Consider the following 41882-nt stretch of genomic DNA (forward strand, 5'->3'; position numbering starts at 1 on the left):
CCTCCGTGAATATGGGATTATAACTAATAACTTATATGCGGTCATGCTATAGCCCTATTCAAAAACCAGATGCACCCGATCGACTCTTGGCGAGATACGTTATCTTTTCTGGTAAGTGCTGGAATATTAGACGAGCAATTGCATAAATCTTGGATGCGCTTTTGAAAACCGCTCCTTAACGCAGATGCTGTTCAAGATTATTTGCGAATGCTGGCAATTCAAGTTTATTGCAAGCTGTCTCTACCATAAAAATTAGTATCATGGACTTGCTATTTTTTGTAATTATCTCATTTTTTTTACTTTTAGTTAGTGCCATTAAAGGTTATTTTGTCGTTGAGCCGCTGCTAGCTTCTATGGCAATTTTTATGGCCATTTTATTAAACAGGGGATTTCAACTAAAAAGCTTAATTAAAATGGCTGTGACTGGAAGTCAAAAATCTTTTTCAGTCATCGGCATTTTACTTTTAATCGGCGCAGTCATGGCTGTCTGGATGGCTGCGGGGACGGTTCCGGTTCTCGTATATTGGGGAATTAAATTAATTAGCCCTCAGTATTTTATATTTTGGGCATTTGTCTTAACTAGCATGGTTTCTCTGCTGCTGGGAACTTCCTTTGGCACTGTGAGTACGATCGGCATTGCTTTAACGATCGCAGCAAAGGGCAGCGGTGTCAATCCCAATACGATCGCCGGAGCAATTATTGCCGGAGCTTATTTTGGCGATCGGTGTTCTCCGATGTCTTCTAGTGCTAATTTGATTGCCACTATTACCCGCACAGAAATTTATACTAACATCAAAAATATGGCGGTAACAGCTTTTTATCCGCTGATAGTTTCCAGCATCTTGTATTTTATTTTATCCCTAACAAATCCCGTTGAAGTTGCTGGCAACAACCTGGCTGTGGAAATTGGCAAAGCCTTCAATCTTAACTGGATAACTTGGCTGCCTGCCTTGACAATTTTAATTTTTTGTGTGTTGCGAGTAGAAGTCAAAATTGCTATGGCTGTTAGTATAATTGCCGGAAGTGCGATCGCCCATTTCGTCCAAGGTTATTCGGCGATCGACATTTTGCAATTTGCGATCGCCGGATTTAAGTTAGAATCAACTTCTAGTTTAAAAAATATTGTGGCCGGAGGAGGCATTTTGTCGATGGTCAAAGTTTCAAGCGTTGTAATTGTATCGACAGCATTTGCAGGCATTTTTGCGGGAACGAGAACGCTAGAATTTATTGAAGTTTATCTCAACAAAGTTCGATCCAGAGGCGATTTATTTTTAGCAACGACAGCCATCAGCATTTTATCAGCCGCATTTGGCTGCACCCAAGCTATCGCCATCCTCCTGACTCATCAGCTAGTTGAAGACAAATACCGAAAAGACGGATTAGATGATTATCAAGTTGCTGTAGACTTGGAAAATACCGCTGTTGTAATTTCTCCATTAATTCCTTGGAATATTGCCGGATTAGTGCCTGCAACAATCTTAGGTGTTAATTCAGATTTTATCCCTTATGCTGTTTATTTGTATCTCATTCCTTTATTTAACTTGATTCAACTGAATCTGGCTAATCCACCTCATAAAAATTAACCAAAATTCAGATACATCTTGCATTCATTCTCTCGCTTTTCCTAAAATTATCGGCGTTCATCTGTATTGCATCTGCCTTAAATCTGCGATCGACCTATCATATTAATTCCGGTTGTATGGGAATGATTTAACCGCAGAGAACGCAGAGAACGCTCTTGACACAGAGAGAGAGAAGAGATATGAATGATTCCGATGCTGACGGAATTGATATCAATCAAATATTTATGCTACCGGAAAAATTGCTTTAAAGCCCAAAGCCCGATCGGGATCAATTAAAATCAGACGATTCATTACTCCAATCCTCTTGCTTCTAGGTAGATGTCGCCCTCATCCCTTCGGCTGCGCTCGGGGGACGAGCCCTCAAGCGGTCAACTGTCAAGCGGTCAACTGAATGGTCTACTTTGGTAGTGGTGCCAAGATTTTATCAGCATGACTCGCCGCCACCGCCGTAAATAACGCCTCATAATGATTCAAAGCTTCCTCAAACCCGTAATTCTCCACAGCATACTTTCTACCTTGCTCGCCCAGCGCATTCACGCGATCGCAATTTAAGAACAAATCCTCAACAGCATCCGCCAAAGCCTGCGGATCTTCCGGGGCTACCACCACCCCGCCGCCGCTTTGCTGCACTGCTTTGTGGGCTGTACCAGTTTCGGGAACCGACGCCAAAATTGCCCGGCCGCTAGCAAGAAGCACTTGAATTTTTGAAGGCATATTAAAGTTAGTCACCCGGCGCTTTTGTACGACTAAACTAACATCCGCAGCAGCTAACATTTCGGGCAATTTTTCTCGCGGTTCAAAGGGCAGTAACATTACATTGGTAGCTTTGTAGGTTTCGCAATCTTTTTGCAAGCGCGCGAGTGCTGTTGATTCCCCGACAATTACAAAAGCAATTTCGGGTATGTGTTTCAAACGGGCTGCTGCTTTGACCACTGTTTGCAAACCTTGGGTAAGGGCAATATTCCCAGCGTAAAGAACCACAAATTTGCCATTTAGTTTGTGGGTTTCACGAAATGGGTTATTTTGTTTTGGTAAGGGGCGAATGAAGTTAACATCAACCCAATTGGGAAGGCAAACTATTTTTTTTGGAGGTACTCCCTGAGAGTGCAATTTGCTGACAAAACCGCTGTCGATAACGCTGACTTGGCTGGCTGTGCTGTAGGCTAATTTTTCTAGGGCGTCAGCAATCTTAATTAGCATTCCGTTTTTTTTCACCAAGCCAACGCGCACGGCTGCTTCTGAGACTATATCCTGTACGTTGAGGACGATCGGGATATTGCGAAGAGCTCCGTAAAAGGCGACTGGGACGCAAATCGGTAAAGGGGGCATTGTCGAGAAAATCACGTCTGGACGCCAGCCTCTGAAGGCTTGGACGGCGCTGGATACGACAAAACTGCCGTCTAGCAAAAGCCTGTCTAACAGGCTGGGATGGGGGCCGTTGACGCGCAGGTAGCTGCGCTGAATGGTGACGCCTTTGTGTTCTTCGGTGAGGTAAAATTTGCCCCGATATTGGGGATAAATCCTGCGTTGGGGATAGTTGGGCATTCCGGTGACGACTCGGACTTGATGCCCGCGCTTGACTAGGCCTTGGGCTAGTTCTGTCATCAAGGGGGCTATGCCGATCGGCTCTGGATAGTAGTTATAGGAATAAATTAGAATACGCATAATATTTAGTTTGAAGCAAATTGTCCTGCCGCGACTAATTCGATCGTGCACCCGGTGAATTGCAGAGGATGTGATTGGTTTTCAGGGAGCATCTCAGGGGTGGCGATGGGGCCTGCCGACGATCGCCAGAAGCCGCCCAGGTTCGGGCGGGCATCGCGCCCTCAGGTAAGGTTTTTGCGCATTACCAGGCAGTTGGAGCGATCGTCGGTACGGGTATATTGCAACTCGTCGGTGAGCTTGTACATAAACACCAGTCCCCTTTCTCCTTCTCTGTCCAAGGGATCGCGCTGCTCTTGCAGGATCGAGCGCAGCTTTGATTCCAGGTTGAAGGGTTGACCCCTGTCCCAAATCCTAATTTCTAAGTAATCTGCAAACAGTTTTACATCAATGTCGATCGGCGTCTCGGGGGGCAAGTTCAGATGAGCATGGCGGACAGCATTTGTAAACCCTTCGTTAACAATCAGGCTGCACTGCCACCACAAATCCTGTGGTATCAGTGGCAGAACAATATTCTCCAACCATTCCGAAACTTGTGTCAGAGCCTTTAGGTCTGTTTTAACCTGAAGGTGGAACTCGGCAATTGGTTGCTCGTCTTTCATTTTTCTTCTCCCTGGTCGCCCCCCACCACCGCTTTACTCAGCGCAAGTTGGAGAGGAAAAGGAGGGCAAGGTCTTGGCAACATATTAGTTAAGTCAAGCTTGAATTGAAGAAGCCCGTTTTGCCTCAAGGTGAGCATTCCTTTCGCACCATTTACTCGCACAGAAAATGAGAGACTTCCGATACTCTAACCCGCCTCGGTAGGGCGTTTAAATAGGAAAAATTCCCGACTCAGTCGATTTTAGATTTTAGATTTTAGATTTTAGATTGACTTGCAGCTTTGAATCAAAGGATCCCGAACTTGAGTCTAAAATTTGGGGATCAGCACGACAGGAGTCGGAAAGCTAGTATCCGTTTTTGGGCCTTGTCAGCTTGCGAGGAGTGATTTGAGCTTCGACAGTCTTAGCAGTCGGTACTTTTATCAACACACCTGAGTTCTTGTCGTCCTCGAAAACCCTGCTGGCGTTATTCGAGTACGACCTCAAACTCGCAAATTGCTAATTAATGCTCCGATCGCACAGCAGGCACATAGATCCACATTTTCTTCGCTGCGAATTTTAACACTTAATACTAAGGTAAGTATCGCGATCGATCGCCTGCTTGACTTGCGTATCGAGTTCGAGTTGCCGCCGCCCGTCGGCAACAGCAACGCCAAAGTTCAGCGGTGGGTTGTTGACCGATCTTACATAGCGCCACTATTTTTGTTAAATAGCACAGTTACGGTTTTAACAATTAGTGTCAGGTCATACATCAGGCTCCACTCTTGTTGGTATTTTAAATCTAAACGGATGACATCTTCAAAATCGCGGACTTTAGAGCGACCGTTGACTTGCCATTCGCCAGTCATCCCGGGCTTGACATCCAAACGCTGCCACTGAGGGACTTCGTAGCGCTCTACTTCGTCTGGAGTAGGGGGTCTGGTGCCGACTAGACTCATTTCGCCTTTGAGCACGTTCCAAAACTGCGGCAATTCATCAAGACTGGTTTTGCGCAAAATGCGCCCGACTTTGGTAATCCGCGGGTCGTTGTCATTTTTGAAAAATGCGCCAGAAGCTTGGTTTTTAATTTGGGCTTTCATGGCTTCGGCATTGGTACACATCGATCGAAATTTCCAAATCCGAAATTTTCTCCCCATCCAGCCGCAGCGGGTTTGTGCAAAAAATATCGGGCCCGGATCGTTAATCGTGATGGCTGCCGCTATAGGTACCAACAAAATTCCCGTAATTATCAAACCCACAATTGCCCCAACGACATCTATCACCCGTTTCACCAACGACTGCACCGAGGGGTGCGTCATCGGTAGGTGATTGTCCGAGGGGTCTGTCTGTGTGGGAGTTGAGCTTGCAGAAGGCTGCTCGATTGTCAGCACTTGATCTAGGCTGGTGAGAGCAAATACTGCCATCACCTGCGGCTTGAGGCTCCGGAGCACCAAGTCACTGCCGCGCTGTTTGGCAAATTTCAGATTGCTGACTAAAGCACCGATCCCGCTACTGTCAATGAATGTCGTCTGACTGAAGTCTAGGACAATTTTGCTGGGAACGGTGTTTTCAGAGAAAAGTTGCTGGCAGGTTGTCTTGAAGTTTACGGCTTCAAGCACGCTCAAGCGCGCGGGTATGTGAACTGAGGGAATCTCGTCCAAGTACGTAACCCGAAAATCTGCCTCTGGGGTTTGGCTGACCATGAAGTCCTAGTTTCAAATTTCAAGCTGATGTCTTTAGCTTATTGTGTCCTAGCGGCTTCACCTTTACCAAGTATTATTGTTACCAAAAGGCTAGCTTTATACAAACTTTACAAAAACGCCCGAAAATTTGGTCGCCGATCGCCCCGATATCACAGGCAAGGGTAGACTTGAGTCTACCCGTCCAAGTTTTGGCCCAAAAATTTTGAACGCAGCCGCTGCGCAACTTTGACATCGGAATCAAGATTTTCGGTGAATAAGCTGGCGTGCATCTAATTTTCACAATCCTGTTTCTTAAAACCATGAGTGGGGTGGGCAGGATATCCCGCCCTAAAAATTAAATCTCAATGCCCCAACAGCTTATGCAGCGCCGTTAACGGTTGTTAACAGCTAACAGTTAACAGGAAAGTCAACAGTTAACAGTTAACAGGAAAACCCCCGCACCAAGCGTCGGGGGACGAAGTTAAGAATTGTAGACGTTTTCTGACTGCGAGGTTTCGCGGGTAATGGGTTGGACTTTGGCTTTGGCTTTGGCTGCGTTGCGTTTCAAGGCCTGGAGACGAGCTTCGTATTTAGCCCGTTGAGTTTTTTTGGAGGTTTGCTCGATTAAGGTTTTTAAGGCGCTACCGAGGCTTTTGTAGGCGTTTGGGAGAGTGTAGCCGAAGCGGGTGGCGAGGGCGAGGGCTTTTTCGTCGGCGTCTACTGCTTCTTTTAAACTTTTCTCTCCGTTGTTTTTTTGGTAAAGTCTCCAGCCGGAGACGCCGCACAGGGATAGGGCCAGTACCAGCAGCAAGCCGTCTTGCACCCAAAGTTCGCCGACGGCGCCGCCTAAACCAATGGCGAGGGCTGCCATTTCCCAACCGTCTCTGGGGATGGTGTCGTTTTGGATTCTGGCGACTTCGTGCCAAAATAGGAGGTTGCGCTGATCCATTGCTAGCTGTTCCCAGCGGATCAGGTCTATCTGTATTTCTACCTGGTCTTTGCCTATTTCTTCGCTGCGGATCAGGGTGGGATTAACTTCTATTGTTTTTTCTACTGTTACCCAACTTTGGAGTTCTGGGGGCAGTATATTTTTCAAGCGCCGGATCTCACTCATCTCGGCTCTTGCTGTAGAGGTTGCATAGGATGTCATAGCTCCGGCCTATTGATTTTCCAAAGGTTAATATGTGTCTATTTCTGGAGTATAGCAAACCTTGAATCCAAATATAGTCGAGCTACGGGAGTCGATCGACCCTGAGGGCAATTTTACTTGATTTTAGTCTCTTGAGGGGCGATCGCATTCTGGGCGATCGATCAATTCCTTCCGACTATTTCATCAACGGTTGGATTTCCTGCCGCAATTTCGACCAAGCCGCCAAAACTTCCGGCTTAGAAGTTATCCCTTTTTGAACCAAAACAACTCCGTCCAATACTTCAGCAATTCCGTAAGCACCTATCCGCAGAGCTTCGTCGGTAAAACGCACTCCCCCCCGAACTCTACCTCTGTCAATCGGAGCTTTTAAATTATTCTGCTGCAACTGCCACAAATCTAACAACGCATAATCGACATCGACCAATTTTCCCTGTTCATCTTTCATCTGCATCACCTCTAAACGGATCAGGTTTCGGCGACCAGAAAGGTGAGAAACTATATAACCGCTAGTCGAAACACTAGCATCTTGGGGAATCAAATTAAACACTTTTTTGACATGAGCTGCGTGTCCGAGTTGAGCGGGCAAAGATTGATAAACCCAAGGTTGAAACGAGTAAGGAGAAATAAAATACAAAGCTCGACCTGGATTGGAAGTATATGTAAGTAACATCGACAAACCAATACACCCAATCCAGAAGCGATGGAACCTGGGTTTAAATTTATCTTGATGCTGCGACCACCACAGTATTGTACCGTAAAACAAGCCCGGAATTACAGCAAAAGTGTAGCGAGTGTTGATCGAAGTAGCAGCCTGATTAAAAACTTGCAGCAGCAGAACCATTAAAGGAAAAACAGTCATTAACCAGGCGCTCGGAGTAATAACAGGTACAAATGCTAGCGGCAACCAATGACCTAAAAGATATAAAACTCTCCTACTTGCATCTTTAAAAAATACTTCAATAATTATCTGAGGTTGAGTAATAATCGCCCACAGCAATTCTAGTGTTGACGGATTTTCGGTTTTGACGAATTTCCTAAAGTAATTAGCTATATACAACCGGGAATTGTCAACCGAAAACATCGGCATTATGGTATTAGTTATGAACACCACATAGCTAAAACTGAGCGCGCACAAAGCCATGCCAGCGCGGGGGGAGCGGCGGCTGACAATTAAATACGATCCGATGCCAAACAAGCTAATTCCAGCATCTTCGCGAGTGCCTAAAGTTAAAACTGCGAACAGCCAAAATAGCGGCCAGCGCTGCTTTTCTAATGCTAGAAGCAAGCTAAATATAAATAGAGGAATTTGGCAGTGTTCGTAAAAATTTCCCAGCGTCGGGCCAATTACACCGTTTGCTCCGTAATAGCTGGCTACTATCATTACCGACATGGGAACAGATAGATAGTGTCTTGCTAAGAAATACAGCACTATTCCGGCGGCAGCAATTAAAGCTACTTGCAAAACTATTAGAGTGACTGGAGAGGGAAATAAGGCATAAATCGGCATCCAAATCAGAAAATCAATGACGAAGTGTTGCCCTAAATGGATGTAAGATGGGTATGACAGTTGTCTGTCCATCAGCGAGGCGCTAGAGGCGGCTGAGGACATTGAACTTTGAAAGAATCTGCCGTGTACGCTATTCCAAAATACTTGGTTAAATAGGCCGTGATCGTAGGTGGATAAGAAGCTTTCGTAGCGGATAATGCTAAAGGTTAAAACTATTATAAAAAATATGGTTGCTAGGATTGTAACTTGACGCAATCCTGTTTGATTTTTCCAGTAGTCTAGAGGTTTTATTTTCATGGTTTGTGCTGGTGCAGATATTTTTTAAGCTTGATTGGACTTATTGTCTGGATGTTTGATAGAGCCGGTTAACCGCAGATGTCAGGCAGATTAACACAGATGAACGCAGATAATTACAAGAGAGTTTTTGACTTTTATAATATGTCTAGTGGACTTACCGACAGGTGACCAAAAACCGGGTTTTTCGCTAAAATATTCGCTCAAACATGGAATAATAGTTAAAATACCCGGTTTCTTTGGTCGGAGTGCGCAAATCTGGGTTGACGGAAATTGTGCTTAAATTCGGAAATAGTAATAAATTTGCCTTGGGTTTTAAGCTTGGTAAGGTATTTTTCTAGTTTGTCAACCATTTTTTTGCCTGAGTCTTTTTTGACGTAACCGGGTAATTTAAACTGGGAAATATCTGTGAATTCCCAGGGGTGAAAGTAGATGTTCAAATACGAGTCTGTTTCTAGGGTGAGCTTGGCTGCTAATTGTATCACTGACAGGGGGAAGTTTTTAAAGCTCAACCAAAATAAGGGAAATCTGATCGTAGGAGTGACTGAAATAGGAAGGTTGAGCAGTTTATTCGTATAATATGCAGTTCTGGGTTTAGATAGGTTGTTGTATCTACCGGGGATATAGGTGGGATTAATTGACGAGTTGTATTCGTAGCCTGCTTTTTCTATTTCTATGTCGTCAACGGGCTGAAGTCTTGCCATCCTGAATCCGGTGACTTGAGTATTGGTTATTTGTTCTAAGGTTTGCTTGGATTTTTGTAAATCTTCTAGGCAAAATTGAGAGTGGTAAAAGCCGTGGGAGGCGATTTCGTGGTGTTTTGAGAGTTCTCTGATTGTATCTCGGTGGTGGAGTGCAAAGTTGGCTGTCACAAAAAATGTGGCTGTAATCTCTAATCTGTCGAGAAGTGCCATAATATTTGACAATCCTCGGCTAGAGATTTCAAATTTAATCTCGTCTGTCAGGGGTTGACCGTATTCTTCGGGGATGTCAAATTCTTCTATGTCAAAGCTCAACAAAATTGATTTATTCATAGTAGCCTGCGCGGTCGTTGGATCTAATTTTAAATAAGCAGCTCAGCATTTTTAGGGAATCTTTAAGTATATTGACTTGAGAAAGTTTGTAGAGGTGTTGCTGGGAAACTCGGGCGGGGATTTCACCAATTGTATATCCTTTCTTTTTGGCTAAAAATAGCAGTTCTGCATCAAAGGAAAAGCCTGTAAGTGTTTGTCTTTTAAAGATTTCTTGGGCTGGTAGTTTTTTAAAGCCTTTGAGTCCGGCTTGCATATCTCTATATTTGAGATTCAGCAGGGCTCGGGAAATTAAATTAAATATTTTGCCTGCTATTTTTCTGAGTAAGGTAAGATTTCGGAAGTTTTCTCTATCGAGATTTCTGCAACCAATTACAACATCAAATTTTTCTAATTTTTCTACTAAGGGTTCAAGGTGTTCGAGGGAGTAAGCTAAGTCGCCATCCATGAAGCAAATGCAGTCGGCGTTTGCATCTTCGCATCCTGTTTTAACGGCATACCCTTTACCTTGACGGTTGCTGTAAGAAATTAGTTTGATGTGATGTGTGGGGAAAGCTTTGAGTTTCTTGTCTATAATTTCTAGGGTATTGTCGGTAGAGCCGTCATTAACAATGATAAAATTGTAAGCGTGATTTTTTTGAGAAAATTCTAAAATTCTGTCAAAGGTTTGCTCTATGCAATTTGCTTCGTTGTAAACAGGCAGAATTACTGCGATTTTCATCATTGTTGTTCGATCGGGCTTTCGCTGAAATATGCTAGCACCTCGGGCGGGAAATCACAAGTAAAGAAAATCACCTGGAAAAAATTTCGGGCAAAAAATAAGCATTGTCAACTTTGGGCCCGGGTTGCACCAAAAGTGCGATCGCCACAAATTGTATCATGCTAGAGTTGACCTAGCTCATCTTTAAGACAGATGCGGGCGATCGACAATCTAGACACTCCCAGCACCTGATCCCAAAAAACCCTCATACTACCGCCTGAACTCCATACCTCATGAGGTTGTAATTGTCAATGGTAAATTATTTAGTTAAGAAATGGCCGGAGTATTTTCAACCCGGTATGACACCCAAAAAAAAACGTATTATTAGATTTTTACTAGCATTCCTCCTAACTTTCATCACATATCAAGTAATCTTAGAAATTATCACAGTAGAAATTCCGATTTTCGGCTTTCACGATATTGTTGACCTGCGGAATCCCCAGGAAATACCGCCACAGCGGCGAGACTTTCCCGGCGACTACAGCCAGCAAAACTTGGAACCTTTTTTAGAAGACTTAGTTACGCATAACTATTGGTTTTTGTCAACCCAAGAACTTTACGAGTATTTCATCGCTAATCCCAAAAAGCCGATACCGAGTGAATATCGCGATCGCAAAAAGGTCATGATTTCCTTTGACGATGGAAACAAAAGCATTTATACGCACTTACTGCCGATTTTAGAAAGACTCGAAAATAAATACCGCAAAAAAGCTAAAGTAGTTGTATTTGTCAACTCCGGCTTCTTAGGGCGTCAAGATTCACTCATAAAAAAAGTAACTTGTCAAGACTTAAGAGACGGAATGCAAAAAGGTTTTTATGATATTCAATCCCACGGACTGAATCACGAAAACCTCACCAAAATTTATCCGATAGCACTAGACAGAGAATTATCTCAAGACCAAATTAGACTGAGGAAATGCACCCAAGATTTAGACCAAAATCAAATAGTTGCTTCACACATAGCCTACCCCTTTGGCGCTGTCAACAAACAAGTTGAAAAATATGTTGCCAAATACTACAAATCCGGATACTTGTACGACAGTCTCAAATTAAAATTGCGGTTTTTTCCACCCAACAAATACCGAATTTCGAGGTTAACAGTCAATACAAAACACTCCGCAAAAAGACTCAGCAGCCTAGCTTCTGGAAGCTGGTTGCACAAATTGATCCGTAAATAAATTTGCTCGACTAATATATAGTTATTAAAACAGAATCGGTGAGTGCATTGGAATACACAACATCAGAGTCACAAGATAGCGTAAAAAACGAAAAGCTTTTTGCAATTCCTGCGGTTTCCCAACGCGCAGACGCGCTGGATGCGCTGCGCGGACTAGCAGTTTTAGCGATGGTTTTATCGGGTACAATAGCCCGCAAAACATTACCAGCGTGGATGTATCACGCGCAACTCCCACCACCAGACCACATTTTTAACAACAAACTGCCCGGATTAACCTGGGTTGACTTAGTTTTCCCCTTCTTTTTGTTTGCAATGGGCGCCGCGATACCCCTAGCTTTGTCCCGCCGCATCGCCAAGGGATGGGATACAAAAAAAATAATTTTCTCTATTTTACAAAGAGGCTTTTTCTTAGCGTCATTCGCGATATTTCTCCAACACATTCGCCCAACTACAATTAACCCCGACGAACCCAGCCCGCAAAAGTGGTGGCTGGCTTTGTGCGGATTTGTCATACTATTTTTGATGTACGTTCGCTGGCCCCAAAAGTGGTCGGCGTGGCTGCGCAGAGGATTAACCCTGGCTGCTTGGAGTGCCGGAATTGGCTTCATATCTCACATCAAATATCCCGACGGTAGGGGAATTTCTTTTAACCGCAGCGATATTATCTTGATGGTACTGGCAAATGTGGCGGTTTTAGGCTCGATAATTTGGCTATTGACTCGTTCAAATGTGTGGTTGCGAGTCGGATTTTTGGGCTTGCTGTTGGCGGCGCGGCTGTCTTCTCATGATGATGGTTGGATTAAGCTTGTTTGGCTGTACTCTCCTGCACCTTGGCTGTTTCAATTTGATTATTTAAAGTATTTGTTTGTGGTAATTCCCGGTACAATAGTGGGGGATTTGCTTGGTCGGTGGATAGAGTATTCTTCGCCGCAAGAGGCGAGTTATGCTAGCTGGAAGAGTTGGCGCTATTTCAGCATTATGGTTTTGATGTTTGCTGTAAATCTAGTCTTGTTAGTTGGACTGCAAGCTCGATTGGTGTGGCAGACTGCATTAGTGACGGTGGTGCTGTGTTTGTGCGGTTGGGTTTTGTTGAGAAAGCCTGGGAATGTCACGGAAAATGTATTGAACCGCCTTTACAAATGGGGGTTTTATTGGCTGGTTCTGGGTTTGCTGTTCGAGCCTTATGAGGGTGGAATTAAGAAAGATCCTGCGACGATGAGTTACTTTTTTATAACTACTGGAATGGCGATTTTTCTGTTGATTGGGTTGACAATAATTATCGATGTGTTTCAGAAGAGATGGTTTTTGCAGTTGTTTATTGATAACGGGGTGAATCCAATGATTGGCTATGCGGGATTTGCGAATATTATCTGGCCGATTCTGGTGTTGAATCAATGGGAACCGATGATTGTTGAGATGACTTCAACCGATCCGTTTATGGGATTTTTGAGGGGTTTTGGATATACGGCGATTTTGGCGTTCATTGTGGTGGTGTTTACGAGGTTGAAACTATTTTTGAGGACTTGAATTGTGAGGTTGAGTTCGACAGTTGGGCGGGGCGGGTTTACCGATATCTCTGATTTGTATTGCAGACTAGGCGTGAACCAAGGCGTGTCATATCATTTCCGGTCGATTACCATAACAAAAAAGGTTCGTAGTACGGACTTCAGTCCGCTCTTTTCTGAGGACTCGCATTCCGCACAGATCCTTACTTATTGCGGTCAATCGACCGGACATGATATCAACAACCAGGTCAAATGTAGTATCAGTCTACTGTTTGAATTCATAGTTTTCTCGATCGCCCTTCCCTAGGGCAACCACAGGGGGATTGCCCTAGGAAGGGGCACCGGAGACGCTAAAAGCGTTCCCCTTCTTCAGGGGATGCGAGACGGAAGCATCCGTTACATAAGACTTACCCAAAGCTACCCAGAGCTTTACAGTTCTGGACTTTGACGCTTACTTTCTGCTTCACCCTGGTAGTGTCGGCACTCTCCAGTCCACAGACTAACACCGCCTAACTGACGGCTTTTTGCAGATTAATTGCGGCATTCAAATCTCTGTCTTGACTGTGGCCGCAACTGTGACATTCAAACACTCTTTCTGAAAGCAAAAGAGTTTCTTTTTTAGCACCGCAATGAGAGCAAAGTTTAGAACTGGGGAACCATCGATCGACAATTACCAGCTTGGCACCGTACAATTGACATTTATAGGTCAATTGCCTGCGCAACTCAAAGAAGCTCATATCGGCAATTGCTGCTGCTAATTTGTGATTTGCCAGCATTCCAGATACATTTAAATCCTCAATGACTATTATGCCGTGGTTCTTGGCAAGTAGTGTGCTGAGTTTATGCAATGTATCTTTGCGGATGTTGGCAATCTTGCGGTGCAGTTTAGCTATCTTAATTTTAGCTTTTTTCCAGTGACGAGAACCTTTAACCTTGTGGCGGTTCAGATATTGGAGGCGTGCTAATTTTTGGCAGTATTTGCGATAGGATTTAGCTCCGACTATTACTTCACCTGTGCTGAGGGTTGCCTGGTTTTTGATACCGAGGTCAACACCGACAATGCTTGTGTTATTAAGGGTTTGTGCGTTGACCTCAAATCTGAAACTGATAAACCATCGATCGGCTTGGCGGCTAATTGTTACCGATTTGGGTTGAACTTGTGGCAACCTTTCGTAAGTTTTCAGCACACCAATTACAGGCACTTGAATTTGCCGATTGCCAAGGATTTTAACTGTGCCTTCTAAAGTAAACGAGTCGCGGGAGCCTTTCTTTTTAAATTGAGGCACGCCAGCAGTTTTGTGAAAACAGCGTTTCCAAGACTCGCGTAGCGCCATTAGCGCTTGTTGTGGGGTAGATTTGGAACATTCGTAATACCAAGGACATTCCGGCTTGACCAACTTCACCAACAACTTATGCAGATCGATTGCAGTAGGAAACTTGATTTTGTTGTCAGGATTGGCTTGGTTGTAGTCAAGAACGTTTTTGGTAATAAACAAACCCCAATTCCAAGCGTGACGCGCTACTCCACAATGGCGTGCAAATTTAGTACGTTGAGAGTTGTTGGCTTTGATTTCGGTTTTAAATCCCAGTAACATGGCAATTTTTTAATCCATTATCGCAACTCGTATTTTTACCGCTCCAACGGTCTAAATCTAATCAAACATAGACCGCGATCCAAGTAAAGAAAACCGTACAGACAGATAATTTGTTGCCCAAAATGTCGAGCAATGGGTAACAATGTCTAGGAATGAGGTAACAGTTACTACCCCCATTTTGCAAAAATATTAAACTGCAAGTTCACCATTCTATTCGGCACAACGCAGTTGTAACAGACGGTGGCAGTTGTCAAAAATGGCGATCGCATCGCATCGCACCCTCTACCCTCTACCCCACCACGCCACAAAACCTCAACTTATTTAAACCGCTTGCGGGAGCGACCAACACTATACAACATATTTGGGATTTTGTCCAGAGAATTCCGAAGAATCCGACTTTTCCGACTTCAGAACCCGACTTTTCCGACTTTAGATCCCGACTTTTCCGACTTTCCAACTCGACTTTTCCGATTAGAGTGTTAGTATGAGAGAGGATCTAGTTGTTGCCGCTGCCTGCAACAACTAACCCTGTCAAGGTCGATCCCAGCCCTGTGGACAGTTAAGAGGATGGGAATCTCAAGGCATAACATAAAAAATTTATCTGTCAAATTTGGGGGCAAATGTGACTAATTAAGTTTCTGTTTTGGGATTGAATAACCTCACGCTGTTGGCCTGATTGTGGGGCGGCAACTTTACACAAAAAACACAAAACTTTCCGAAAAAAACGTGGATTAGTTTTGACATTTAAAACACTTGCTGGTAATGCCGACAAAGGCTCGAACAAGTAACAGAATTAATCGGGTGCAGAAAAACTACTCTAAGTGAACCAACAATCCAAAGTAATTGGTAATTTTAAGTAATGAATCAATTAGTGACTCAAGCACTCGTACTGTCATCCCCGAACGAGGGTGCGGGGGATATAATTTCAACAAATTTCTGGCATCTATGGCAGGAATATCGAGGCTATCTTTATCGTTGTTGTGTTAGGTGGACAGGCAATCGTAACGATGCGGAAGATGCTCTCAGTCAGGCGATGATCGAAGCCGGCGAGAAAGTGCTAGAGGATGCCGGTGCTATTAATAATTTCAAATCATGGCTGACTAAACTCACCTATAATGTCTGCATCGATATTCATCGCCAGCGCAATAGAAGCGGGAGTCGGGTTGAAAGTTTGGATGCCATCTCTGCGGGATATCAAGAGGAATTGGTCAGCCAAGAAGAAACACCATATCTTGTCGCGTAGCGACAAGATATGGTGTTTTTTTTTCGGGGTGCAATTGATGAGTTGTCGCCCTTATTGCGAGCGAATTTTCTTTGGCATTTCAAGCAAGAATTGTCCCATCGAGAAATTGCGGAAAAACTGAATATTTCTGATGAGAATGTCCCCCAACGCATCTCCCAGGCGTGGGAGATTTTGCGGGAAAAATTGCCGGAGTATGAGGGAGAAGAAAAAAGCGCTGTTTCTCCAGGGACAAAACCGGGGCAATCGAAGAAAGCAAAGCTCCAAAAATACCTTAAAACCGAGAGTTTGACCTCCGAAGGAGAGCTTGCCAAGAAAAAGCAGATTGAGTGTGATGAGATAGTTTTGGTGGATGCTCAATCTCAGGCAGAAATCCTCCTGTCAAATTCTCCATCCGTTAATGCCTCATGCCTTCGTAGTTGCTCTGAAGATATAGAGAAAACGTTCTGGCAGCTATGGCAGCAAAATCGAGATTATTTTTACCGTTGCTGTCTCAAGTGGATGGGCGGTAATTCTATGGATGCGGAAGAAGCGCTCAGTCGCGCAATGGTCAAAGCTTGGGATAAATTACCAGACTATGCCGAAAAAATCACTAACCTCCGAGCTTGGCTCACCCGCTTAACCCATAATATCTGTGTAGATATACATCGAGAACGTCGCCGCCGTAAGGCAATACAAATAGAGAATCTTGAAGACATAGCCACTGGAGAAAACTCAGCGGTTATTTCTAGTTGTGACTCTCCTGAATTAGCACTTCTAAATCATGAGTTGGGACAGTACCTTCGCGAGGCCATAGATTCTCTTCCTTCTCGACTGCGCGCTCCGTTTACTATGCGTTACTGCGACCAGATTTCCTATCAAGATATAGCCCAAAAACTCGCCATCTCCCTCGATAACATTTACAAGCGCATCCAACAGGCGCGAGAGATTCTGCAAAAGCGTTTGAGAAGGTATTTATCAGGGTTGGATGATGCTCTGTTAGATTCTTCCAAGGTTGGCAAAAAGGAAAAGCTGGTGGTGGAGAGTTCCCAATCTGAGGAAACGATAATATCCGCCTCTATGACTGCGGACAACATTGGTGAGACAATTAATTATCAGGTAACAGAATCATGTCTAGAAACGCTGCACTACGGGTCGTATCGCTTGCTCTCTCCTCTGGGGTGGAGTTGAATGCGAGCCTGGTTGTAGAAGAAAAAAACACCCGATTTGACCAGAAACTGAAAACATTAAGTCAGTACGTGCAGCAGTATCCCTCTGGATGGAAGAAACGCTGGGAATTGGCGAATCTGCTGTACGCAATGGGTCACATTGAGCAGGCGGTTGAGGAGTATCGCCAAGTGATTGAGCGGCAGCCCCAATTAATTGATGTACGGTTGAAATTGGGGAAACTCTTGCAGCTAATGGGGCAGGAGGCTGAGGCAATAGCGATGTATGAAAGTGCCTTGCCCTTGGTACGCAATGAGGCGACTCGGCAGCATATCGGTGGATTGATTGCAGTCTGTAAAGGTGACAGTCAGGGCGCAATACTGGCTCTTGAGTCGGCGGCTTCCCTAGAACCAGACAACGCGGCTCACTGGCTGGTGTTGGGACAGGTGCAGATGGGGAGAGAGGATGCGGTTGCGGCTTTGCGAACCTTTGATAGGGTTTTGTTACTTAAACCGGATGATGTTTTAACGCTGATTGACTGCTACGACGCGAGTCAGGCGGTGGGTGATGTGCCCGAAGCGCAGCGGCGCTTGAGCAAAGTGCTAGAGTTGGCTCCCGATGATTTCCGGGTACTCAAACGACTGGCTAATACTCGTTGCCGGATGAGATTGGTATCGGGTGAGGAAGGGAAGCAGACTAAACAGATAATTAGTTCCGCTCTGCGACTGGCTCCTGATGCGGTGGATGCCCGCGAGTTGCTGGCATATTATCACGTTTTCCGAGGGGAGTCGGCTAATGGGCTAGCGGTGTTGGCACAGTTTACTGAGGAACACCCGAATAATCCTAGGGGTTGGTATTCCTATGGGCGGTGCTTGTTCCACACGGGTGAATACCAGGGGGCGGCTGAGGCGATGCTGAAGGCTTATTGTCTGTACCCCAATGATTGTGAAATTGATCGGGCGTTGTGTGAGATTTTGCCTGTTACCTCTCCCCCAGCCCCTCTCGATCCCCCCTCCGCCCCCCTTCCCAAGGGGGGAACCAGTCTCAAAGTCCCCCTTGTTAAGGGGGATTTAGGGGGATCTAACCCTCAAGTAACCCTTGCATCAATAGTAGAAGAGATGCTCGATCGGTTTCCTGAGCGCTACAGTGTTTGGACGACGGCGGGGCGGGTGCTGGTGGAATGTTTTCAGGAAATTGAGCGGGGGTGCAGCATCTCTGCCAAAGCAACGCAACTTCAGCCCCAGTTGCCTGATGCCTGGTTTCGTCATGGGCGGGTGTTGGCACTGGCTCTTAAACACCGGGAAGCGGTGGAAGCGTTGCAGCAAGGATGGCAGTTATTACCTGAAGCGGGGGGTTATCTGCAATCTGCATCTGTGGCGGTGTGGCTGGGGGAGAGTTACCGAGTGCTGGGGGATGACGCGGCGAGTCGGCGGTGGTGGGAAGAGGCTTGTCGGTTAGCGAATGAACTGATGGAGTTTGACCCGGCGATCGCTCATTACTGGCAAGGGAGAGCGTTGCTGGGGTTGGGGGATGTGACGGGTGCGAAACAGGCTTATAAAAGTGCGTTGAGTCGGCGGTTGCTCTACCCTTTTCGCGGGGAGGTTGAAGAGGCAGTGAAACCGTTGAAAGGTAAGAGGCGAAAGGGCGATCGGGCTTGAGGCAGGTTTAAGGGGGTGCATTGAGTTGGGAAAAAACAGCCTCTAACTCGAAAAATTCAGAAATTGACTACTGGAAGCGTCTTAAGGGTGTAGAGACGGAAGACAAAAATAAAATTTCGTCTCTATACAATCCAAGCAAACTAATTAAAATGGAGGCTAATTATTATGTTTCGTTTCCGATAAATATTTGAGCTGCAAAAATAAATTTGCAATCTGATGAAATGTGATTGAAAATCGATGTAGGGTGGGCACTGCCGTCAGTGCCCACCCTACATCTTTTGTTGCTGATCTCAACTCAATGACAAAATTTTGTGCGATGGGTGGTTCTCGTGCTTGAGGTGGTTTCATAGGGTGGATTGAGTTAGGGAAAAATTGCCTCTAACTCGAAAAATTCAGAAATAGGCTTTGGGAATCGTCTCTAAAGAGAAAGAAAAAACTTAAGTCATTAGCTATCCATCTAGAAACCAAGGAGGAAAAAGACATGAGTATTTTTAGACCTGACAACCAGAAGCGATATGACAGAGCGGTACAACTATCACAAGAAACTAATAGCTATTGGGCAGAGTACCAAAATGACACATCTTTAATCGTAAAAAACACGGAGAATCTAGTTGAAAATTTGAGCATCATTCTTCAACTAACCAATCAAGATCCTAATAAAGTATTCCCTATTTTTGAAGGATCGTCCTATTGGATAACAGAAGGACGTTTTTCTCTCCCTGCATCTACTACAAAAGGAGATTGGGCACCATACATAAAAGGAGTTCAAATACTTTTAAGCAGTTATATTGGTCTAAAGCTATTGAATGCGGGTGTTAGCGAGGCTAGATTAACTATACAGTTAATGGCACTGGCGAGAATAACAACAGCTCGGACCGCTTTCAGATTTTCAGCAGATGAAATTGGCGTAGCCATAAGTGGAATTAGTCGATTAACCCGGTTAGGAATCTATGCAAAAAATATCCTCCCACGAATTGTGGGAGGAATAGCCATAGGCGTATTTATCGAATTAGGTATCGACCTATGGGAAGATGAAACCACATATGACAGACTAACAAAAGCGATCAAAGAGCAAGCGGAGAAACGGCTCGAAATATATTACCTGAAATTGGGAAGCCAAAAGGTTATGAAGACGCTTGAATTAATAAACGGAATGGCAGAGATAGAGATAGAAAAAATCAAAAAAAATCCCCAACGTAAGGTTGATATAACTGAAGACATACTGGATCCCCTCATCAACAAGTTAACAAAAGAAATGAAAGGAATAACCAAGGAATGCTTAGATGGTCTAAGTTGGCAGGATCAAGAAAAATACACAAATGACGATCCTAACCTAACGAAACACCTTGATGATCTCAGCAAAACAAAGAAACTGAAGACAATCAGGATATATAGTGGTGATGTTGTTGACTCGCTTCAATGCATTACAGAGGATAATAGGGAATTACCCAAATGGGGAGGAAATGGAGGAGAAAAACAAGACATCACTTTTGTCGAGAATGAAAAGATTACAAAAATCACATGGAAGGAAGCGACCTCTTATGGAATAGAAGCCATAGCCGTTGTCACTCACCTGACAATAATAACCACCATGAATACTTATGGACCATTCGGAACAGGACAAGGAAGAGTGAACTCAATTCAAAGAGAGGTTGAGACTCCAAAAGGGCAAGTTGTAGCCCAGATAATCGGACAAAAAACCGCGCAATTCGACGAGGATAAAAAATTAATTCAGAATAAATATGTAGAGTGCATAAATGTTATCGGCCAAGTGGTGGAGTGAGCGATAGGTTGGGCATTGCCCACCCTACCGATCGAGAAGCTATCCCAATGAAAACTGCCAAATTCACAATCTAAATTTTTGCCCACAGGATTCACATCAACCATGCAGCAAATTATTTGGTTTATAAAAACAATAAGTAAATATCTCGGCTCCTACCGATGGCAATTTATTTTAATGTTTGGCTGCCTAATTTTCGATGCAGCCTTTGATTCTGTACTAAGAGTTAGTTTGAAATTTATTGTGGATGCAGCAATTGTCCCTCAAAACTATAAACTTTTAGTTTTAATCATATCCCTATTTGCTGTAGGCGCGATTCTCTACACTGTCATTGGTTTACTGGGCAACTTTTTAGGAGCGCGTTTGGGCATTGTCATCATCAACAATATTCGGCGCTCCCTATTCGAGCATCTCCAAAATCTGTCAATGGAGTTTTTTGGGCGACGTTCAGCCGGAGATCTTGTCAAATGTCTGATTTCCGACGTACAGCAAGTAGAGAATGGTTTAATTACGATGGGGCTAACCGTCGTTGTTTTAGAAATTAGCAGCATCCTATTTACTACTATTTTCATGTTCTCACTTAACTGGCAGTTAGCTACTCTAACTTGCATTGGTTTAACCATCTGTATCATGGCCCCTGCCCCCATTGCTAAGATGGCTACTGCTCAAGGCTATCATTTGCTACAAAAAGAAGGAGAAATAGCCAGCATTGTTGAAGAGAATATTCTCTCTCAATCAGTTGTCAAACTATTTGGGATGGAACGCCGAGCTACCCATGATTTTTCCGCTGATTTGAATGACTTGCAACGGGTTTATGTTCGGGCCACATTTTTGTCCTACTTGGTGCAAAAAGTTCCCATGATTCTGTTTGTCATAACCCAGCTTGCGATTTTGAGTATCGGTGCACTGATGACCTACCGCAATTCCATTTCTGTAGGAACTCTAGTTTCCTATCAGGTTTTGTTGTTGGGCTTAAATCTGAATATTATTGGCTTTACCGGTTCGCTTCCAATTGTCATTGATGGAGTAGCCGCTCTACAACGCATCAATGATATTCTCTCAGAAACGCCTGCGGTTCGGGACACCTCAGATGCGGTTGCATTGCCGCCTTTTACCCAAGATATTTGCTTTGATAATGTCACCTTTAACTATTCGGCCGAAAGAATGGGGGTGAAAAATCTATCGCTGAAGATTCGCCGAGGTGAGTATGTGATATTTGTCGGGCAGAGCGGCGCCGGAAAAAGTACGATTGTTAACTTACTAACGCGCTTTTACGACCCCGATAAAGGACGCATTTTGTTTGATGGGGTCGATTTGCGTCATGCAACTGTGCGTTCGCTTCGTTCTCAAATTGGACTGGTTTCTCAGGAAGTAATTTTGTTTAATTGCTCGGTGCGGGAAAACATCCGCATGGGCTATCTAGAAGCCAGTGATGAGCAGGTAGAAGCCGCAGCCAAAGCCGCCGAGATTCACAAATTTATTTTGTCCTTACCCCAAGGCTACGACACACTTGTTGGTGACAGGGGCGGACAGTTATCAGGGGGACAACGGCAAAGAATCGCCCTCGCCAGGGCGTTGGTGAGAAATCCAGCAATTCTAATTCTTGATGAAGCCACATCATCATTAGACCCCGCCACGGAAGGAGAAATCCTCGCCACCATCGAGCGCATCACCAAAGAACGCACCGTAATTTTCATCACGCACCGCATGGCTCATGCATTACGTGCGGATGTCATGTTCGTGATGGATAACGGAGGTTTGGTTGTTAGCGGTTGACACACAGATTTGATTCAACCCAAACCCACCAGGGAATTAATTCCCTGGCTTATAGCCAAAGTCGGTTGAAACCGACTACAAGAAACAGGACGCTTTTTAGTTTATTTCAATGGACTTGAGCTATTAGACCGGAACTTAAGTTCCGGGCGGACTTCGGGAAAATGAATCAACCCTGCCCTTTTTAAGGGCGAAAAGAGGAAAGTTACACATCGCGTTACTCACAAATTTGACCTGTACTGAATATCTTGGAGTTAACAATTATGACCAGCACAAATGATTCCAAATGGCTCATCCCCTCTTCTAGTCGCCTTGCCTCAAAATCTCTTGAAGAAGAGGAAGCGATGTGGGATGAAAACCACAAAGATTATGCTGGCAAGGCTTTCAGCCTGACACAAGACCCTGACCTTTGCAAAGCCCTGATCCGTCCTTATCATCAATCTTCCTGCTTTGATATTCCCAATTCTCCAGACATCCAAGTTCTGATTCCTAGCTGTGGCTCGGAAATTCATCTTCAGAAGGCATTACTAGAGTTTTGTCCGCAAATTGGCAAAATTTACTGCACAGATTTTTCCCAAACCGGAATTGAAAAAGCACGGGAAAATTGGCAAAAATCAGATGGAGATTCCAGGCTTAACAGCCAACAATTAGTTTTTGAGAAACTTGATTCTACCAAAATAATAGAAGAAAGACCCGATTGGAAAGAAAAATTTGATTATGTCCTAGCGGTTGCTGCCGTTGTCTCCAGTGAGGATGAAATCAATCGCCAGATAATACACGAATTTTCTAAAGTTCTCAAACCAGGTGGTAAGCTTTACGGCTTTTTTCCTACCATCTTTTGTCCTTTAGAAATTGCCCATTTAAGTAAACCACACGCTTATTGGGTAACAGCAGGGCTAGTCAATGTACCGCACAACACGCTTCACGGGCGGGAGTGGCATTATTCACAGATACATTATACGCCCTTGCGCTTGAATCGCATCTTTAAAGAAGTGGGTTTTAAACGGCTAAATTTTGAGATTTATTTTTTGGATTCGGAAATTTTAGCTAACGTTCTGAAAGAGGATATCGAGCATGATGATCCCGATATCTATCTCTGGGATCTTCTCGTCCGGTATGAGAAAGACGCTCTCGGTTGAGGATTTTGGCAAAGCACCTGCATTGAAAAAGAGGACACGATCAAAGTCTCAGAAACCCGGTTTCTTCATAAATTGATCGTGACTCGTCCCAAAACTCGTAGAAACCGGGTTTCTAGCTACCTATCGCGTGGCCTCAGAAACCCGGTTTCTTCCTAAATTAATCGTGACTCATCCCAAAACCCGTAGAAACCGGGTTTCTAGCTACCTATCGCGTGACCTCAGAAACCCGGTTTCTTCCTAAATTGATCGTGACTCGTCCCAAAACCCGTAGAAACCGGGTTTCTCGCTACCTATCGCGTGGCCTCAGAAACCCGGTTTCTTCCTAGATTTATCGCGACTCATCCCAAAACCCGTAGAAACCGGGTTTCTCGCTACCTATCGCGTGGCCTCAGAAACCCGGTTTCTTCCTAAATTAATCGTGACTCATCCCAAAACTCGTAGAAACCGGGTTTCTCGCTACCTATCGCGTGGCCTCAGAAACCCGGTTTCTTCCTAAATTTATCGCGACTCATCCCAAAACTCGTAGAAACCGGGTTTCTAGCTACCTATGCGTGGGCCATGAAACTGTCGCCACCCATTGGTGTCAACTTAAGTCTGAAACCCTTGAAAAATCTCGCTTTTATCCTCTTGCCAGATCCCCCTAAATCCCCCTTAAGAAGGGGGACTTTGAGTGCTTCTTGTCCCCCCCTTCTTAAGGGGGGCTAGGGGGGATCGATCCCTAATCGTCAAACAGCAGTCTGTGACTACGTTTGACCTGGTTGTTGACACCAATGGTCGCCACCTATTGCAGTTCCAGAGACCCAGGAATCCCACACTACTCTAGCGTATCCCATAACCCACCAAAGCCGTTGCTATAATTGAATACTGCTAATTTTTTTTACGCAGCAGTCATTCTCAACATGATTTCACTGCCAGATATCACAATTATCAACCAAATCTACGAAAGTGCTAATTCCCTGATATACAGAGGCATCCTCAAAAAAAATCAGCAACCTTTAATATTGAAACTCCTCAAAGAAGATTATCCCACGCCGGCCGAACTCTCCCGCTATCAACAGGAATACGAAATCACTCGCCGTTTCAATTTAGAAGAAACGATTAAAGCCTACGAAATGCGGAAATACCAGAACACACAAGTCATGTTGTTAGAGGATTTTGGAGGAGAGTCCTTAAAAATCCTGCAGGAGGGTCGTTCCTTTACTTTACCAGAGTTTCTCCACATTGCCATCCAAATTGCAGATGCTTTAGGCAAAGTTCATCAAAACAATGTCATTCACAAAGATATCAATCCATCTAATATTGTCTTAAATCCTCAAACAGGACAATTAAAAATCATTGACTTTGGCTTATCTACCCTGCTATCCCAAGAAAATACCAGCATCAAAAGTCCCAATGTTCTAGAAGGGACATTGGCTTATATGTCTCCCGAACAAACAGGCAGGATGAATCGATCGCTGGACTATCGCACAGATTTTTATGCTCTCGGTGTCACCTTCTACGAATTGCTAACCAACCAACTCCCTTTTGAATCTCTGGATGCACTTGAGTTAGTCCATTGCCATATTGCCAAACAACCGATCCCTCCTCATAAAGTCAATCCAGAAATTCCTTTGAGCGTCTCAGAACTTGTCATGAAATTAATGGCAAAAACGGCGGCAGAGCGATATCAGAGTGCTTGGGGAATCAAGGCAGATTTAGAAACTTGTCTTGCTCAATATAAAAACGGTGCAATCCAAAGGTTTACTTTGGGATGCCAAGATATTTCCCATCAATTACAAATTCCTCAAAAACTGTACGGGAGAGAACCGCAGATTGAGAGTTTATTGACCGCCTTTGAGCGAGTAGGCGCGGTAGCACCTAACCTGAGTAACCCAACGATAACTCAGGAACAAAACCCGCCCGTACAAAGACAAACTGAACTCATGCTAATTTCTGGATACTCTGGCATCGGGAAATCAGCTTTAGCCCAGGAACTGTATAAGCTCATTACTCAAAAACGCGGCTACTTTATTGCAGGCAAGTTTGACCAGCTTCACCGCGATATTCCCTATCAGGCATTGGTTGCTGCCTTCCAAGAATTAATTCGGCAATTGCTCACCGAAACCGCACCTCAGCTACAACAGTGGCGAGAGAAGATTCAACGTGCATTAGGAGAGAACGGTCAAATTATTATTGATGTCATTCCAGAAGTTAAACTGATTATTGGCCAACAGCATCCCGTCCCCGAATTACCTCCAACAGAAGCACAAATTCGGTTTAATTTAGTTTTCCAAAAGTTTATGCAAGTCTTTTGTCAAAAAGAGCATCCCCTCGTCCTATTTCTAGACGACCTTCAATGGGCGGACAGCGCCACGCTGCAATTGCTCCAGCTTATAATGACCAATACTAATACTCAATATCTGTTTTTGATTGGAGCTTATCGAGATAACGAAGTCAGTGCAACTCATCCTGTCATGTTGACTTTATCGGAGATAAAAAAGCAGGGAGTAGTAGTTAATCATCTATCCCTTTCACCTTTAAATTTAAACCAGGTTAATGAATTCATTGCGGATACGCTGAAGAGTCAGTGCGTCCCTACCCAAAGATTAGCTGAGTTGGTTTGGGAAAAAACACAGGGTAATCCCTTTTTTCTCAAAGAATTTCTGAAGTCACTTTATACAGAGAAATTCCTTAAATTTGATAGGGAGGCTAGAGCTTGGTCTTGGAATTTAGAACAGATTAAAACTAGAAACATCACTGATAATGTTGTTGAATTGATGACCCAAAAAATTAAAACCTTATCAGAATCGGCACAAAAAAACTTACAGTTAGCCGCTTGTATTGGCAACAAATTTGATTGGGAAACGCTTTCAATCATTAATGAAAATTCTCAAAAACAAACGGCTCATAAATTATGGGATGCCATTGAAGCGGGATTGATATTACCCGTCGGCGATGACTACAAATTTATTGAAACAGACCGAGAAGAGCATGAATTAAAAATTAGTTATAAATTTGCTCATGACCGCATCCAGCAAGCCGCCTATTCCCTAATTCCCCCAGACGATAAGCAAGCCGTTCACTGGAAAGTCGGACAACTTTTGTTAAAAAATACGCCTCCACAGGTACTCCAACAAAAGATTTTTGATATTGTCAATCAACTCAACTTCGGTATTGCAACAATAGACGTTCAGTTAGAAAGAGATAAACTCGCTCAATTAAATCTCATTGCTGGCAAAAAAGCGAAGGCATCAGCCGCCTGGGAACCCGCATGGAATTACTTAAGAATTGCCAGGGATTGCCTCAGTGCAGATAGCTGGCTTCGTCAGTATGACTTAACCTTGGCACTCTATGTAGAAGCAGCCGAGGTAGCTAGTTCGCGAGGCAACTTTGACGAAATGGAAAAGTTGGCTTCCCTTGTGCTGCAACAAGCTACTTCGTTGTTGGACAAAGTGAAAGTCTATGAAGTCAAAATCCAAGCCTATACAGCACAAAATAAACCGTTGTTAGCCATTCAAACGGCATTTTTCATATTGAAGCTGTTGGGAATTAAATTTCCCAAAAAACCGAATAAATTAGATGTTTTACTTGAACTGGTGAGGACAAAGTTAAGCTTGGTAGGCAAACGAATCGAGGACTTAATCGACCTACCAGCAATGATTGACCCCGATCGGCTAGCAACTATGAGTATCCTATCGCGTGTAGCCTCTTCTGCCTATTTGGCAGCGCCTGAATTGCTTGGGCTGATTGTGTTGAAACAAGTTAATTTATCAATCAAATATGGGAATACTTCTGTGTCTTCCTATGCCTATGCTGCTTACGGAATCATTCTTTCTGGGGAATCTGTAGGAGACATTGAGGCTGGCTATCAATTTGGTCAACTGGCTCTTAAGCTGGTCGATAAGTTTAATGACAAAAAATTCCAAGCTCGGATAATTTTTATTGTTAATTACTTTATCAAGCACTGGAAAGAGCATCTTAGAGAAACCTTAAATCCTTTGCGGGATGCTTACTCGCTCGCTTTAGAAACTGGAGACTTAGAATATGCAGCTTATTCAGCTTGCGTATACTGTTACCATTCCTATGTATTGGGTAAGGAATTGGCAACAGTCGAGGGAGAGATGGCAATGTATAGTAATGCTCTGGGCCAACTCAAGCTAGAAACATCATATTACTATAACCAACTTAATCGACAGGTTGTATTGAACTTAATGGCTCGGGCTGAAGATAGGTGCTTTTTAATCGGTGAAAGCTATGATGAAACAAAAATGTTACCTCTGCATCTAGAGGCCAATGCTGAAAATATTTGTCGCTCCCTCTATTTTCACAAGTTAGTTCTCTGCTATCTTTTTCAAGATTATGAACAAGCTCTGTCAAATGCTAAGTCAGCAGAAAAATATAGCGATAGTGCTGTAGGAACGATTCCTCTCTACCATTTCTACCATTCTTTAGTCCATCTTGCTATTTATTCTGATGCACCAAAATCAGAACAAAAACTCATCCTCGAAAAGGTGAAAGCTAACCGAAAAAAACTCAAAAAATGGGCGCAGTCTGCTCCGATGACTCACTTGCATAAATTATATCTAGTGGAAGCAGAGCAACATCGAGTTTTGGGTCATAAGGATAAGGCAATAGACTTTTACGATCGCGCTATTAGTTTAGCCAAAGAACATGAGTATCTCAACGAAGAAGCTTTGGCTAATGAACTGGCTGCCAAATTCTATATCGATTGGGGCAAGGAGCAAGTTGCCCAAGCTTATCTTACAAGTGCTTACTACTGTTATTTACGTTGGGGTGCAACAGCTAAAGTGAAAGATTTAGAACGACAGTATCCGAAACTATTAAAGCGTTTCACGAAAGCCAATACTTCCATAGATTCGCGCAACAGCCTGTCTAATACGTCTGGTAGTATTTCTGGTGAAGTCCTGGATTTGGCAGCGCTGATGAAAGCATCTGGGGCAATTGCTAGTGAAATTGAGCTGGATAAACTCCTGACGACTTTGATGAGAATCTTGCTGGAAAGCTCTGGCGCACAAACGGGCTATCTAATTTTAGAGTTTCGCGGACAACTGAGGGTCGAAGCGTCGGGCGAGGCTAACTCAAATCAGGTGATATTGTTGCCATCGACTTCTATGGAAAGTTGCTTGCCTTTGTCGATTATTAACTATGTTGAAAGGACTCAGGAAGGACTGATTGAAATTGATGTCGCTGGTAATGGCAGATTTTCTCAAGATGCTTATATCAAAACACACCAGCCCAAGTCAATTCTTTGTGCGCCACTGCTCAATCAGGGTAAAGTGATTGGGATTGTGTACTTGGAAAATAATCTAGCGGATGGTGTTTTTACGCCCGATCGCCTGGAAGTGATTCAAATGCTCTCGACACAAGCAGCGATCGCCCTTACCAATGCTAGACTCTATACCCAAGTACAATCGACGCAAAATCGCCTGAATAAATTCCTCAATGCCATTCCAGTTGGCATATCCATTCACGATGATCGAGGACAAATCATCTACACCAATCAAATTGGACAGCAGTTACTCAACATTCAAGAGTTATCCGCAGCCGAAACCGAGCAACTCTCCGATACCTATGGCATTTATCGGGCTGGTACTGGGGAGATATACCCCGTGGAAGAGCTACCTGTGGTGCGATCGCTCGACGGTGAAACAGCTTGGGCGGATGACTTGGAACTGCACCAGTGCGATCGCATTGTTCCAATAGAATCAACCAGTACGCCGATTTTCGATGAGACGGGTAATGTCGAGTATGCGATCGCAGCCTTTCAAGATATTAGCGATCGCCAGCAAGCCCAAAAAGCGCTGATCGAAAATGTGCGCTTAGAACAGGAAATTAGCGATGCCGTGGCGGCAGCTACGCAACGTAAAAAAACAGAAGCAGAACTCGAACGGGCCGCATTAGCCGCTCAAGCTGCATCTCTTGCCAAAAGTACCTTCCTTGCCAACATGAGCCACGAATTGCGAACTCCCCTGAACGCCATTCTCGGCTTTTCCCAACTGATGAACCAGGACGCAAATCTCTTAACCGAACAAAAAGAGAACCTCAACATCATTCATCGCAGTGGAGAGCATTTGTTGACTCTAATTAATCAAGTTCTCGACCTCTCCAAAATCGAAGCTGGACGCATGGCTAAAAACGAAACTAACTTCGATCTCCATCAATTATTGGCTGATGTCGAAGATATGTTTTCCTTGAAAGCCAAAGCTGAAGGCTTGAAGCTACGATTTGACTGTGCTGCTGATGTCCCTAAATATATTTGCACCGATGCAGTTAAGCTGCGGCAAGTCCTAATTAATTTAATCAATAATGCGATTAAATTTACATCGTCTGGGAGCGTGTCAGTGCAGATATCCGTCATTAGTCATCCCTCATTCGCAATTGGTCAAGAAACAACAAAAATCACAAATGACCGAGGACAAATGACAATCGCCTTTGAAATAAAAGACACGGGAGTTGGTATGGCGGCGGACGAACTGGAGAACCTATTTCAACCCTTCGTGCAAACAGCATCGGGTGAACGAATGCAGCAAGGAACGGGATTGGGGCTAACGATTAGCCGTCAATTTGTCCGCTTGATGGGGGGTGAAATCACCGCTATCAGTCGCGGCAAAGCTTTCACCCCTGGAATGCCTCTCAAGGATTACCACGACGACACAACAGATATACCGACTTCTGGCACAACATTTAAATTTGACATTTCTGTGGGTATTGCTGATGCTCTAGTAATTCAAAACCAACCCCACAGTCGTCGCGTCATTGGCCTAGCTCCCCACCAACCCAACTATCGAATCCTGGTTGTTGACGATAACGATTACAATCGAAAACTGTTAGTTAAAATCATTACTGCCATTGGTTTTGAAGTACAAGAAGCCAGTAACGGTCAAGATGCGATTGAAATTTGGAATTCCTACTCACCGCATCTCATCTGGATGGATATGCGAATGCCCGTGATGGACGGTTATGAAGCAACTAAACGGATTAAAGCTACCACTAAAGGTCAAGCTACTGCTGTGATTGCTATTACTGCTAGCGCTTTGGAAGAAGAAAAAACGATGATTTTATCCACGGGTTGCGATGACTTTGTGCGAAAACCTTTCCAAGAACAGACTATTTTTGAGATCGCGGCTAAACATCTGGGAGTAAGTTATGTTTATGAGTCGTCAGAGTTAAATTCTCCTCCAGACAATCTGGATGGAGAACCTGTGAATTTAACAAAATTTATAGCAGCAAGGTCAAGGAAATGGATTGTAAAATTGCATGAAGCCGCTCTGCAAGCGGACTCGGAATTAGTATCTAGATTGTTGGATAAAATCCCGTCATCTTATGTGCTGGAACTTCAGACTCTTAGGGATTGGGTTAATAAGTTTGAGTTTGAGAAGATTTTGGATTTGACCGAGCGCTTTGTGGAAAAATGATTGCATTACCCCAGTTTCTCAAAGAAACCGCGTGAGATTATTTTAAATGTGATTGCATCTTTACCTTAAATTCAAGTAGTTTAAACATTGTGATATCGCGGACAGTAATCGAACAACCATCTCCAAATTTTACGGCACTCAAATAATACAATATTTGACAGTCATCTTTTTCCCAATAAAATTCTTGTTCGATCGCTTCTCCTGTCTCAGCTACCTCTACAAGTGAATCAAACAGTGTGGGAGTAAGTCGATCGAACATTTTTTTCAGGATGGTTTTACCCATGAGGTTTTCTCGCTTTTGACCAAATAACTTCGCAAAGATGGGATTAACCACCAAACAGCGAAAATCGTAAATTTCTTCGGTGAGCGTATCTCTCACCGCTTGCAAGGCGGCAATTCCATCTTGGGAACTATTTAATAAGCTGGCAAGTAAAGTGCGAGATTGGTAGAGAATTTCTGCGGTTTGTTGATGTTCTTCGATTTGCTTCCTTAACTGGTGTTTTTGTTGTTGGATAGTTAGTTGAGTTTGAATTCTAGCGATGAGTTCTTCTGATTGAAAGGGTTTGGTGATATAATCAATCCCGCCTACTTGAAAGGCTTTTACTTTATCTAAAACTTCATCTAGCGCACTTAAGAAAATCACCGGAATTTCTGAGGTATTTTCATCTACTTTGAGAGCTTCGCAGACTTCATAACCATCCATTTCAGGCATTTTAATATCGAGTAAAATGACATCGGGAGGGTGATTGTGGATTGTTCTTAATGCCATCTTACCGTTGGTGACGCTGCGAACTTTATAACCGTGTTTGTTCAATACTTTTGTTAAAAATTGCAGGTTTTCGATCAGGTCGTCAACAATTAAGATATTGCCTTTGGGAGTTTCGCTTGGATTAACCTCACTTTCTCCTGTGTCAGCGGGAGCGATAGGCGCTTCTTTACCTTTTGCGCCAACCATCGCAGTTGCGCCGCTTTGCTTGTCTAGCAGAGGGCGGAAGTTATTTTTAGTAACTTTTTCTCCCATTGCGTCTGAAAGACGCTGCCACAGGAGAGAAGCTAAATCTTTGATATGTCCTACGCTCAGGTACAAGCTGTCAGCAACTGCACCGTAGGTTGTGTTTTCCCAACAAGCTTTTAAAATTTCCTGCTCTAGCAAACTTAACGGTTTACCCCTCTTGGACTCCAAGGCAGTTTCTACGAATTCCAGGGCTTCTTCAAAAGTCATATGCCACTCACTGCATCAAGTAATGTTTTTGATTGTTGCACCCTGGTAAATAAAATAGAAGGTAGAAGGCTCTTAGCAGAGGGCAGAAGGGAAAAGAACCCACTTGTCTGCTTTTGGGCGATCGGCAGGATTGCTGTAATTTTGTTTACCTAGCCAACTGATTTATTGTAAGTTACTTAGTGCCGCACTTTGAACCTGGGGCGAACTCCCCTATCCCCAGTTACGGTTTAGGAAAAGAACAGGTTCCCTTCGCTGCATTCTTTAAACCGCACGCTAGCTGGCTAGTGCCAGTTCAAGGAACCTCTGCGATATAACGTAGTTCAGGACTTACGCACGAAAAGCATCAAATCCCGATCCCCCCGGCGCCCCTTTAAAAAGGGGGGAACCTGAAAGCCCCCCTTTTTAAGGGGGTTGGGGGGATCGATGCGTAAGTCCCGGTAGTTTTTATAAAAAGAAATACGGGAAGCGGAAAACGAGCGAGACTTTAGTCCGCTCGATGCAAGCGAGGCGAGGGACTTCAGTCCCTTTCAATTTTTATTGTAAACAAATGTAACAATTCATCGTTCTTAGTCTAGTCCTAGTAAGATAAGAATATCGTGATGAGGTCGAAGTCATGCTAGTTTTTGAATTCAAGGCATACGGAAAGCAGCAGCAATTTGACGCTGTAGATGAAGCAATTAGGACAGTGCAGTTCATCCGAAATAAGGCATTACGTTTTTGGATAGACAACGAAAAAGTCAATAAGTTTGACTTAAATAAGTATAGCGCTGTCCTAGCTTTCATAGTTTCCGTTTTGCGATGAATTAAACAGCATGGCTCGACAGTCTAGTGCAGAAAGAGCGTGGTCGGCAATTTCCCGATTCTACGATAATTGCAAAAAGAAGATTCCTGGTAAGAAAGGATTTCCACAATACGAAAAAAATAACCGCTCAGTTGAATATAAAACTAGCGGTTGGAAATTGGCAACAGACCGGAAATCTATCACATTCACCGACAAGCAAGGAATCGGGAAACTGAAATTAAAAGGGACGCGCGACTTGCATTTCTATCAGCTTACTCAAATTAAACGAGTAAGGCTAGTGAAACGCGCAGACGGGTATTACGTCCAATTCTGCATTCAAGTTGACCGCTCGGAGAAGATTGAAGTTACAGGCAATGTCATTGGATTAGATGTAGGATTGAAAGAATTCTACACTGATTCCAACGGCATTGCAGTTGAGAATCCACGATTCCTCCGCAAGGGAGAGCGTAGATTAAAGAAAGCCCAAAGACGAGTATCAAAGCGAGTCAAAGGCTCAGAAAACAGAGGAAAAGCTAAAGTGATCCTAGGTAAGCGCCACCTCAAAATAAGTAGGCAACGTAAAGATTTTGCTGTGAAATTGGCAAGATGCGTCATCCAGTCCAACGACTGTGTAGCTTACGAAGATTTGAGAATTAAAAATATGGTGAAGAATCACTGCTTAGCGAAATCAATTAACGACGCATCTTGGTATATGTTCCGAGTTTGGATGGAATATTTCGGCAAGGTATTTGGAAGAATTACGATTGCCGTTTCTCCTAATGGAACAAGCCAAGAATGCTGTAGCTGCGGAACGATTGTTAAGAAAAGTCTATCAACACGAACTCACACTTGTCGGTGTGGATGTGTGCTTGATAGAGATCACAACGCAGCTAGGAACATCCTAAGTCGGGGATTGAGTACGGTAGGGCATACCGGAACTTGGGGTAACACCCATAACGCTTGTGGAGAATTGACCGCTACTGATGTTGAAGTAATTCTGCATCAGCAAGTCGATTCTATTAATCAAGAATCGAGCGTGGCTTTAGCCCGCTTGAGTGTCAAATAAACAATAGTCCGCACAGTTTTTATGTCGTAGCTTAAAACCCTTGATTTTCCCGAAAGCAGCGAACTTGCCGAATCGCGCTGAAATCCTTATTCTACGCTTGGCAATCAAAAACTGTCCGAAGTGTTGAGAAAGTAGCACAATTAGTAGGGTGCCCGTCGGAGAAAACCCTAGTTTTTCGTGCTAGAGCCAAAAATGACGCACCCTAGATTCCTAGTATCAGGACTTGTGCAAAAAGTGATTTGACGCGCTATTTATAGCGGTAAGGTGCTGTGTGCCTCGCCCTACATATATAGGTTCTGTGTCCAGGACTGAGTAGGTCATCGCTTCGCTAACGCGATCGCTCGCAATGACAATTACTTTCCAAGTGCTGTAAATGATTAAAGTGACTTCAAAATGCCGCTTTCCAACTGATAAATTGCTGCCATGATTCCGGTTTCAGGATGTGTGAGCAGTGATTTTTTGACATCTTTCAAGTATTCTACAATGTGTTCCCGCAAAATCGGTCTTTCTACTGTGACTGTGTGATTGTAATCCCACAAATCCCAGATGATAATCCCAATGCCGACAATCGGGTCAATTAAACCTACTCCCAACTGACTAGCAACTGTACCGCCTGTTTTTGTGGCTACTTTGGCGGCGGCTTTGCTGGCAACTTTTGCTGTAACTTTGCTGCCAACTTTGGTTGCTACTCCCAATATTAATGGTTTAGCAACTAAGTAACCGCTGCCGCCGACTAATACTTTTAATGATAAATTTGAGATGTTTCCTTTGTCGCTAATTGTGCTGGCAATATCGTTCAGATATTTGTCCCATTGTACTTGGGGTATGTTATAATTGTTTTGAACTACTTTTACATTTTTGCTAACTTCGGCTATGTACAAGTTAGCAGTATCTTGAGTGATTAATTGAAATCGCAGTTGAGCGTTTTTGGGCAGCAAAACGCGGTTGGCAAATTCTCTTTGGAAGTCTTCGGTTAATTTTTCGGACACAGCACGAGATGCTGCTGTCATGTCAAATCGGTTGAGGACGGCTGATTTGACGAAATTGAAAGGTACTGTAAACTCCATCTTTTTTTGATTGAAGTAATCGAAGTACCAATCGAGGAAGCTATTGTCTACTCGTGCAATTACTTCGGTTTCCCATTTGTCCAATTCTTTTGATGCGAAAGTCTCGGCTGTTGTATGGGATTGTTGGATAGCGTTTTTAACCTCTTGGTTGACTTTGCTGAAATCGTGGGGCGGCGAGACTACAACTGCTGTGGTTCCGGTATTTGTTAGCGACTGGGATATGAGAAAGTTGCCTAGTAGGGGAATGATGACTACTAGAATGACAACTGTCCAAATCATCGGTGTCACGGTTTTGATAAACTGACCGATAACTCTGAGACGTTCTGTTTTCTCTGAATAGCTGATTTTTTCGTTGTCTTGACTCATGGCGGTTCCTCAATTGATGAGAATTGATGGCTAGTTTCGATTATAGGCGGCGTTTCCTGAGTTGTGGGACAGAGGGGATGCCTGTGATTCTCTGCTGCGGAATAGAAAAAGTGCGATCGAGCATGATTGAGATGCTCTTAACCAGCACTGGAAGGGTGAAGCCCAAAAAACAGTAATCAAGCATCAAGATAGCTTATTAATAAATTACAAATCTCTTCTGTTAATGGTATTTTTGTTTCTATTTCTAGCCAAAGGTATTGACCAAAAGGATTATTTTCTAAAAACACATATTCATTGTTGGGAGTCACAATAAAATCCATCGCCCCATATAATAGTTTTTGCTCCTCCAAAAAATCGATGCAGAATTTTTCTATTTTTGCCGGTAGTTCAAAGAGAGAATGTGGATTAATTTGAGTATGGAGTCGCCAATCAATTTTGGTTTCTTCATGGGCTTGTGAATCAATTTTAACGGCAAATACCTTTTTACCAATAATTGTAATCCTTAATTCAAAACCTTTTTCGATATATTCTTGCAATTGAGTAGGTGACAAATAAATGTTTTTATAGAATTTATAAAAATCATCTTTGCCAATCTTTCTTGACGGTATTCCTTGATTGATACCGTCGATCGTCACATTTCCAGTATAAATGGTTTTAACTAAAATCTCTTCTCCGCACTCTAGAAAAAACTCTTTCGCTGTTTCTGGTTGGGTGGTTATCAGTGTTTTGGGGATTTTGATCCCGTATTTATTGGCTAGTAAAAGTTGTTGAAATTTAACTTTCGCTTTATTGGCGATAAATGGATCGTTTATCCATCTTATGCTGGGTATAGAGTATAGTATATTGACAAAAGCCTTTGTTTCTGAAGCTATAAACTGTTCCTCTGTAGATTCAGCACTTTTACCAAAAAAATCAAAGTCAGGTTTTCTCAACCATGCTACTTTTAGTTTGGCTAAATTTAATATTCTACCAAGTTCGTCATTAATCTCTCCATTCCATAAACCATTTTCATCAATGTAAATATTTATCTTATATTTCCGAAGCAAATCTTCTGAATTTAACCTAAAAACTTCAATATCTTTTTTATGTAGTTTTCTGATAACTTCATCAGTGTGTGTATCCTGCTTGTTCGTAAAAATTAATATCATATTTTAATTTGTAATCTCGTTTTGGGGTGATGAATCAGATATGTTGGTTAATTGATCTTTATGCGGTATCCAAATTAGGATTTTAATACTTACGATAGCTAACAGCTTAAAGCGGTACGATAGAATGCTTCGCACCCTACCGTACCGTATAATCAATGTTGTTTGATACAGAAAGCCCGTGGTTTTCAACTAATGCCACTGTCAGCTTTAAGTATCAGTTTGCTTCGTATCATCTTTACCAGAGAGAAAACCACTATGTGAATCACCATATGACAAGGAAGTACCATTAGCAGAAACAGGAATATTCGATGTTTGAGTTTTCGGATCATAGGATTGTTTTAGTATCTCTGAATCCTTAATCGCTTCATCATACAATGCTTGGTCGAGTCTCTCTACAAAACTTAGGGTAAAAGGCACCGATCTTACTGTTTCATCACAAATTTGTGTTTTCATGTGATTTCTTCTTGAAAATTGGTTAACATTTAAAATTGTACTTTCTAATTTTTAGACTGGGGTGGCATTTAATAGGAAAATTAATAGTGGGATTTGGTGTGATATAGTGTCATTGGGTGCTAATCTTTAGTAACCTTCTACAAAACTTAACTTTTAGTGGCAAAAAGTGGGTTTTGGTGGCTAAACTAAAAAGATTGAGTGAGGTTAAAAATATATGGACATTCAAAAATTGTCAAAATGGACTGACGATCAGGTATTCGCTAAAACAGGACAACATCTTGATTCTTTACACAAATCTATATTAGAAAGTGTTTTACAACGTCAAAAATTTCATAAAATTGCGGTAAATAATGGGTATAGTTACGATCACATTAAAAGAGAGGGAGCGAAATTATGGAAACTTCTCTCCGATGTTTTTTCAGAAGAGATTGAACAAAAGAATGTTCGTTCTATTTTAGAAAATAAAGCTGGTTCTACTATCTACAATTTTGTCAACTCTCCACAGATCAATAGTAATACTATTAGTAATAGTCATGTTAATATTTGTAGAGAAAATCCTCAATCTTTAGAAGATAGAGAAAAGCGATCGCCCTCTTCCCAAGTCCAAAATCAACTCCCAATCATTGATCTAACAACAGCACCAGAATGGAACTATACTTACGGGCGTAATTCAGAAATTTCTACTCTTAAAGAATGGATTTTAGAAAATCAGACTAGATTAATCACAATTTATGGTTTAAGCGGCATAGGAAAAACGGCTTTAAGCCTGAAATTAATCTCAGAAATTAACACACAATTTGATTATATTATTTATCGGAGTCTTGAGCATTTGCCTAAACCGATCGACCTTAAAGATGAACTTAAAGAGTTTTTTTCTCAATCCCATGCAACTCCATTACCAGAAATAATAAATTATTTTCGCTCATCTCGTTGTTTAGTAATCCTTGATGACGTGCAGAATATTTTTAAAACTGGTAACTTAGCGGGTCAGTATTTAACAGAATATAAAGATTATTGTAAATTTTTTCAGCAAATTGCTACCTTATCTCATCAGAGTTGTTTAATTTTAATTAGTTGGGAAAAACCTGGAGAAATAGAAACGTTAGAAGCTGAAAATCAATATACACAAACATTACAGCTTCAAGGTTTAGGACAAGAGGCTAAAGACATCTTGAGACAAAAAAAATTACAAGATGAGGAAAAATGGGATAAATTAATAACACTATATCAAAGTCATCCGGCTTGGTTAAATATTATTTCTTCAATAATTATAGAGTTCTTGAACGGGAGCGTTTCCCTTTTTCTGAAAGATGAAAATGAGTTGTTTTTAGGTGACATAAAAACAAATTTAGAATCGCAGTTAGAGCGGTTATCAGAATTAGAAAAAAATGCGATCAACTGGTTAGCCAATCAAGATAAACCGATAGATATTTCCCAAAAACCTGCTAATATGGAAGTATCTCAAGCTAAATTTATGCACATTATACAATCTTTAACCAGACGCTGTTTAGTAGAAAAAGTTTCAGAAAAGCCAGCAAAATTTCAGCTAAATTCTATTTTTAAAGCACATATTAAGAGTGATTTTTAGGGAAATAAGCAGGGTAAGCTCATCTCATTTGGTATAAATTGTACTTGATAAAAAGCGCAAGATATAAAAGAGCATCCTGTCAATAGCGGCTTTTTTGAACCCATTTGATATCTTTATGACGATCGACAGATAACGGGCGATCGACAGATAACGGGCGATCGACTACCAGCCTCAAATATCTCAAATTGCTTCTATAACCATTCCTCATGAGTTACTCGGAAGGTTAAATTTTAGGCAGCCTTGCTCAACACAGCTAAAATATGTTGTTCAATACTCACTCCTTCCCTCTCAGCATTATCTGCTAAATTCCTGTGCAGCGATTTAGGGATTTCCAACGATAAATTTCCGCTATACTCAACCTCCGCAGCAGGTAAAGGAATCTCATGCCCGCACTCATAAGCAGTCTCTATCCACAATTCCCTAGCTTCCTCAATGTTCTCCATTGCTTCTGATAAAGTTTCCCCCACAGACATACAACCTGGAAGGTCTTTGATGAGGACTGTATAGCCTCCTTCTGGATCTGGGTAAAAACTTATAACATATTTCAGGCTCAAGTAATATTCTAATACCATTTTTACAACATTTGTGTGTTTTTTTACACTGGCTCGCAATGGCATAGGTGCGTCGCTGTGAGATTGTCGATATGTGGTTAACGATTTTTCATGGCGACGCACCCTACGACTACAACATTTGTGTGTTTTTTTACACTGGCTCGCAATGGCATAGGTGCGTCGCTGTGAGATTGTCGATATGTGGTTAACGATTTTTCATGGCGACGCACCCTACGAGTTTTCATCCGCGTTCATCTGTGTGTATCTGCCTGCATCAGCGGTTCATAAAAAAATAAGGTGAGCAACGCCCACCTTACTATCTTAGCTAAAAGCGATTAAACCTTGGCTTCTTTCTTCACCAAGTCACCCCAACCCAAATCCTTCAGCGAATTATTCCGGCGCAGCGGGCGAGTCACCAACTCCAAAATATCCCGCGCATTGCCAAAGCCGTGAATTTGAGCGAAAGTAAACTCAACTGACCATTTAGTATTAATGCCGCGCGCTTCCAAAGGATTAGCGTGGGCCATACCTGTAATTACCAAGTCGATATTCTGCTCGTAAATCCGCTGAAGCTGATTGTAATTGTCGGGTTTTTCGACAATCCGAGGTGTGGGAACTCCCATTTCGTGACAAGTTTTTTCTAACAGCGCTAATTCGGCTGCTTGATAGCGCTTGTCCATGTAAGGAATGCCGATTTCCGGGCAAGTCATGCCGCAGCGAATTAAGAAACGCGCTAAAGAAATTTCTAGCAAGTTGTCTCCCATAAAGAAGACTGATTTGCCGCGAATGATTTGCAGGTAATCTTCTAAACCTGCCCAGATTTGCGCTTCTCTTTCGTCCAAACCTTGGGGTTCAATGCCCAAAACAGAGCAAATTTTCTCAATCCAGGCGCGAGTTCCGTCTGGGCCGATCGGGAATGGAGCACCAATTAGCTTACACTTACGACGGCGCATCAACGTAGAAGCTGTGCGTGACAAGAACGGATTCATGCCAGATACATAATAGCCTTCTTCCAAGACAGGTAGTTCTGTGTAGCGCTTGGAAGGAAGCCAGCCGGAAACTTTGATGCCTTGCTTCTTCAATTCTAGGGTTAGCTGTGTGACAACTGGGTCGGGCAAAGAACCGAAAAGTACCAGCGGTGTGTGCTTGACATATTCGGATTCTTCTGCTGCAACTTCTTCTTTTTTCTTGCCGAAGTTTAGCAGTTGAGAGATGGCGTTGCGTTCTTGTTTCTGAGATTCGATGACGGGGGCTTTCTCAGGACATTTGGCGGCCATGGCTGCTAAGACGGTATCTTCGCCTTGGGTAAAGGCGTAATCTAGGCCGTTAGCGCGGGCTGTGACGATGGGAATGCCGATTTCTGCTTCGAGTTTGGGTGCTAGCCCTTCCAAGTCCATTTTGATGATTTCGGTGGTGCAGGTGCCGATCCAGACGATTACACTGGGGTTACGATCGCGCTTAATTTGCAAGCACAGCCGCTTCAACTCGTCGAAATCGTTTAATTGAGCGGAAATATCGCCTTCTTCCAACTCAGCCATTGCATAGCGGGGTTCGGCAAAAATCATCACGCCCATGGCGTTTTGCAAGAAATAGCCGCAAGTCTTGGTACCGATGACTAAGAAAAAGCTATCTTCGATTTTTTGATAAAGCCAAGCTACGCAGCTAATCGGACAAAATGTGTGATAATTACCAGTTTCGCATTCAAAGTTTAAAGCTTCTGGTTCTGTAGTAGTAATAGCAGTCATATCTCAAATCTTCTCCCTTTAAATTGTTTTTAGTCTCGAACTCGACAGGTGTCGGAGCGAGGAAGTACCTGTATTTTGCGATCGCATCTCTTGCTGCGGACAAGCATAGGTTGTGTTTGGTCTCGATCGCGAACAGGCGCAGGAGCGATCGAACATCTGTTTTTGGCGATCGCGCGATCGCAGAACAATCATAGAAATACCTGGTTTTGGCGTAATTCCTCTGAAAAATAGATGTAGCCAACTGAATATTTCCGCAGCAGCAGCATCCAAAATTTGACCTAAAAAATTCTGTGCGAGGGCTTATAATCCCTCACGGCAGGGACTTACTGTTTTTCAACTCGCTCAGGTAAAAACCCTTTTGATAGTTGTGAGTTTGAGTTAATTAAAAATTCACAACTCGCAACTCACAACTCATACCATTTTCGATTTTCGATTGGCGATTTTCGATTGGGAATGACTGAGGTCGCTCAGGATTTGGAGCTTGCTTACAGTTGCATTCTTTTTGAGAAATGGTATCACAAATAGAGTGGGAAACTTCCGGACTAGGATAGACTTGGGCGATCGCAACAAGCTTACTTAAAATCCGACAAAAAGCCAGAAATCTCTTCATCCTCATCATCGGAATCCAAATCACCGAGACCTAGAGCATCTAAATCATCTTCATCAGGATCTCCGGTAGTTGCTTCCCCCAGATCGTCAAGTCCGAGATCGTCGAGGTCATCGTCATCAGATACAGAGAAATCGTCAAGAGCCTCTTCGTCCAAGTCACCCAGATCCATATCTAGCTCATCTGAGGTCGTTACCCCAAACGGATCGGGTATTGCTTCGGCGACAAAATCTGCATCTTCTTCCCCAAAGGGATCGGATATCCCCGCTTCGAGATCCCCAGAGGTCAAAGTCCCAAATTCTGAGGCTTCATCTTCCTCGTCATCGTCGAGGTCGAGACCGCCCAAAGCCGAGGCTTCATCTTCCTCGTCATCGTCGAGGTCGAGACCGCCCAAAGCCAAGGCTTCATCTTCCTCGTCGAGGTCGAGGTCGAGACCGCCCAAAGCCAAGGCTTCATCTTCCTCATCGTCGAGGTCGAGGTCGAGACCGCCCAAAGCCGAGGCTTCATCTTCCTCATCATCGTCGAGGTCGAGACCGCCCAAAGCCGAGGCTTCATCTTCCTCATCGTCGAGGTCGAGGTCGAGACCACCCAAAGCCGAGGCTTCATCTTCCTC

At 43.3% G+C, this 41882-nt stretch carries 28 protein-coding genes and 2 pseudogenes; 12 read left to right on the plus strand and 18 right to left on the minus strand.

What is annotated here, in order from left to right:
- The first annotated feature begins 260 nt into the window (after window positions 1–260).
- Window positions 261–1583, plus strand: a complete 1323-nt coding sequence (locus QUB64_RS19605) for a Na+/H+ antiporter NhaC family protein (protein ID WP_333269313.1) — start codon at window positions 261–263, stop codon at window positions 1581–1583.
- A 396-nt stretch (window positions 1584–1979) separates the two neighbouring features.
- On the opposite strand, the gene QUB64_RS19610 is transcribed toward QUB64_RS19605, so the two are convergent.
- The 8 genes from QUB64_RS19610 to QUB64_RS19645 form a co-directional block, all read right to left on the minus strand.
- Complete coding sequence (locus QUB64_RS19610; RefSeq protein ID WP_333269312.1) at window positions 1980–3248, minus strand: WcaI family glycosyltransferase; 1269 nt, start codon at window positions 3246–3248, stop codon at window positions 1980–1982.
- 161 nt (window positions 3249–3409) lie between these two features.
- Window positions 3410–3847: an ATP-binding protein gene (locus QUB64_RS19615; protein ID WP_333269311.1), complete on the minus strand. Its 438-nt coding sequence runs from the start codon at window positions 3845–3847 to the stop codon at window positions 3410–3412.
- A gap of 479 nt (window positions 3848–4326) precedes the next feature.
- Window positions 4327–4494 (minus strand): hypothetical protein, encoded by a 168-nt coding sequence (locus QUB64_RS19620; protein WP_333269310.1) that lies wholly within the window; start codon window positions 4492–4494, stop codon window positions 4327–4329.
- A gap of 33 nt (window positions 4495–4527) precedes the next feature.
- A complete protein-coding gene (locus QUB64_RS19625) occupies window positions 4528–5526 on the minus strand; it encodes a sugar transferase (protein WP_333269309.1) in 999 nt (332 codons plus the stop codon).
- Between the two features lie 460 nt (window positions 5527–5986).
- Entirely contained in the window at window positions 5987–6655 is a 669-nt protein-coding gene (locus QUB64_RS19630; RefSeq protein ID WP_333269308.1) for a DUF3318 domain-containing protein, read from the minus strand.
- 175 nt (window positions 6656–6830) lie between these two features.
- On the minus strand, window positions 6831–8459 hold the full coding sequence (locus QUB64_RS19635) for a DUF2079 domain-containing protein (RefSeq protein ID WP_333269307.1): 1629 nt from the start codon (window positions 8457–8459) through the stop codon (window positions 6831–6833).
- A gap of 218 nt (window positions 8460–8677) precedes the next feature.
- Window positions 8678–9490 carry a polysaccharide deacetylase family protein gene (locus QUB64_RS19640; protein WP_333269306.1) on the minus strand — a complete coding sequence of 271 codons (813 nt, stop codon included), beginning with the start codon at window positions 9488–9490 and terminating at the stop codon, window positions 8678–8680.
- Complete coding sequence (locus QUB64_RS19645; protein ID WP_333269305.1) at window positions 9483–10211, minus strand: glycosyltransferase; 729 nt, start codon at window positions 10209–10211, stop codon at window positions 9483–9485. The genes QUB64_RS19640 and QUB64_RS19645 overlap by 8 nt, the downstream gene beginning before the upstream one ends.
- A gap of 287 nt (window positions 10212–10498) precedes the next feature.
- Here QUB64_RS19645 and QUB64_RS19650 point away from each other — a divergent pair, with 287 nt between their 5' ends.
- Together QUB64_RS19650 and QUB64_RS19655 are read left to right on the plus strand one after the other, a co-directional pair.
- The gene (locus QUB64_RS19650; protein ID WP_333269304.1) at window positions 10499–11425 is read left to right on the plus strand and encodes a polysaccharide deacetylase family protein; all 927 of its coding nucleotides are present in this window, start codon (window positions 10499–10501) and stop codon (window positions 11423–11425) included.
- Between the two features lie 38 nt (window positions 11426–11463).
- Window positions 11464–12951, plus strand: a complete 1488-nt coding sequence (locus QUB64_RS19655) for a DUF5009 domain-containing protein (RefSeq protein ID WP_333269303.1) — start codon at window positions 11464–11466, stop codon at window positions 12949–12951.
- Between the two features lie 487 nt (window positions 12952–13438).
- On the opposite strand, the gene QUB64_RS19660 is transcribed toward QUB64_RS19655, so the two are convergent.
- Window positions 13439–14524, minus strand: coding sequence for an RNA-guided endonuclease InsQ/TnpB family protein (locus QUB64_RS19660; protein ID WP_333269302.1), 1086 nt, complete (start codon window positions 14522–14524; stop codon window positions 13439–13441).
- A gap of 859 nt (window positions 14525–15383) precedes the next feature.
- Between QUB64_RS19660 and QUB64_RS19665 the strand changes: the two genes are divergently transcribed.
- The 7 genes from QUB64_RS19665 (at window position 15384) to QUB64_RS19695 (ending at window position 30675) form a co-directional block, all read left to right on the plus strand.
- Window positions 15384–15767: an RNA polymerase sigma factor gene (locus QUB64_RS19665; RefSeq protein ID WP_333269301.1), complete on the plus strand. Its 384-nt coding sequence runs from the start codon at window positions 15384–15386 to the stop codon at window positions 15765–15767.
- A gap of 9 nt (window positions 15768–15776) precedes the next feature.
- The gene (locus QUB64_RS19670; protein WP_333269300.1) at window positions 15777–16934 is read left to right on the plus strand and encodes an RNA polymerase sigma factor; all 1158 of its coding nucleotides are present in this window, start codon (window positions 15777–15779) and stop codon (window positions 16932–16934) included.
- On the plus strand, window positions 16874–18568 hold the full coding sequence (locus QUB64_RS19675; RefSeq protein ID WP_333269299.1) for a tetratricopeptide repeat protein: 1695 nt from the start codon (window positions 16874–16876) through the stop codon (window positions 18566–18568). The genes QUB64_RS19670 and QUB64_RS19675 overlap by 61 nt, the downstream gene beginning before the upstream one ends.
- A 481-nt stretch (window positions 18569–19049) precedes the next feature.
- Window positions 19050–20351 (plus strand): jacalin-like lectin, encoded by a 1302-nt coding sequence (locus QUB64_RS19680; protein WP_333269298.1) that lies wholly within the window; start codon window positions 19050–19052, stop codon window positions 20349–20351.
- 174 nt (window positions 20352–20525) lie between these two features.
- On the plus strand, window positions 20526–22124 hold the full coding sequence (locus QUB64_RS19685; RefSeq protein WP_333269297.1) for an ABC transporter ATP-binding protein: 1599 nt from the start codon (window positions 20526–20528) through the stop codon (window positions 22122–22124).
- A gap of 260 nt (window positions 22125–22384) precedes the next feature.
- Window positions 22385–23260 carry a class I SAM-dependent methyltransferase gene (locus QUB64_RS19690; RefSeq protein WP_333269296.1) on the plus strand — a complete coding sequence of 292 codons (876 nt, stop codon included), beginning with the start codon at window positions 22385–22387 and terminating at the stop codon, window positions 23258–23260.
- 899 nt (window positions 23261–24159) lie between these two features.
- Entirely contained in the window at window positions 24160–30675 is a 6516-nt protein-coding gene (locus tag QUB64_RS19695; RefSeq protein ID WP_442921681.1) for an AAA family ATPase, read from the plus strand.
- Between the two features lie 37 nt (window positions 30676–30712).
- Here QUB64_RS19695 and QUB64_RS19700 read toward each other — a convergent pair whose 3' ends face one another.
- Window positions 30713–31897, minus strand: a complete 1185-nt coding sequence (locus QUB64_RS19700) for a response regulator (protein WP_333269294.1) — start codon at window positions 31895–31897, stop codon at window positions 30713–30715.
- A 613-nt stretch (window positions 31898–32510) separates the two neighbouring features.
- Here QUB64_RS19700 and QUB64_RS19705 point away from each other — a divergent pair.
- Window positions 32511–33744, plus strand: a pseudogene (locus tag QUB64_RS19705) (RNA-guided endonuclease InsQ/TnpB family protein).
- Between the two features lie 377 nt (window positions 33745–34121).
- Here QUB64_RS19705 and QUB64_RS19710 read toward each other — a convergent pair.
- The 3 genes from QUB64_RS19710 to QUB64_RS19720 form a co-directional block, all read right to left on the minus strand.
- Window positions 34122–35177, minus strand: a complete 1056-nt coding sequence (locus QUB64_RS19710) for a hypothetical protein (protein WP_333269293.1) — start codon at window positions 35175–35177, stop codon at window positions 34122–34124.
- Between the two features lie 176 nt (window positions 35178–35353).
- Window positions 35354–36325: an MvdC/MvdD family ATP grasp protein gene (locus tag QUB64_RS19715; RefSeq protein WP_333269292.1), complete on the minus strand. Its 972-nt coding sequence runs from the start codon at window positions 36323–36325 to the stop codon at window positions 35354–35356.
- A 207-nt stretch (window positions 36326–36532) separates the two neighbouring features.
- Entirely contained in the window at window positions 36533–36778 is a 246-nt protein-coding gene (locus QUB64_RS19720) for a hypothetical protein (RefSeq protein ID WP_333269291.1), read from the minus strand.
- Between the two features lie 214 nt (window positions 36779–36992).
- Here QUB64_RS19720 and QUB64_RS19725 point away from each other — a divergent pair, with 214 nt between their 5' ends.
- A complete protein-coding gene (locus QUB64_RS19725) occupies window positions 36993–38366 on the plus strand; it encodes an NB-ARC domain-containing protein (protein ID WP_333269290.1) in 1374 nt (457 codons plus the stop codon).
- Between the two features lie 79 nt (window positions 38367–38445).
- On the opposite strand, the gene QUB64_RS19730 is transcribed toward QUB64_RS19725, so the two are convergent.
- The 5 genes and pseudogenes from QUB64_RS19730 to QUB64_RS19750 form a co-directional block, all read right to left on the minus strand.
- Window positions 38446–38574: a hypothetical protein gene (locus QUB64_RS19730; protein WP_333269289.1), complete on the minus strand. Its 129-nt coding sequence runs from the start codon at window positions 38572–38574 to the stop codon at window positions 38446–38448.
- A 22-nt stretch (window positions 38575–38596) separates the two neighbouring features.
- Window positions 38597–38938 (minus strand): type II toxin-antitoxin system HicB family antitoxin, encoded by a 342-nt coding sequence (locus QUB64_RS19735; RefSeq protein ID WP_333269288.1) that lies wholly within the window; start codon window positions 38936–38938, stop codon window positions 38597–38599.
- Between the two features lie 314 nt (window positions 38939–39252).
- Complete coding sequence (locus QUB64_RS19740) at window positions 39253–40662, minus strand: ferredoxin:protochlorophyllide reductase (ATP-dependent) subunit N (RefSeq protein ID WP_333269287.1); 1410 nt, start codon at window positions 40660–40662, stop codon at window positions 39253–39255.
- Between the two features lie 18 nt (window positions 40663–40680).
- Complete coding sequence (locus QUB64_RS19745; protein WP_333269286.1) at window positions 40681–40854, minus strand: hypothetical protein; 174 nt, start codon at window positions 40852–40854, stop codon at window positions 40681–40683.
- A gap of 380 nt (window positions 40855–41234) precedes the next feature.
- Window positions 41235–41882, minus strand: a pseudogene (locus QUB64_RS19750) (DUF5331 domain-containing protein); the annotation flags it as partial.

It is taken from the genome of Microcoleus sp. Aus8_D2 (genome assembly GCF_036702665.1).
Lineage (GTDB): Bacteria > Cyanobacteriota > Cyanobacteriia > Cyanobacteriales > Microcoleaceae > Microcoleus.

What these genes read in the sequence shown, in the direction of transcription:
- QUB64_RS19605 (WP_333269313.1), top strand. Translation starts at nt 261, where the DNA reads ATGGACTTGCTATTTTTTGTAATTATCTCATTTTTTTTACTTTTAGTT.
- QUB64_RS19610 (WP_333269312.1), bottom strand. Translation starts at nt 3,248, where the DNA reads ATGCGTATTCTAATTTATTCCTATAACTACTATCCAGAGCCGATCGGC.
- QUB64_RS19615 (WP_333269311.1), bottom strand. Translation starts at nt 3,847, where the DNA reads ATGAAAGACGAGCAACCAATTGCCGAGTTCCACCTTCAGGTTAAAACA.
- QUB64_RS19625 (WP_333269309.1), bottom strand. Translation starts at nt 5,526, where the DNA reads ATGGTCAGCCAAACCCCAGAGGCAGATTTTCGGGTTACGTACTTGGAC.
- QUB64_RS19630 (WP_333269308.1), bottom strand. Translation starts at nt 6,655, where the DNA reads ATGACATCCTATGCAACCTCTACAGCAAGAGCCGAGATGAGTGAGATC.
- QUB64_RS19635 (WP_333269307.1), bottom strand. Translation starts at nt 8,459, where the DNA reads ATGAAAATAAAACCTCTAGACTACTGGAAAAATCAAACAGGATTGCGT.
- QUB64_RS19640 (WP_333269306.1), bottom strand. Translation starts at nt 9,490, where the DNA reads ATGAATAAATCAATTTTGTTGAGCTTTGACATAGAAGAATTTGACATC.
- QUB64_RS19645 (WP_333269305.1), bottom strand. Translation starts at nt 10,211, where the DNA reads ATGATGAAAATCGCAGTAATTCTGCCTGTTTACAACGAAGCAAATTGC.
- QUB64_RS19650 (WP_333269304.1), top strand. Translation starts at nt 10,499, where the DNA reads ATGGTAAATTATTTAGTTAAGAAATGGCCGGAGTATTTTCAACCCGGT.
- QUB64_RS19660 (WP_333269302.1), bottom strand. Translation starts at nt 14,524, where the DNA reads ATGTTACTGGGATTTAAAACCGAAATCAAAGCCAACAACTCTCAACGT.
- QUB64_RS19665 (WP_333269301.1), top strand. Translation starts at nt 15,384, where the DNA reads ATGAATCAATTAGTGACTCAAGCACTCGTACTGTCATCCCCGAACGAG.
- QUB64_RS19670 (WP_333269300.1), top strand. Translation starts at nt 15,777, where the DNA reads ATGGTGTTTTTTTTTCGGGGTGCAATTGATGAGTTGTCGCCCTTATTG.
- QUB64_RS19675 (WP_333269299.1), top strand. Translation starts at nt 16,874, where the DNA reads ATGTCTAGAAACGCTGCACTACGGGTCGTATCGCTTGCTCTCTCCTCT.
- QUB64_RS19680 (WP_333269298.1), top strand. Translation starts at nt 19,050, where the DNA reads ATGAGTATTTTTAGACCTGACAACCAGAAGCGATATGACAGAGCGGTA.
- QUB64_RS19685 (WP_333269297.1), top strand. Translation starts at nt 20,526, where the DNA reads ATGTTTGGCTGCCTAATTTTCGATGCAGCCTTTGATTCTGTACTAAGA.
- QUB64_RS19690 (WP_333269296.1), top strand. Translation starts at nt 22,385, where the DNA reads ATGACCAGCACAAATGATTCCAAATGGCTCATCCCCTCTTCTAGTCGC.
- QUB64_RS19695 (WP_442921681.1), top strand. Translation starts at nt 24,160, where the DNA reads ATGATTTCACTGCCAGATATCACAATTATCAACCAAATCTACGAAAGT.
- QUB64_RS19700 (WP_333269294.1), bottom strand. Translation starts at nt 31,897, where the DNA reads ATGACTTTTGAAGAAGCCCTGGAATTCGTAGAAACTGCCTTGGAGTCC.
- QUB64_RS19710 (WP_333269293.1), bottom strand. Translation starts at nt 35,177, where the DNA reads ATGAGTCAAGACAACGAAAAAATCAGCTATTCAGAGAAAACAGAACGT.
- QUB64_RS19715 (WP_333269292.1), bottom strand. Translation starts at nt 36,325, where the DNA reads ATGATATTAATTTTTACGAACAAGCAGGATACACACACTGATGAAGTT.
- QUB64_RS19720 (WP_333269291.1), bottom strand. Translation starts at nt 36,778, where the DNA reads ATGAAAACACAAATTTGTGATGAAACAGTAAGATCGGTGCCTTTTACC.
- QUB64_RS19725 (WP_333269290.1), top strand. Translation starts at nt 36,993, where the DNA reads ATGGACATTCAAAAATTGTCAAAATGGACTGACGATCAGGTATTCGCT.
- QUB64_RS19730 (WP_333269289.1), bottom strand. Translation starts at nt 38,574, where the DNA reads ATGAGGAATGGTTATAGAAGCAATTTGAGATATTTGAGGCTGGTAGTC.
- QUB64_RS19735 (WP_333269288.1), bottom strand. Translation starts at nt 38,938, where the DNA reads ATGGTATTAGAATATTACTTGAGCCTGAAATATGTTATAAGTTTTTAC.
- QUB64_RS19740 (WP_333269287.1), bottom strand. Translation starts at nt 40,662, where the DNA reads ATGACTGCTATTACTACTACAGAACCAGAAGCTTTAAACTTTGAATGC.
- QUB64_RS19745 (WP_333269286.1), bottom strand. Translation starts at nt 40,854, where the DNA reads ATGATTGTTCTGCGATCGCGCGATCGCCAAAAACAGATGTTCGATCGC.